General features: G+C 39.4%; 58 protein-coding genes, 1 pseudogene and 1 riboswitch (1 of these 60 cut by a window edge). Of the genes and pseudogenes, 37 read left to right on the top strand and 22 right to left on the bottom strand.

Going from position 1 to position 56,878, the window contains the following annotated elements:
* The 4 genes in view from ribH to ribD are tightly spaced (at most 16 nt apart) and all read right to left on the bottom strand, a layout consistent with a single transcriptional unit that may run on beyond the window.
* Positions 1-418: the 5' portion of a 6,7-dimethyl-8-ribityllumazine synthase gene (ribH, locus tag ACTQ46_RS08095; RefSeq protein ID WP_441748813.1), read on the bottom strand. The gene continues 44 nt to the left of window position 1, outside the view; the window shows 418 of its 462 coding nt (coding positions 1-418); its start codon is at positions 416-418; its stop codon lies beyond the left edge, outside the window.
* 16 nt (positions 419-434) lie between these two features.
* Complete coding sequence (locus ACTQ46_RS08090; protein ID WP_441748811.1) at positions 435-1,640, bottom strand: bifunctional 3,4-dihydroxy-2-butanone-4-phosphate synthase/GTP cyclohydrolase II; 1,206 nt, start codon at positions 1,638-1,640, stop codon at positions 435-437.
* Between the two features lie 9 nt (positions 1,641-1,649).
* A complete protein-coding gene (ribE, locus tag ACTQ46_RS08085) occupies positions 1,650-2,294 on the bottom strand; it encodes a riboflavin synthase (protein WP_441748810.1) in 645 nt (214 codons plus the stop codon).
* Positions 2,276-3,379, bottom strand: coding sequence for a bifunctional diaminohydroxyphosphoribosylaminopyrimidine deaminase/5-amino-6-(5-phosphoribosylamino)uracil reductase RibD (gene ribD / locus ACTQ46_RS08080; protein WP_441748808.1), 1,104 nt, complete (start codon positions 3,377-3,379; stop codon positions 2,276-2,278). Before ribD ends, ribE begins: the two co-directional genes overlap by 19 nt.
* An 81-nt stretch (positions 3,380-3,460) precedes the next feature.
* A riboswitch (FMN riboswitch) is annotated at positions 3,461-3,576 on the bottom strand.
* Positions 3,577-3,835: 259 nt separating this feature from the next.
* On the opposite strand from ribD, the gene ACTQ46_RS08075 reads away from it, so the two are divergent.
* From ACTQ46_RS08075 to sdaAA, 3 genes are read left to right on the top strand one after another with little or no spacing between them, the layout of a single operon-like run.
* Positions 3,836-4,753, top strand: a complete 918-nt coding sequence (locus tag ACTQ46_RS08075) for an AEC family transporter (protein ID WP_441748806.1) — start codon at positions 3,836-3,838, stop codon at positions 4,751-4,753.
* A gap of 11 nt (positions 4,754-4,764) precedes the next feature.
* Positions 4,765-5,463, top strand: a complete 699-nt coding sequence (gene sdaAB, locus ACTQ46_RS08070) for an L-serine ammonia-lyase, iron-sulfur-dependent subunit beta (RefSeq protein WP_441748804.1) — start codon at positions 4,765-4,767, stop codon at positions 5,461-5,463.
* Positions 5,439-6,305, top strand: coding sequence for an L-serine ammonia-lyase, iron-sulfur-dependent, subunit alpha (gene sdaAA, locus ACTQ46_RS08065; protein WP_441748802.1), 867 nt, complete (start codon positions 5,439-5,441; stop codon positions 6,303-6,305). Before sdaAB ends, sdaAA begins: the two co-directional genes overlap by 25 nt.
* 123 nt (positions 6,306-6,428) lie before the next feature.
* On the opposite strand, the gene ACTQ46_RS08060 is transcribed toward sdaAA, so the two are convergent.
* The 3 genes from ACTQ46_RS08060 to thpR all read right to left on the bottom strand — a co-directional run bounded on the left by ACTQ46_RS08060 (position 6,429) and on the right by thpR (position 8,291).
* Complete coding sequence (locus tag ACTQ46_RS08060; protein WP_441748800.1) at positions 6,429-6,560, bottom strand: hypothetical protein; 132 nt, start codon at positions 6,558-6,560, stop codon at positions 6,429-6,431.
* Positions 6,561-6,683: 123 nt separating this feature from the next.
* Entirely contained in the window at positions 6,684-7,661 is a 978-nt protein-coding gene (locus tag ACTQ46_RS08055) for a flavodoxin (RefSeq protein WP_441748799.1), read from the bottom strand.
* 105 nt (positions 7,662-7,766) lie between these two features.
* A complete protein-coding gene (gene thpR / locus ACTQ46_RS08050) occupies positions 7,767-8,291 on the bottom strand; it encodes an RNA 2',3'-cyclic phosphodiesterase (protein WP_441748797.1) in 525 nt (174 codons plus the stop codon).
* A gap of 147 nt (positions 8,292-8,438) precedes the next feature.
* Between thpR and ACTQ46_RS08045 the strand changes: the two genes are divergently transcribed.
* The 8 genes from ACTQ46_RS08045 (at position 8,439) to ACTQ46_RS08010 (ending at position 16,808) form a co-directional block, all read left to right on the top strand.
* Entirely contained in the window at positions 8,439-9,920 is a 1,482-nt protein-coding gene (locus ACTQ46_RS08045) for a DUF1538 domain-containing protein (protein WP_441748795.1), read from the top strand.
* A complete protein-coding gene (locus ACTQ46_RS08040) occupies positions 9,913-10,572 on the top strand; it encodes a P-II family nitrogen regulator (protein ID WP_441748793.1) in 660 nt (219 codons plus the stop codon). The genes ACTQ46_RS08045 and ACTQ46_RS08040 overlap by 8 nt, the downstream gene beginning before the upstream one ends.
* A gap of 16 nt (positions 10,573-10,588) precedes the next feature.
* Entirely contained in the window at positions 10,589-12,235 is a 1,647-nt protein-coding gene (locus ACTQ46_RS08035; RefSeq protein ID WP_441748791.1) for a putative manganese-dependent inorganic diphosphatase, read from the top strand.
* A gap of 227 nt (positions 12,236-12,462) precedes the next feature.
* Positions 12,463-13,062, top strand: a complete 600-nt coding sequence (locus ACTQ46_RS08030) for an FMN-dependent NADH-azoreductase (protein ID WP_441748789.1) — start codon at positions 12,463-12,465, stop codon at positions 13,060-13,062.
* Positions 13,063-13,071: 9 nt separating this feature from the next.
* Positions 13,072-13,632, top strand: coding sequence for a pyridoxamine 5'-phosphate oxidase family protein (locus ACTQ46_RS08025; protein WP_441748787.1), 561 nt, complete (start codon positions 13,072-13,074; stop codon positions 13,630-13,632).
* Positions 13,633-13,742: 110 nt separating this feature from the next.
* A complete protein-coding gene (locus ACTQ46_RS08020; protein WP_441748785.1) occupies positions 13,743-14,792 on the top strand; it encodes a glycosyltransferase family 4 protein in 1,050 nt (349 codons plus the stop codon).
* On the top strand, positions 14,770-15,975 hold the full coding sequence (locus tag ACTQ46_RS08015; RefSeq protein ID WP_441748783.1) for a glycosyltransferase family 4 protein: 1,206 nt from the start codon (positions 14,770-14,772) through the stop codon (positions 15,973-15,975). The genes ACTQ46_RS08020 and ACTQ46_RS08015 overlap by 23 nt, the downstream gene beginning before the upstream one ends.
* Positions 15,976-16,181: 206 nt before the next feature.
* On the top strand, positions 16,182-16,808 hold the full coding sequence (locus ACTQ46_RS08010; RefSeq protein WP_441748782.1) for a YdhK family protein: 627 nt from the start codon (positions 16,182-16,184) through the stop codon (positions 16,806-16,808).
* A gap of 84 nt (positions 16,809-16,892) precedes the next feature.
* On the opposite strand, the gene ACTQ46_RS08005 is transcribed toward ACTQ46_RS08010, so the two are convergent.
* Together ACTQ46_RS08005 and ACTQ46_RS08000 are read right to left on the bottom strand one after the other, a co-directional pair.
* A complete protein-coding gene (locus ACTQ46_RS08005) occupies positions 16,893-17,141 on the bottom strand; it encodes a hypothetical protein (protein WP_441748780.1) in 249 nt (82 codons plus the stop codon).
* Positions 17,142-17,295: 154 nt separating this feature from the next.
* Positions 17,296-17,616 (bottom strand): YkvA family protein, encoded by a 321-nt coding sequence (locus ACTQ46_RS08000; RefSeq protein ID WP_441748778.1) that lies wholly within the window; start codon positions 17,614-17,616, stop codon positions 17,296-17,298.
* A gap of 106 nt (positions 17,617-17,722) precedes the next feature.
* Between ACTQ46_RS08000 and ACTQ46_RS07995 the strand changes: the two genes are divergently transcribed.
* The 7 genes and pseudogenes from ACTQ46_RS07995 (at position 17,723) to ACTQ46_RS07965 (ending at position 25,041) form a co-directional block, all read left to right on the top strand.
* Positions 17,723-18,976 carry a DUF445 family protein gene (locus ACTQ46_RS07995; protein WP_441748776.1) on the top strand — a complete coding sequence of 418 codons (1,254 nt, stop codon included), beginning with the start codon at positions 17,723-17,725 and terminating at the stop codon, positions 18,974-18,976.
* A gap of 9 nt (positions 18,977-18,985) precedes the next feature.
* The gene (locus tag ACTQ46_RS07990) at positions 18,986-20,392 is read left to right on the top strand and encodes a DUF445 family protein (protein ID WP_441748774.1); all 1,407 of its coding nucleotides are present in this window, start codon (positions 18,986-18,988) and stop codon (positions 20,390-20,392) included.
* A gap of 128 nt (positions 20,393-20,520) precedes the next feature.
* Positions 20,521-20,844 (top strand): annotated as a pseudogene (locus tag ACTQ46_RS07985) (peroxiredoxin family protein); the annotation flags it as partial.
* A 108-nt stretch (positions 20,845-20,952) separates the two neighbouring features.
* Positions 20,953-22,704 carry an ABC transporter ATP-binding protein gene (locus ACTQ46_RS07980; RefSeq protein WP_441748772.1) on the top strand — a complete coding sequence of 584 codons (1,752 nt, stop codon included), beginning with the start codon at positions 20,953-20,955 and terminating at the stop codon, positions 22,702-22,704.
* A 1-nt stretch (position 22,705) separates the two neighbouring features.
* On the top strand, positions 22,706-24,631 hold the full coding sequence (locus ACTQ46_RS07975; RefSeq protein WP_441748771.1) for an ABC transporter ATP-binding protein: 1,926 nt from the start codon (positions 22,706-22,708) through the stop codon (positions 24,629-24,631).
* Between the two features lie 228 nt (positions 24,632-24,859).
* On the top strand, positions 24,860-24,943 hold the full coding sequence (locus tag ACTQ46_RS07970; protein WP_441748839.1) for a 4Fe-4S binding protein: 84 nt from the start codon (positions 24,860-24,862) through the stop codon (positions 24,941-24,943).
* A 20-nt stretch (positions 24,944-24,963) separates the two neighbouring features.
* On the top strand, positions 24,964-25,041 hold the full coding sequence (locus tag ACTQ46_RS07965; protein WP_441748837.1) for a 4Fe-4S binding protein: 78 nt from the start codon (positions 24,964-24,966) through the stop codon (positions 25,039-25,041).
* A 74-nt stretch (positions 25,042-25,115) separates the two neighbouring features.
* Here ACTQ46_RS07965 and ACTQ46_RS07960 read toward each other — a convergent pair whose 3' ends face one another.
* A complete protein-coding gene (locus tag ACTQ46_RS07960; protein WP_441748769.1) occupies positions 25,116-26,711 on the bottom strand; it encodes an ABC-F family ATP-binding cassette domain-containing protein in 1,596 nt (531 codons plus the stop codon).
* A 180-nt stretch (positions 26,712-26,891) separates the two neighbouring features.
* On the opposite strand from ACTQ46_RS07960, the gene zupT reads away from it, so the two are divergent.
* From zupT to ACTQ46_RS07940, 4 genes are all read left to right on the top strand, one after another.
* The gene (zupT, locus tag ACTQ46_RS07955; protein ID WP_441748767.1) at positions 26,892-27,707 is read left to right on the top strand and encodes a zinc transporter ZupT; all 816 of its coding nucleotides are present in this window, start codon (positions 26,892-26,894) and stop codon (positions 27,705-27,707) included.
* 48 nt (positions 27,708-27,755) lie between these two features.
* Positions 27,756-28,586, top strand: coding sequence for a deoxyribonuclease IV (locus ACTQ46_RS07950; RefSeq protein WP_441748765.1), 831 nt, complete (start codon positions 27,756-27,758; stop codon positions 28,584-28,586).
* A 166-nt stretch (positions 28,587-28,752) separates the two neighbouring features.
* Positions 28,753-29,172: a DUF1622 domain-containing protein gene (locus ACTQ46_RS07945; RefSeq protein ID WP_441748763.1), complete on the top strand. Its 420-nt coding sequence runs from the start codon at positions 28,753-28,755 to the stop codon at positions 29,170-29,172.
* An 87-nt stretch (positions 29,173-29,259) separates the two neighbouring features.
* Positions 29,260-29,697, top strand: coding sequence for a universal stress protein (locus tag ACTQ46_RS07940; RefSeq protein ID WP_441748761.1), 438 nt, complete (start codon positions 29,260-29,262; stop codon positions 29,695-29,697).
* A 185-nt stretch (positions 29,698-29,882) separates the two neighbouring features.
* On the opposite strand, the gene ACTQ46_RS07935 is transcribed toward ACTQ46_RS07940, so the two are convergent.
* The 4 genes from ACTQ46_RS07935 to ACTQ46_RS07920 form a co-directional block, all read right to left on the bottom strand.
* A complete protein-coding gene (locus tag ACTQ46_RS07935) occupies positions 29,883-33,317 on the bottom strand; it encodes a pyruvate carboxylase (protein ID WP_441748759.1) in 3,435 nt (1,144 codons plus the stop codon).
* A gap of 170 nt (positions 33,318-33,487) precedes the next feature.
* A complete protein-coding gene (ilvB, locus tag ACTQ46_RS07930) occupies positions 33,488-35,173 on the bottom strand; it encodes a biosynthetic-type acetolactate synthase large subunit (protein WP_441748757.1) in 1,686 nt (561 codons plus the stop codon).
* Complete coding sequence (gene ilvN, locus ACTQ46_RS07925; protein ID WP_441748755.1) at positions 35,170-35,661, bottom strand: acetolactate synthase small subunit; 492 nt, start codon at positions 35,659-35,661, stop codon at positions 35,170-35,172. Before ilvN ends, ilvB begins: the two co-directional genes overlap by 4 nt.
* A 101-nt stretch (positions 35,662-35,762) precedes the next feature.
* Positions 35,763-36,197: a deoxycytidylate deaminase gene (locus tag ACTQ46_RS07920; protein ID WP_441748754.1), complete on the bottom strand. Its 435-nt coding sequence runs from the start codon at positions 36,195-36,197 to the stop codon at positions 35,763-35,765.
* Positions 36,198-36,533: 336 nt separating this feature from the next.
* Here ACTQ46_RS07920 and ACTQ46_RS07915 point away from each other — a divergent pair, with 336 nt between their 5' ends.
* From ACTQ46_RS07915 to ACTQ46_RS07895, 5 genes are all read left to right on the top strand, one after another.
* Positions 36,534-37,835, top strand: a complete 1,302-nt coding sequence (locus tag ACTQ46_RS07915) for a DUF2254 domain-containing protein (RefSeq protein WP_441748752.1) — start codon at positions 36,534-36,536, stop codon at positions 37,833-37,835.
* Positions 37,836-37,861: 26 nt separating this feature from the next.
* Positions 37,862-39,085, top strand: a complete 1,224-nt coding sequence (locus tag ACTQ46_RS07910; protein WP_441748750.1) for an MFS transporter — start codon at positions 37,862-37,864, stop codon at positions 39,083-39,085.
* 69 nt (positions 39,086-39,154) lie between these two features.
* Positions 39,155-39,397 (top strand): hypothetical protein, encoded by a 243-nt coding sequence (locus ACTQ46_RS07905; protein ID WP_441748748.1) that lies wholly within the window; start codon positions 39,155-39,157, stop codon positions 39,395-39,397.
* 317 nt (positions 39,398-39,714) lie between these two features.
* The gene (locus ACTQ46_RS07900; RefSeq protein ID WP_441748747.1) at positions 39,715-40,251 is read left to right on the top strand and encodes an FUSC family protein; all 537 of its coding nucleotides are present in this window, start codon (positions 39,715-39,717) and stop codon (positions 40,249-40,251) included.
* A gap of 58 nt (positions 40,252-40,309) precedes the next feature.
* The gene (locus ACTQ46_RS07895) at positions 40,310-41,128 is read left to right on the top strand and encodes a putative ABC transporter permease (protein ID WP_441748745.1); all 819 of its coding nucleotides are present in this window, start codon (positions 40,310-40,312) and stop codon (positions 41,126-41,128) included.
* A 66-nt stretch (positions 41,129-41,194) separates the two neighbouring features.
* Here ACTQ46_RS07895 and ACTQ46_RS07890 read toward each other — a convergent pair whose 3' ends face one another.
* Positions 41,195-41,599 (bottom strand): SoxR reducing system RseC family protein, encoded by a 405-nt coding sequence (locus ACTQ46_RS07890; RefSeq protein ID WP_441748743.1) that lies wholly within the window; start codon positions 41,597-41,599, stop codon positions 41,195-41,197.
* Positions 41,600-41,770: 171 nt separating this feature from the next.
* On the opposite strand from ACTQ46_RS07890, the gene ACTQ46_RS07885 reads away from it, so the two are divergent.
* Entirely contained in the window at positions 41,771-43,123 is a 1,353-nt protein-coding gene (locus ACTQ46_RS07885; protein WP_441748741.1) for an MATE family efflux transporter, read from the top strand.
* A 285-nt stretch (positions 43,124-43,408) separates the two neighbouring features.
* Here ACTQ46_RS07885 and arsA read toward each other — a convergent pair whose 3' ends face one another.
* The 5 genes from arsA to ACTQ46_RS07860 form a co-directional block, all read right to left on the bottom strand.
* Positions 43,409-45,145: an arsenical pump-driving ATPase gene (arsA, locus tag ACTQ46_RS07880; protein ID WP_441748739.1), complete on the bottom strand. Its 1,737-nt coding sequence runs from the start codon at positions 45,143-45,145 to the stop codon at positions 43,409-43,411.
* Positions 45,146-45,153: 8 nt separating this feature from the next.
* Entirely contained in the window at positions 45,154-45,522 is a 369-nt protein-coding gene (gene arsD, locus ACTQ46_RS07875; RefSeq protein ID WP_441748737.1) for an arsenite efflux transporter metallochaperone ArsD, read from the bottom strand.
* Positions 45,523-45,525: 3 nt separating this feature from the next.
* Positions 45,526-45,945, bottom strand: a complete 420-nt coding sequence (locus ACTQ46_RS07870) for an arsenate reductase ArsC (protein WP_441748735.1) — start codon at positions 45,943-45,945, stop codon at positions 45,526-45,528.
* Positions 45,946-47,001, bottom strand: coding sequence for an ACR3 family arsenite efflux transporter (arsB, locus tag ACTQ46_RS07865; RefSeq protein ID WP_441748733.1), 1,056 nt, complete (start codon positions 46,999-47,001; stop codon positions 45,946-45,948).
* Positions 47,002-47,287: 286 nt separating this feature from the next.
* Positions 47,288-47,605, bottom strand: coding sequence for an ArsR/SmtB family transcription factor (locus tag ACTQ46_RS07860; RefSeq protein ID WP_441748731.1), 318 nt, complete (start codon positions 47,603-47,605; stop codon positions 47,288-47,290).
* A 170-nt stretch (positions 47,606-47,775) separates the two neighbouring features.
* Here ACTQ46_RS07860 and ACTQ46_RS07855 point away from each other — a divergent pair, with 170 nt between their 5' ends.
* The 6 genes from ACTQ46_RS07855 (at position 47,776) to ybaK (ending at position 53,771) form a co-directional block, all read left to right on the top strand.
* Positions 47,776-48,051, top strand: coding sequence for a metal-sensing transcriptional repressor (locus ACTQ46_RS07855; RefSeq protein WP_441748729.1), 276 nt, complete (start codon positions 47,776-47,778; stop codon positions 48,049-48,051).
* 13 nt (positions 48,052-48,064) lie between these two features.
* A complete protein-coding gene (locus tag ACTQ46_RS07850; RefSeq protein ID WP_441748727.1) occupies positions 48,065-49,375 on the top strand; it encodes an MATE family efflux transporter in 1,311 nt (436 codons plus the stop codon).
* A 125-nt stretch (positions 49,376-49,500) separates the two neighbouring features.
* Positions 49,501-49,869, top strand: coding sequence for an ArsR/SmtB family transcription factor (locus ACTQ46_RS07845; protein WP_441748725.1), 369 nt, complete (start codon positions 49,501-49,503; stop codon positions 49,867-49,869).
* A gap of 312 nt (positions 49,870-50,181) precedes the next feature.
* Positions 50,182-52,023, top strand: coding sequence for a heavy metal translocating P-type ATPase (locus ACTQ46_RS07840; RefSeq protein WP_441748835.1), 1,842 nt, complete (start codon positions 50,182-50,184; stop codon positions 52,021-52,023).
* A gap of 93 nt (positions 52,024-52,116) precedes the next feature.
* On the top strand, positions 52,117-53,199 hold the full coding sequence (locus ACTQ46_RS07835; RefSeq protein WP_441748723.1) for a serine hydrolase domain-containing protein: 1,083 nt from the start codon (positions 52,117-52,119) through the stop codon (positions 53,197-53,199).
* Between the two features lie 98 nt (positions 53,200-53,297).
* Entirely contained in the window at positions 53,298-53,771 is a 474-nt protein-coding gene (gene ybaK, locus ACTQ46_RS07830; RefSeq protein ID WP_441748721.1) for a Cys-tRNA(Pro) deacylase, read from the top strand.
* A 442-nt stretch (positions 53,772-54,213) separates the two neighbouring features.
* Here ybaK and ACTQ46_RS07825 read toward each other — a convergent pair whose 3' ends face one another.
* Together ACTQ46_RS07825 and ACTQ46_RS07820 are read right to left on the bottom strand one after the other, a co-directional pair.
* The gene (locus ACTQ46_RS07825; protein ID WP_441748719.1) at positions 54,214-55,542 is read right to left on the bottom strand and encodes a DUF2207 family protein; all 1,329 of its coding nucleotides are present in this window, start codon (positions 55,540-55,542) and stop codon (positions 54,214-54,216) included.
* A 27-nt stretch (positions 55,543-55,569) separates the two neighbouring features.
* Positions 55,570-55,932, bottom strand: coding sequence for a hypothetical protein (locus ACTQ46_RS07820; protein WP_441748718.1), 363 nt, complete (start codon positions 55,930-55,932; stop codon positions 55,570-55,572).
* A gap of 211 nt (positions 55,933-56,143) precedes the next feature.
* Between ACTQ46_RS07820 and ACTQ46_RS07815 the strand changes: the two genes are divergently transcribed.
* The 3 genes from ACTQ46_RS07815 to ACTQ46_RS07805 form a co-directional block, all read left to right on the top strand.
* Positions 56,144-56,278: a hypothetical protein gene (locus ACTQ46_RS07815; protein ID WP_441748716.1), complete on the top strand. Its 135-nt coding sequence runs from the start codon at positions 56,144-56,146 to the stop codon at positions 56,276-56,278.
* A gap of 117 nt (positions 56,279-56,395) precedes the next feature.
* Entirely contained in the window at positions 56,396-56,710 is a 315-nt protein-coding gene (locus tag ACTQ46_RS07810) for a hypothetical protein (RefSeq protein ID WP_441748714.1), read from the top strand.
* Between the two features lie 87 nt (positions 56,711-56,797).
* Positions 56,798-56,878: helix-turn-helix domain-containing protein (locus ACTQ46_RS07805; RefSeq protein ID WP_441748834.1), on the top strand; the 81-nt coding region annotated here is incomplete at its 3' end.

The following is a 56,878-nucleotide window of genomic DNA, read 5'->3' as shown; positions in this document are numbered from 1 at the left end:
CGGCTTCGCTTCCTTTGTTGCCGGCTTTTGTTCCGGCTCGTTCGATGGCTTGTTCGATCGTGTCTGTTGTAAGGACGCCGAAGATTACAGGGATTTCTGACTGCAGGGATACTTGGGCGATGCCTTTTGAAACTTCGGCAGCTACGAAATCGAAATGGGCCGTGCTTCCTTTAATCACAGCTCCAAGACAGATAACGGCGCTATGGATTTTCTTGTTTGCGATTTTTTTTGCGATCAAGGGGATTTCGAAAGCTCCCGGTACCCAGTAGATATGGATTTCTTCTTCTTTCACTCCATGGCGAAGAAGAGTATCGATAGCTCCGTCTAAAAGTTTGCTTCCGATAAATTCGTTGAAACGTCCTACGACGATGGCGTATTCTTTGTTTTCTGAGATTAAATTTCCGTTATAATTTTTCATGATTTTTCCTTTCATTTTATCTTGTTAAGTGTAAGATGTGGTTCATCTTTTCTTTTTTTGTTTTTAAGTAATACTCATCTTTTTCTTGAGGTTTGATTTCGATGGGAACTCTTTTTGTAATGGAGAGACCGTATTCTTCCAAGCCCTCTATTTTGTCTGGATTGTTGGTCATAAGCTCTAAGCTTTTAACCCCTAGATCTTTTAGAATCTGTACACCGATACTGTATTCCCTCATCTCCGCAGGAAAACCGAGTTTGAGATTCGCTTCTACCGTATCATAGCCCTGTTCTTGGAGTTCATAAGCACGGAGTTTGTTGATTAAGCCGATGCCTCTTCCTTCTTGACGCATATAAAGGACAATTCCCCGTCCCCTTTCTTCGACAAGAGTCATGGCCTTTGCAAACTGATCTCCGCAGTCGCAGCGAAGAGATCCGAACGTGTCTCCTGTTAAACATTCGCTGTGGACACGGCAGAGCACGTCTTCGCCCTTTCCGATATCTCCCTTTACAAGGGCTACATGATGTTCGCCGTTTATCGTATTTACATATCCGTAAGCAGTAAACTCTCCGTATTTTGTAGGCATAGGTACTGCTGTAACACGTGCTACATGGTTTTCGTTCATCAAGCGGTAATGTTTTAGATCTTCTATGGTGATAAAGGTCATATCCCATTCTTCCGCTTTTTGAAGAAGCTCGGTTTTACTCATCATCGTACCGTCTTCTGCCATGATTTCGCAGCAGAGACCGCATTCTTCAAGCCCTGCAAGGCGCATTAAGTCCACTGTTGCCTCCGTGTGGCCTTCTCGTACCAAGACTCCCTTTTCCTTTGCAATCAAGGGAAACATATGGCCGGGACGTCTAAAATCTTCAGGGCGCGCCCCTTCTTCGATCAGCTTTCTCGCCGTAAAACCACGTTCTTCGGCAGAAATACCTGTGGTCGTATCCACATGGTCGATAGAGACAGTAAAGGCTGTTTCATGATTGTCCGTATTGACGGAAACCATGGGGTCAAGGGCAAGCTTCATGGCCATTTGACTGCTCATAGGCATACAGATCAGACCTTTGCCTTCGCAGGCCATAAAGTTGATATTTTCTGTAGTGGCAAATTCTGCCGCACAGATAAAATCCCCTTCGTTCTCTCTATCCGGGTCATCGGTAACTAGAATAATCTTTCCTGCTCTTAAATCTTCTAACGCTTTTTCGATCGTATCAAATTTTTTCATCTCTTACTCCTATAAAAATCCGTATTTTCCTAAGAACTCTTCTGTGATCCGCTCCTCTTTTGTTTCCTGAAAAGAAAGCAGTTTTTCTACATATTTTCCTAAAATATCGCATTCGATATTGATCCGGTCTCCATTCTTTTTCTTGTAAAGAATGGTATCTTCCAAAGTCTGTGGAATGAGGGAGACGGTAAAGTCGTTTTCAGTAACAGCGACAACAGTAAGGCTCGTTCCGTCTAAAGCAATGGATCCTTTTTCTACGATATATTTTAGAAGGGAAGGTTTTGCGGTGATGGTCATTAAAAGACTGTTGCCTTTTTTTTCGGTAGAAGAAAGGGTTCCTGTCCCGTCGATATGGCCTTGGACCATATGCCCTCCCAGAGGCTTGTTTAAAGTAAGAGCTCTTTCTAAATTCACCTCTGTTCCAGAAGAGAGGTTCTCAAGGGAGGTACGGTAGACTGTTTCCGGCATTACATCTGCTGTAAAACTGTTTTCTCCAAGGGAAGTAACAGTAAGACAAATACCGTTTGTAGCGATACTGTCGCCGATAGCAGTATTCTCTAGAACCTTTTCTCCCTCTATAGTCAGCACCATAGATTCTGATTTTTTTTCGATACCGATAATCCGGCCGATTTCTTCTACGATTCCTGTAAACATAAAGTCTCCTTTCGTCCTCGAAGAAGGAAATCTTCTCCGATTTTTTGAGCAGTCCATTCTTTTAACCGGTAGGAATCTTCCAGACGGGAGATGCCTTTTCCTCCGACAAGAGAAATTCCTTCTTCGCCTCCTATAATAAGGGGAGCGATAAAAATGGCACATTCATCTGCAGCCTTTTCTCTGAAAAAGGAATCAAAGATCCTCGAGCCGCCTTCTACAAAGATAGAAGAAATTCCCTTTTGGCCTAGAACTTTCAGCACTTCTGAAAGATGAAGCTCCTCTTCTTTTAGAGAAACAGCAGCAAGTTCTGTGTTTTCAAAATCCTTTAAGGCTTCAAGCTTTTCTTTTTCTCCATGGTGGTAAAAGATAATATTTTTTCCTTTTTCCGACAAGATCTTCGCATCCAAAGGAATCCGAAGGCTGCTGTCTAGAATAATCCGAATCGGGTTTTCTCCTTTATTTCCTCTTGCTGTAAGCCTCGGATTGTCTTTTAGAATCGTTCCGATTCCAGCAAGAATTCCTTGATATTCTCCCCGCCAGCTGTGGGTGAGTTCTCTCGACTCTTCACAGCTGATCCACTGGGACTCTCCGGTTTTTGTGGCGATTTTTCCATCAAGACTCATAGCACCTTTTAGAAAAACATAGGGAAGGTCTGATTTTATGTAGTGGAGAAAAATTCTGTTGAGATTTTCTGCCTCCCTTTTTCTTATGCCTAGAACCACATCTACACCATGATCTTTTAAATACTGAATGCCCTTTCCAGCTACAAGAGGATTTGGATCTTCCATGGCGATAACAACTTTTGAAATCTCCTTTTCCACAATCTTTTCACAGCATGGAGGAGTCTTTCCGTAATGGGAACAAGGTTCTAGATTCACATAAAGAGTCCCTCCTTGAACATCTTCTTTTGCATTTGCAAAGGCCTTTACTTCTGCATGGGCTTCACCGTAGACTTCATGAAAACCCTTGCCGATAATCCGATTCTCTTTTACAATGACACAACCGACTTTCGGATTGGACCGGATGCGGTTGTCTGCTTGAGAAGCAAGTTTAAGACAAAGGTCCATCCAATATTCATGATCCATCTCTTTACCTCCAATAAAAAAACGCCCTGATAATATCAGGGCGTTGATAGCTAAAAATAATATTATTGTATTCTACAATAATACGCTCTTCTTTCATCCAGACTATACTGTCGGTACCGGAATTACACCGGTTCAGCCTAAAAAGGCGCGCGGACTCTACCGCCGGTCGGGAAATACTCCCTGCCCTGAAGATGATTTAAGTATATCAAAGAAATTTTATTTGTAAAGGGGAATTTATAGTTTGAGGATATTATTTGTGAAAAATTGCCATGATAGGGTGTTCTTAAGAGTGGAAATTATTGAAGAATTAAAAGAAAAGATTCTCTTGTTTTAAAGCTGCAGGGGATGTTACGAAAGATATTTTCTTTTAAGAGTGAAAGATTATTTAAAAATATAATTAAATTTTTCTCAAAATAGTGTATGATAAGGGTGTAATTAACGAGAGGGGATGATAAGATGACTCCTTTAATGGAAACAATGCTTATTTTATTTATAATGATGGTGATCGGTTTTGCTGCAAATAAGGCAAAGTTTATTACGGCGAATACGAACAACGAGATTTCCAATCTTGTTGTAAATATCACCACACCGGCTTTGATTATTGCTTCGGTACTGGGGGAGGAAACGAAAAACATTCAGCTGAATGTATTCTATCTGCTCTTAACGGGTATTATCTTTTATGCCGGCATGATTCTATTCGGCAATCTATTTATTCGGATATTTCCATTTTTTAAAGAAGACGGAACAATTTATAAATTTATGCTGATTTTTGGAAATGTAGGCTATATGGGCTATCCGATATTTCGTTCGCTTTTTGGCGAAAGCGCAGTCTTTATTTCAGTACTGATTAATATGCCTTTCAATATTTTGATGTTTTCCTATGGAGTGTATTCTTTTGCAAAGGCAGGAGGAAAGACCAGCTCTTTTCATTGGAAAAATTTATTATCGCCGGGGCTTGTTTCGGCAGTTATGGCGTTGGTTCTTTATTTTATACCGATGAATGTTCCTGAATTTATACGAAGTCCTTTGGCATCTATTGGAAATGCGACAGTTCCGCTGTCTATGATACTAATCGGATTTTCTCTAGGAGAAATTGAGATGAAGAATGCTCTTAAGGACTATAAGACTGTGATTATTTCTTTAGTAAAACTGATTGCCATTCCGACAGCAGTCTTTTTTATAGCAGGTCTTTTTGTGGAGGATCCAAAGCTTATTGAGCTTCTTACTATAAATGCAGGTCTTCCGGCAGCATCGCTTATTGTGATCTTGGCAACACAATACAAGGTGGATTTGGAAGTGTCGACGATTGGTGTTTTTGTATCAACCATTTTATCTATAGTGACCATTCCTATGTTAGAACAAATATTATTTTAAGAGAGAGGTAAATGATGAAATACGGTATTTTTGATGTAATGGGTCCGATTATGATCGGTCCTTCCAGCTCCCATACAGCAGGAGCGGTAAAAATCGCCAACACAGCCCTCTATATTGCAGGAGAAGGATTTACAAAAGTGGAATTTGTTTTGTACGGATCCTTTGCAAAGACCTATAAAGGCCATGGTACAGACAAGGCCCTTCTTGCAGGAATTATGGGTTTTCTTCCAGACGATGAAAGAATTCGGGATTCTTTTGAGATTGCAGAGAAAAACGGCATTCATTACGAGTTCCGCATAGAAGGGGGTCATACGATCCATGCCAACACTGTAAAAATCATTTTAAGTTATGAAGATGGAAGTGTTTCGGAAATTATCGGGGCTTCTATCGGCGGGGGAAATATAGTTATCACAAATATTAACGGAATCGAGATCGAGTTTAACAGCAAATATCCTACCATTCTCTTAAAATACAAAGAGCAGCTTGGAATTATTGCGAAAATCAGTTCTTATTTAAGCGAACACAATTATAGTATCGCAGGAATTGAAACGACAAAGGAAGAAGACTCTGTTACGATGGTTATCGATTTATACGATGAATTATCCGAGGAAGCGGAAAGAGAAATAGAGAATATGGAAGGCTTTATCTATGCTAAATATGTTCAAGGATACAGGAGGGGAATCAAATGTATTTCAAGGCCCAAGAAATAATAGATTATTGCGAAAAAGAAAGTAAATCGATCGGCCAATTGGTTATCGAAGATGCAGCAAAAGACGAAGAAGAGCAAAAAGAGATATTAAATGAATTAAAAGAGATGCTCAAAGTTATGGAAGGTTCTGCAACGGAGACTTTAGAGAAGCCGGTTCTTTCAAAAACAGGGATGATCGACGGTTTTGCTAAGAAAATGCAGGACTATAAGAAAAGCGGCGATACGCTGGCAGGAGATTTTTTAATCGATGCGATGAGTATGGCATTTTCTACATTGGAAACCAGTGCAAATATGGGTAAAATTGTAGCTTCTCCAACTGCGGGATCTTCAGGAATTTTGCCAGCGGCTTTTATTTCTATTAAAAGAAAATATAATCTTTCTATGGATGAGCTTTTGATGGGGATGGCTACGTCTATAGGAATCGGTCAGATTATAGGCTACTATGCAAACTTTGCTGGTGCAGAAGGAGGATGCCAAGCAGAGACAGGTTCTGCATCTGCTATGGCGGCAGCAGGAATCGTTCAGATGATGGGCGGAACACCGGAGCAGAGTTTTCATGCAGCAAGTATCTGCCTTGTAAATATATTGGGTCTTGTATGCGATCCGATTGCAGGACTTGTAGAATATCCTTGTACCTTCCGAAATGCAAATGGAGTGGTGAATGCGATGATCAGCTCGGATATGGCTTTAGCCGGAGTGAAATCCGTCGTGCCTTTCGAAGAAGTCTGTGTAGCTCTTCAGGAAGTAGGGGAAAGAATGCCGCCGTCTTTAAGAGAAACGGGAGTAGGCGGACTTGCAGGAACACCTACAGGTCAGAGGATTAAAAAGGAAGTATTTGGTTAAGAAAAAGGCGGGATCGTTGAGGCGGCCCAGGCAGGATGCCTTCGGCACCTAGGCTCTAGGGGGCACGCCTGCGGCGGCCAGGAAAGCTTTCAAAGCAGAGAGTGAGAGAGGGGACGATCATTTCTAGCCAAGGACGATCTGCTGACCTGCAATCAAATCAAAATACCTGATTTGAGCTAGGGCTTCAGAGAATGGAAGAAAGGCGGGGCTTGTTTCTTCTGCCATTTCTCTTTTCTCATTATTAAAACAGTCCACGGTTTCTCCTAGTAGTCGATATACAAAAGGATTCACAGGTTCTAAGAGAATTATGAAAACAAAAAATAGAGTGATAAGGTCTTTTTCCCGAAACGATCTTTCACTCTATTTTTATGTGGTTTTTTATGAATTCGCTAGGGCTTTTCCGAGTTCTCGGCATTTTTCAAGGGCTTCTTCCTCTGGGGCGTCATAGGCTGGAAGTTTTTCATAGACGAGGACTGCTCCTGCTTCTTTGCAGCGGTCTTCCCAGTCTTCGATCCATTGTCCGTCGTTCCATTCGTAAGAACCGAAGATGGCGATTTTTCTTCCTGAAAGTTTTCCTTCGCATTCTTCAAACATCGGTTCGAAACTGATTTCCTCTAAAACTTCATCTCCCATGGCAGGACATCCGAATCCTACTGCATCATAATCATCTAGTTTAGAAGCGCTGAAATCATCGGAGAAGATTAAATCCGTTTCAGCTCCTGCCTCCTTTGCTCCTTCCACGACAGCTTTCGCCATAGCTTCTGTGTTTCCTGTTCCGGAATAATATACAACAGCTACTTTACTCATATAATAAAACATCCTTTCTTCTGTATTCAGGCCTAAATTATACAGATATGTAAACTGTTTTCTGCAGTTTTTAAAACAATGGAACAATCTTTGGGCATTGCGGGGGTTGTGATAAACTTTCCAGCAGCCTGTGCATATATAATTTTTGCCTCGATTTTCAATAAATCCAATCACATCCTCTAGGGGATAGCCTAGAAAAACACCGATCTCATGGGGGAAATCTTTAGACATCAAAAGTCTTTTTCTAAGATGATCCAGTACAGAGTCCAAACTGAATAAAGGATAATCCTGTTTTTCAAGAAAACTTTGTATCTCTTCCTTTTCTAGAAGATTCAGCAATTCTTTTTTTCTATATATATAAATTAGTGTGCAGCTATCTTTATTTTTTAAAGAGGTGAGATAGATGCCTCTAGTGTTTAATTTTTCGTTCCATATAGCAAGCAGAGAAACGATATTTTCACCAGAGGGATGGTGATAGGAAAAAAGATTTCCCGTTTTTATTCCTGCTAAGGTAGGGGCGCAATGGCTGATTAATAGTTTTTCAAACATGATTATCCTTTCTGAAATGTATTGGTTAGTATCGGCTAACCAAATTCAGTATACTCCCCATTTGGATTCTTGTCAATAATGATTATCAATTAGAAACGGAAACTTTTATCGAAGATAGAATCGGAAAATTTCTTTGTATTGGATGCCGGATTTTGTAAAGAGGCTTTCATAGAGAACAAAAGAAGAAACAGGTTCTGAAATAGTTTCGATCTCCTTTTTTATTTTCTCTTTCCAGATAATTTTTCGTGCCAAAGTAATATGGGCTTTATACTCTCGCTGTTCTTTTTTAAAGGACAGCTCAGACAAAGACTGCTCAATACCGGATACAAGTTTTACAAGAGCAGGGTTTTTCTCCACTCCAGCCCAGAGGATTTTCCATTTTCGATTGGAAAAAGTTCCGATCTTCACGATATCCATAGTAAAAGGTCTTGCAAAAGTTTGAACGGAAAGGGTTTCGATAATTTTGTTTTTTTCTTCTTTCGTACAATCTCCTAAGAATTTTAAAGTCAGATGAAGGTTGTTTTTTGGAATAAAATTATCGGAATTTATATAGCCTTTAAGGTTTTTCTGAAGGCGGTGGAGTTTGTTTTTTGTATCTTGGGATAATTCAACAGCAATAAATAATCTCATAATCTCTCCTATAGATAAATATAGAGTTTGTTTCAGCACCGATTTTTTCGGAAAGCTCTAAAATCGTGCTTTTAAGAGGGGTATAAAAACAATTTCCTTTGAAAATATGTTATCATAAAAGAGAGTATCGATAGAGAGGGTGAAGAAATGAATATTTTATTAGACAAGTTTAAAGAAGTATCTTTATCGGTACTGCCGATTACCTTAATTGTAATGATTTTGAATTTTACCATTGCTCCAGTTCCAGGGGATTTATTCTGGAGATTTTTAATTGGAGTGGTTCTTATTATTACAGGGTTGGGAATCTTCTTTTGGGGGGTTGATCTGGGGATTAATGAAATTGGCGCGCAGATGGGGAAATTTGTTGCAAAATCCAGTAATCAAGCCGTTGTATTTCTTTTAGGTTTATTTTTAGGATTTATTATATCCGTTGCAGAACCGGATCTTTTGATTTTGGCAAGACAAGTTTCCGACGCCATGGGAAATCTTTTATCTCCTTTTTTTATAGTAGCAGTAGTATCTTTAGGAGTAGGAACGATGATCGGGTTTGGGTTTTTGCGGATTTTAAAGGATAGACCCTTAAACAGATTTTTTATGCTGGTGTATGCAATTATTTTTATTATGATGATTTTTGTATCGCAAGAGTTTCATGCTGTTGCCTTTGATTCTTCTGGAGCGACTACAGGAGCGATGACTACTCCCTTTATTTTAGTAATGGGTCTTGGAGTTTCTATGATGAAAGGCTCTACAGACGGAGAAAAGGACAGCTTTGGACTCGTAGGAGTTGCCTCCACGGGACCGATTCTAGCGGTGATGGTTATGAGTTTAGTTTTAGGTCTCGATACGATTCAGGGAACACCGGAAATTTTTGTTCCAGTAGAAGGGGTGGCAGGTCCTTTTCTAGGGGCGATTGGACATACGGCTTTTGAATCTTTGATGGCGATTACGCCGATTGTCATTACGTTTTTAATCTTTAACAAAATCTTTTTCAAGATCGATAAAAAAATATTCCGCAAAACAATGGTAGGGGTTCTTTATACCTTTCTAGGTCTTGTATTGTTTTTAATCGGAGTGAATACCGGTTTTATGGATCTTGCAAGAATTATGGGGCAGACCATTGCTTCTATGGATGCGGCAGCTGTTATTTTACCGATACTGGGTTTAATACTCGGTATGGTTGTTGTATTGGCAGAACCTGCAGTCTATGTACTATCCAACCAAGTAGAAGAAGTAACGACAGGTTCTATTTCGAGAAAAATGATTCTTATTACATTATCCATTGGTGTGGCGATTGCAGTATCTTTATCTATGGTGCGTATTTTAGTTCCTTGGCTTAGACTGTGGATGTTTATTGTACCGGGATTTTTGCTGGCTTTGGCAATGAGTTTCAAAGTACCGGAGATTTTCGTAGGAATTGCATTTGACTCGGGAGGAGTAGCCTCCGGCCCCATGACGGCAACCTTTATATTAGCTTTATCCCAAGGAGTAGCCGAGTCGGTTCCGACAGCAAATGTCCTTGTGGACGGTTTTGGAATTATTGCCATGGTTGCTATGACTCCAGTTGTCGCTATTATGGTATTAGGTAGAATATATGATCGAAAGAGAAGGAAGGGTTTAGAGAATGCTTAATTGTAACTGCTCAATATTTACTGTCATTGTTGATCATGGCAAAGCAAGCAAAGTTTTAAAAGAAGCCAAGAATCTTGGTGTCCGAGGCGGCACAATCCTTTACGGTATTGGAACAAATCCGAGTCCGCTGCTTCATCTATTAGAACTGTATGAAATGAAAAAAGAAATCCTTTTAATGATCGTAGATTCTTCAATGGAAGACAGGCTTCATCAAGAGCTGGCTCGGATCTTTCATTTTGATAAAAGAAATCGAGGCGTTTGTTTCTCAAGCCCTCTTTCAGCGATAAAAGGAACCCATATGAAGACGAAAGTATGCGAAGTGGAGGAAAACACAGATTCTATGAATTCAAATTATGAAGCGATGTTTGTCATTGTGGAAAGAGGTTATGGGGAAGAGATTGTAGAGTTCGCTTCCGGTGCAGGAGCAAAAGGTGCTACCATAATACCAGCCAGAGGTTCAGGAGTTCATGAAAACGAAACATTATTTCATCTAACGATAGAACCGGAAAAGGAAATTGTAATGATGCTTGTAAAAAAAGAAGAATCAGAAGCCATTACGAAAAAAATAGATGAAGAAATTAATTTAGATGCACCGGGAGCAGGAATTCTTTTTGTCATTCCAGTAAATCAAGCATCTGGATTAGTAAAATAGCATTAGGAGGAAAACTATGAAAGAGACCGTCTATATTTCGGGACATCAAAATCCGGATACGGATTCAATCTGTGCAGCCATCGGCTATGCTGAGTTTAAAAGAAAAAGAAATGAGTATAATGCCGTTCCCATCCGTTTAGGGGAATTAAGCCAAGAGACAAAATATGTATTAGATTATTTTAATGTACCTGCACCTCTTTTCAAAGATACCATGCAGCCTCAAGTAAAAGACTTGAAAATGGATAATGCATATTGTATCACACCGGAAATTTCCATTATGAAAGCTTTAGAATTAATCAACGAACACAAAATCGACAGTCTTCCCATTATCGACTACGATGAAAATCTTGTAGGGGTCGCAACACTTTCCAATCTTACCGGAAGCTATATCGATGTGTGGGATGATAATATTTTGGGCCGTTCGGGAACGATGGTTGAAAATATCATGGACGTATTGACAGCAGATTTTATTATAAAGCCTCAAAATCCACGTCCTATGAACGGGAAAATGGTGGTTCATGCGATGAAACCGGAAAGTACAGACGGTTTTATTATGGAAAATGATATTGTCATTACAGGAGACCGCAAAGAAGCACAAGAAGATGCCATCAACAAAAAAGTATCGCTTTTGATTATTACAGGGGGCCTTGATCTGGAAAAGGATCTTTATGACAAAGCCTTGAAAAATAATGTATCCGTCATTCATACGGACTATACTTCTTTTATCGCAGCGAGAATCCTTCCTCAAGCTGTACCTGTTTCCCATGTAATGACAAAAGACGAGCTGGTCTACTTTCATCAAGAAGATTATTTAGACGATGTGCAGCATGTGATGAGCAACACAAGGTTTAGAGCTTATCCCGTTCTTGATCATCAAAACAAAGTTATAGGCTCTATTTCAAGATACCACCTTCTTTCAAATAAGAAAAAGAAACTGATCTTAGTCGATCACAACGAAAAAACTCAGTCTATTGGCGATATCGAAGATGCGGAAATCATCGAGATCGTAGATCATCACAGAGTGGCAAATGTGTCTACATTCGGACCGATATTCTTTAGAAATGAGCCGGTAGGATCTACCAGCACTATCGTTTCAAAGATGTTTTTTGAACATGGCATCCGTCCAAGCCGAGAAACGGCAGGAATTCTTTGTGCGGCGATTATATCCGACACTTTATTATTCCGTTCCCCGACTTCAACCCAAGTAGATGCATGGGTATTAGAACGAATGGCAAAAATTGCGGGAATCGACGTAGAAGCATTTGCTTTGGATATGTTCAAAGCTGGAACGTCTATCGAGGGAAAAACACCTCAAGAACTTTTAGAGCAGGATGTAAAAGCTTTCTCTATCGAAGGCGAAACCATCCGAGTAGCTCAAGTCTTTACTATGGATATGGAATATCTAGAGTCGGTGAAAAAAGAACTGATCACTGCTATGAATAAAGTCATTAAGGAAAATGGAGAAAATACCTTTGTCTTAATGCTTACAGATATCTTCAACGAAACATCAATAGTCCTTGCAGCAGGAGACTTTACAGAAGAAATAGCCGCTGCCTTCGACAAGCCGTTAGTCGACAACAGCTTTGAAGAGCCGGGTCTGTTAAGCCGTAAAAAACAAATGATACCAAAATTAAACTTTGCGATCAGCAATGCAAAAGCATAGATTTTTAGAAGAGCACCTTAAAGGGTGTTCTTTTTTATTATAACGAGCCTTGTCCCGTTCCTGCTCTTCCTATGATAAAATAAGTGTAATACCGTAAGATGGTTTTGAAATGCTACAAAATATCAAAGAAAGCTAATCTTTATTAAAACTATCTTTTTTATAATGAAATATTGATTTATATAAGATATTATAATAACAGATGGCGGATTATTTGCGAGGAGAATAAGATGAGCACTTTATTGTATATTAAAGCGAATGCCAAAGAAGACAAAGACTCCATGTCGATCAAGATTTCTGATTATTTTATAAAAGAATACAAGAACAGAAATCCGAAGGATAAAATTATAACCTTAGACTTAAAAAAAGAGCCGATCGAATTTTTAACAAAAGAGGATTTAAAAATAATCTTTGGAAAAGATAAAACACTCGATCATCCGATCTTAAATTATGCCAGACAATTTGCGAAAGCAGATAAATATGTAATCTCAGAACCGATGTGGAATTTATCGGTACCTGCTGTTTTAAAAGCTTATATCGATTATATCTGCGTTCCAGGGATTACTTTTGAATACGACGAAGAGGGAACAAAGGGGCTGTTATCCGATAGAAAGGCGATCAATATTTCTTCCAGAGGAGGTCTTTACCCAAGAGAAATGGGGCCTCGTGTGGAGATGGGAGATTCCTATATTCGAAAAGTCTTTGCACTTTTCGGTGTTGTAAAGTATCAGACCCTTTATCTAGAAGGAGCAGACAATAAAAAATACGATACTGAAATTCTCTTGCAGCAGGCTTTAGAAGATGCGGGGAGAAGAGCCCTAACATTCTAAGGAGATGCCATGAGAAGGAAAGACAGAGAAATGGGAAAAGAATTCGGCCTTCAGATTATCGACAAAGCCCGATTCGGTGTATTATCAGCAGCTGTGGAAAAAGAAAGCTATAGTATTCCTTTATCCATCGCAAGATCTGGAGAAACACTCTATTTCCATTCAGCAATGGAAGGAACGAAGGTTGAAGTATTTCGAAATGCTCCTATAGCAACGGTGGTTTTTGTGGGAGATGTAAAGGTTCCTGAGAATTTCTCCGAAGAAGAGTTAAGAGAAATGGCTTCTGACGAAAAAAAGGCTGTGGAGCTGATACGAAAAGTATTTACCACAGAATACGAATCCTGCATTATAAAAGGAACTGTCCGTTTGGTAAAAGAAAAGGGCGAGGAAGAAGAGGGGCATAGAGCGATCTGCGAAAAATTTACACCTTCGAAAATGGACTATTTTGACATAGCTCTCAAAGCCGGACTTCATCGAACAAATATCTATGCTATTGATATCGAAGAGATCACAGCGAAAAGAAAAAAGTATGATGCTTCTGGGGAAGAGATGAAATTTCAAAGAATGTTATAAAATGTCAACGATTGCAAAACTAGTGTATTACTATAGCATTACACTAGACAGATCCTTTTAATTTCGATATAATGAATTCAATAAATAAAGAATATGGAATGGAGCTTGATATGAAAATCTATTTGTACCAAGGTTCCTATGATAAAGTGAAAGAAAGCGGAGTAGGAAAAGCAATCGATCATCAAAAAAAAGCTTTAGAATTAAACAATATTCCCTTCACTTTAGAAGACGACGGAAGCTGGGATATAATACAACTCAATACAGTTTTTCCAGATTCATTGAGAGCTGCCCGTAGAGCAAGAAGAGAAGGCAAAAAGATCATCTACTATGGTCATTCTACCATGGAAGATTTCAAGAATTCCTTTAAGGGTTCAAATACCATCGCTCCTCTTTTTAAAAAATGGATCTGCCGCTGTTATAATCAGGGAGATTTGATTTTAACACCAACGCCTTATTCTAAAGAAATATTAGAAACCTATCCTTTAACAAAACCTATCCTTCCGATATCCAACGGAATCGACTTGGATTTTTTCGATCGGAATAAAGGGGACAGGGAAAGTTTTCGAAAGAAATATAATTTAAAAAAGGAAGATAAAGTAGTGGTCTCTGTAGGGCTGTATATTGATCGGAAGGGATTTCGTGAGTTTTTAGAACTTGCACAAAGTCTTCCCCAGTATCAATTTATATGGTTCGGCTACACAGCACCGGCACTGCTTCCTGAAAATATAAAAGAAGCGATTAAGAACAAGCCTGATAATGTTCAGCTTCCAGGGTATATCTCTTCCTTGGAGCTTAGAGACGCTTTAACAGGCTCGGATCTGTTTTTGTTTTTATCCCATGAAGAAACAGAAGGGATCGCCTTGCTAGAAGCTTTGGCTATGAAAATTCCCGCAATCGTTCGGGATATAGAAATTTACAAAGACCGCTTTAAAACAGGTGAAGCTGTTTATAAAGGGAATAAAACGATTGATTTTCGAAAAGAGATTCAGCTTCTATTAGAAGGTGAAAAAGAAGATCTCACAGAAAATGCCTATGCTGTCGTAGAAAAAGTCGGACTAAAAAATGTAGGCAGAAGACTTGAGGAGATCTATATAGATTTACTAAATCTTTCTCCAGGCGGGGAAGTGGGAGGTTATAATGAAAGTATTGATAACAACTGATTGGTACAAACCTACAATTAACGGGGTTGTAACCTCTGTTTCCATGTTGAAAGAAGAATTGGAAAAAAGGGGACATGAAGTGAGAATCCTTACTTTAGAGCAGAAAGAGCCTACTCCTCCGGAAAGAAATGTCTATATACTAGATTCTATCAGTGCCGGAAAAATATATCCGGAAGCAAGGGTAAATCTTCATGCAACACGCTGGATTATCAACGATATTCTACGATGGAAACCGGATATTATCCATTCACAATGCGAGTTTAGCACCTTTATTACAGCGAGAAAGATCGCCCGTTATCGAGATATTCCTATCGTCCACACGTACCATACGGTTTATGAGGACTATACACATTACTTCTCACCAAGCCAAGCCTTTGGGCAAAAAGCCGTTCGAACCTTCACCCGCTTTATCTTAGACAAAGTCGATGCAGTGATCGTTCCTACAGAAAAAGTAAAGAAAATGCTTTTAAGCTATGAAGTAGAAACGCCGATATCAACCATTCCGACGGGAATAGATATTACAAATTTCAAGAAGCCTATTCCAGAAGAAAAACTTTCTGAGATCAAGGCGCGCTATGGAATACAAGAAGATGATTTTCTATTATTATCTTTAGGAAGACTGGCTAAAGAGAAAAATATTACAGAGTTTTTCGATTTTCTAGCTCATAAAAGAGATCCTCATTTAAAACTAATGATCGTTGGAGACGGGCCTTACGCCGAAGAGCTGAAAGAACAGGCGAAAGAAAAGAATCTTCTTGAGAATGTGATTTTCACAGGTCCGGTTGAACCCCAGGAAACAAGCACCTATTATCATTTAGGCGATCTATTCGTAAGTGCATCGACCAGCGAAACCCAGGGTCTTACCTATATCGAAGCACTAGCCAGCGGAACACCGGCTCTTTGCAGAAAAGACCCTTGTTTAGAAGAGGTCATCCAAAATCACCACAACGGCTATCAGTACGAAGGGGAAGAAGATTTCGATTACTTCCTTGAAAAAGTACGAAAGAATCCGAGCTACAAACCTTATTTAAAGAAAAATGCAGAAGAATCCGTAGAAAAAGTTTCGAAAGAACATTTTGCGGATAAAGTGTTGAAGGTCTATGAAGATACTATTCAAAAAAATGGACCAAGAAAGAATCGAATTATCGAAAAAATCAAATCTTTTGCAATCACATACAAATAGTCCACCCCAACCCCTGTGAAAGCTTCGCGGCTTTCATGGGGGATTTTTTATGTTTGAATATAAAATTAAACAAAAAGCAGAATTGATTTTTAAAATAGAGAAGAAGAGGGTATATAAGATTAATGACTATTTTAATAGGTTTAGATTGAAATAGCCGTTAATAGCAGATAGAAACAGCCAAATTACATAATATGGGGGGAGAAAAAATGAAAAAAATAGTACAAAAAGCAGTACTAGGTCTTGGAATAGTTGTCTTTTTAGGAGGATGTACAGACACTAACGGCGAACCTATAGAAACACCGCCTACAGAATCTTCAGAGGATCCAGACAATCCTATAAACCCTCAAAATACCGAGGTAGAAGAAAAAGCGGAAGAGCTTACAAATGATGATACTATGGAAGGCATGCATCACGGGGGAGAGATTCCTGCAGAGATGAAAGAAGCGGCAGATCCTCAGTATCCTGTAGGATCTACGGTAGTTTTAACTACAGATCATATGGAAGGAATGAACGGAGCAGAGGCTGTCGTATCCGGAGCTTATGACACTGTAATTTACGAAGTAACCTATCAGCCCGTTGGAGGAGGAGAAGTTGTTCCAAACCATAAATGGGTTGTACAAGAAGAACTGAGAGATCAAGAAACAGAAGCAAAACCGGGAGACAAAGTCGTCTTAGAAGCGGAGCATATGGAAGGAATGAAAGGCGCAGAAGCTACTGTAGACAATGTTGTAAAAGGAACGGTTTATGCTGTAGACTATACTCCAACCACTGGAGGAGAAAGAATAGAAGACCATATGTGGGTTACTGGAGATGAAATGAGAGCAAAAGAATAGAAAATTATGCAGCAGGGATGAAATTCCAGCTCTTTTGAAAAGTTTTAAAAAAGCATAAAAAGATAGAGGGGATCATGATCCCCTCTATCTTTTTTTATGCAGGATAAGTCTTGCTATTTTTCTTTGAAACCGCAGCTCTAGGAAAGAAAACAATAGAATAAGGAAAGCGGCTGTTAGTATCCAGGCTCCGATTATATTCAGGCTGCCCCTTTGAAAAAGAGAAGAAAAAAAGTTCTCTTCTGATAATGCAGACCGGCGGTATACGCCGAAAAGCTCGCCTAAGCAAAGAATGGACAGGATAATAAGGATTGATTTTACAGCTTTTTTTCTCATAAAAATACCTCCATATAGACAGATAATAAATCTATTTGATAATTATTATCATATAAAAACTTCTAAAAAAGTTAACCAAGGGAAAATTTTATAGGGAAGGAGACGGAACGGTTTTATTGCAATAAAAAAAGACAAGGAATTTTCCTTGCCTTTTCTATCGCTCTCCTCGAATTCCTTTTCTCCAGAAGTCATATTGTTCCAAAACGGAGTCGATTTTTTTAAGTATAAAGCCAGCGATCATAAAATCATCGATAAACCCAAACCCTAATATAAACTCTGGGATGATATCGATCGGGGAAATAATATAGACAAGCCCTCCGATAATGAGAGCTAGTTTCCCTTTAGAGATCTGAGTATAATCTCCCTTAAAATAGTCTTTCAGCATATCAAAGAGAAGCCCGATCTTCATAAAAATGGATTTGTCTGAAAAATCAATAACACTTCTTTTATCTTTATTTCTATTAGAAATTCCCATGAATTTCCCTCCCTATAAGATTCAAAATTTTATTATGTTACAATAGTTAGAACAGTATATTAATACCCCAAGAGTACTGTGCTAAACATAATACCGGAGGAAAATTATGAATCGTAAAAAAATTGCAGACCAATTAATTATATATTGTTTCTGGGCGTTGATTATAACGACGGGATTGCTTCTCCTTCTGCCGGAGAATGTACTTCTTCTTTTTCTTCAGCTTGCCTTTGCCTCCGCATGTATCGGAGGGATCGCAGACTGGTACGGTGTTACCAGTATCTACGCAAGACCTTTTAATATCCGCTATAAAACAGAAGTCATTATCAAGGACCGCCCGAAACTCGTTCGGGAGATCCGGGAATTTTTAACCGCCGATGTTCTTTCTCCAGAAAATATAAAGGAGAAAATAGCAGAGTTTCATTTTACACAGCGTTTCTTTGACTTTTTAATGAAAAAAGAAGAAGGGATAAGACCTATAGAAGAAATTCTAGAGACGGCATCTCTCATTCTCTATAAAACCATAACAGGTCTTGATCTCGAAGCGATTACAAAAGAAATGGTTGAAAAGATAAGAGAATTTGCAGGAGACGAAGAATTAAAGAGGGACGGGATCGGGATTTTAAAGAAGGAGATTACCTTAGAGCGAACCGGTTTTCTTGTAGAAAGCGCAAGCGGACAGCTCCTTTATCTTCGGGAAGTAGAAGAGCTTCGAGAGTATCTCTATGGAAAGCTGGAAGAGTTTCTAACAAACTACAGCGGCGACCATACCTCTAGAAAGATTCTGACACTAGTCTTCCACGGCACTATTTATGAAAAATTTACAGAGGCTATCGACCGAGAGCTGTTTAAACTGGCAAAAGATCCGGATCATCCTTTAAAGAAAAAATGGAGCAGCGAACTTTATAAAGCCGCTCAAGAAAAGCTTGAAAGCGAATCCTTTAAGGAATGGGCTGAAGAAAAAATAGAAGAAAAGCTTCAAGACGAGACCCTTCGAAAAGAAATAGAAGAAAAATTAAGGAAAGCATTGGAAAAAGAATTTCCTTCGCCAGAGGCGGTCCAAAAGAGAATGACTCCTCTCATTGCAAAAGAACTTTTAAAGATCCAAGAAGACCCCGAAAAGATAAAGTCTATCGAGGAAAGAACTCTAGCCTTTTTATCCCAGACTATCGATGAGAATCACGAAAGAATCGGGGATCTATTAGAAGAAAACATCGGCAAAATGAGCGATGGAGAGCTTGTGTCTTTTATCAAAGACAATACAGAAGGAGATCTTCAAATGATCCGTTTAAACGGTATGGCTTTCGGTGTTCTGGTGAGTATAGTTGTCTTTATCTTTAAGGCAGTGCTTGGAGTATTATAGGAGGAAAATATGGAATCAAAAGAAAAAAGCTATGTAAAAAACAGAAAAATAGCCAACGGTATACTCATCCTTTCTGCCCTTTTAACTCTTCTTACCCTCCTCTTAGAGCGATTCTACGGAAGAAGCCTTCCCTTATCCTTTTTCCAGTTTCTGGCAGAAGCGGTTTTAATTGCTTCAGTGGCGGACGGCATCGCTATCTATGCCTTAACCCATAAGATCCCGATTCCTTTTTTAGAAAAGTATACAGGTCTTGTTCAGAATAAAAGAAAGGAACTTTTGCAGGGAGTCCTAAGAGCATCCGAAGAACAGTTTTTTACAAAAGAAAGTATATTAGAAAAGATGGAGAACATCGACAGCGGAAAGCTTGTGGATTTAGGGAAGAATCAGTTTAAAGAAAAAGTTCTCGAAGAGAAAACAGAACGGATCATAGGGGAGTTTATTTCCCGCCATAAAGAGGAATGGAGCAGACTGTTAGAAAAACAAATTGCCGCGAAAGCAGAGGAAATCTCTGTAGAAAAACAGTTGTCATTTTTAGAAAACAGAAACTTTAAAGAACAGCAGGTTTTATGGATCCACAGCGGAATCGAATTTGCCAAGGAAAAAATAGGTACAGAACACAGCTATAAATGGATACGGGATGAACTTCGAAAGATGGTGCTGGAACGAAAAAAAGAAGGGAATCTTGTAAAGCGCATGATGAAAAAAGCCACCTTCTCCGCTATGGAAAAGACAAAAACCATCGAATATTCGGAACTGGCAAGGGACATTCAAAGAACCTTTCTAGAAAGTCTTACAGAACTTCAGCTGGAATTAAAAACAGGAGAAGGAAGACATGGAGAGCTTCTTCAAAGAGAAGTTCAGCAGATCATCGAGGACGTCCGGAATAATCCGAAGATTCTAGAAGAGATGGAGCATTGGAAAAATCAGATGATTCAGAATCTCCCTTTAAGAGAATATATAGACCAAGGTTTCGAATTTCTTTCCGGTTGGATTATGGAAGAGAAAAAAGAAATTCTTGGAAATGAAAACTTCTCCTTTGGAAAGATCCTAGGAGACTCCTTTGAAAGAGTCATGGATGAAATGGAAGAAAAGGGAGAACTTTCAAAGGAAGTAAAACGAGTATCGGCAAAGCTTTTTGAGAGCCAGTACGAGTCCATTCTTTTAGTAATGGAGGAACTATTATCGAAACTTACCAACGAGCAGATTATCAAAAAGATAAATGATATCGCCGGCGGAAATCTCCAGTGGCTGCGGATTTCAGGAGCTTATGTAGGTGCAGCTGCAGGAGTGCTGCTCTTTTTAATCATTGCTTTTCCGACAGTTTTTATTCCTGTTTCCATTATTGTGTTTTTTGTGTTAAGATTTTCCCCAAGACTTCGGGAAAAATTAGTCTATTATAATAAAGAGGAGAGATAACCATGAAAGAAAAGCTGAAAGATTTTCAGGCAGAAGATCTATACGGCAAGAAAAGATCTCTAAAGGATTTTCAGGGAGAAAATCTCTATCTTGTTTTTAACAGAGGTTTTATTTGACCCTTTTGCCGCAGGCATATGGATCAGTTAAGAGACCATAAAGAAGAATTTGAAAAGAAAAATATCCGAATCCTTGTGTTCGGTCCGGAAAACAATGAAGATTTCCGGAAATATTGGAAAGAAAATAAAATGCCCTTTATAGGATTCCCCGATGCGAAAAAAATTATGAAAGAATACGGGCAAGAGAGCAAATGGTATAAACTAGGCCGGATGCCTTTCCAGATCGCAGCGGACTCGGAAGGAAATGTTATTGAAAAACACTGGGGACAAAGCATGAAGGATATTCCGGATATAGAAGATGTTTTATCTTTATATAGTGATAAAGGAAAGAGTTAATAAATTACAATATTACAATAAGGACATCCTTGGGTATAAATATACAGGATGTCTTCTTAATGAAACAGATAGGGGGAAGAATGAAAAAAACAATAAGGAGGGAACAGTATGATTAAAGCATTTCGTATGATGGCGCCCTTCATAAAAAAATACAGATGGAAATATATTATCGGGGCATTGTTTTTAATTATTGTAGACGGATTGAGTCTTCTAGTGCCTCAGGTAATACGGCAGTTTACGGACTGGGTTCAGTTTTCCCAGCTTTCACAAGAAAGAATTCTTCAGTCTGCGGGCTGGATGATCCTTTTAGGGGTACTCATCTCCGGCGGACGTTTCTTATGGAGAATGCTTCTATATGGAACAAGCCGAGACTTGGAATATGATCTTAGGGATCATCTTTTTAAGCATTTCTTAACATTGGATGCGGATTTTTATAATAAAAGCAAGGTCGGAGACCTTATGGCTCATGCGACAAACGACATCAGTACGGTGCGTATGGCTATGGGGCCGGGGATTATGCTTATTGTAGATTCTCTTTTTATGACTATACTGACCGTTTTTATGATGGTGTATACAGTAGGACTAAAAACGGCGGCGGTAGGTCTTCTTGCTCTGCCTGTTATTTCTATTGTGGTTCGTCTTTTCAGCACGAAAATGCATGCTAGAAGTTTAGCGGTGCAGAACTCTTTTTCTGCGATGACGGATATTGTTCAGGAAAATTTATCCGGTGTGCGGGTTATCAAGACCTACGGCATCGAGAAAGAACGAGAAAAAGAATTTGAAAAAAACAATAAAGACTATATGGAGAAGAATCTCAAGCAGATCAAAATCTCAGGGCTTTTCGATCCTTTAATTACAGGAATTTCCGGAATTAGTTTTGTAATCTTTATGGTCTACGGAACTCAGCAGATCTTTGTCGGGGCGCTGACTTTGGGGGATTTTCTTGCAGTAGTCAACTATCTTTTTATGATCGTATGGCCGCTGGTAGCTCTCGGCATGGTTTTCAGCATGTTTCAAAGAGGGGTGGCCTCTATGGAAAGACTTCAGGCTATTCACAAAGAACAAAGCAGTCTTGTAGAAAAGGAAAATCCAGTTGTTTTAAAAAATCCTTCAGGAAAGATCTCCTTTGAGAATGTGTCCTTTCATTATCCGAATGGACCGGAGATTCTAAAGGATATCAACTTAGAGATCCCCGCAGGACAGTCGTTGGCTATTTTGGGAAAAACCGGCAGCGGAAAAACAACATTAGTCAGTCTTATTCTTCGGGTATATGATGCGACGAAGGGAAGGGTTGCTTTAGAAAATGTGGATATCCGTGATCTTTCCCTGGCAAACCTAAGGGAGAATATCGCCTATGCTCCTCAAGATAATTTCCTCTTCTCAAAGAGTATTGAAGACAATATCGCTTTTTCTTCTCAAGAAAAAGTTTCAAAAGAACGAGTCGTAGAAGCAGCGAAATTTGCAGATATTCATGAGGATATTATGAAGTTTCCAGACAAGTATGAAACGATGGTTGGAGAACGGGGAGTAACTCTTTCCGGAGGACAGAAGCAGAGAATTTCTATTGCCAGAGCCTATCTGAAAGATGCTCCTGTAATCATTCTCGACGACAGTTTATCCGCAGTGGACACAGAAACAGAAGAAAACATCCTTGAAGGATTAGAAAAAATAAAAGAACAGACCTTGATTCTCATCAGCCAGAGAATCTCAACAGTAAAAGAAGCAGATCATATTATAGTTCTTGATGAAGGAAGGATCGTACAACGAGGAAAACATGAAGAGCTTCTGAAAGAAGAAGGTTTGTATAAACGAATTTACGAGAAGCAGCTGTTAGAAGACCGATTAAAGGAGGAGGGATAATATGGATCAAGACTTCAATGATTATCATCTAAAAGATTATTTAAAACCCCATTGGAAGCAGTTTCTAGTGGTTATCCTCCTTATCCTTGTAGTAACGGGATTCAACCTGCTTCGCCCGAAAATCCTGCAGGTAGCTATCGATGATCATATCGACGTATTGGACCAGTCTTATAGAGAAAGTGCCGACGGCGAGATCGAGCTCAACGGCAGCCGGTTTACAAGAATGGAAGAAGGAGAAAAGGGCGAGTACTATCTTGTTCAGACAGAAAAAGGATTTTACTGGACAACAGATCAGAATAATCCGGAATCCGGTGTTCTTCTAAACGAAGACCAGGTGATGAATCTAAGGCAGGGAGATTTTAGAGGCGTTATCACTCTTGCTCTCATTTATCTTCTTACGGTGGTTTCAGGATTTGCCCTAAGCTATGGGCAGGTTTATCTTTTAAACCGTACAGGGCAGTCCATCATTTATAAGCTGAGAAAAGATCTATACGCTAGGCTTTTAAACCAGTCTATGAAATTTTTCGATACAAGGCCCTTAGGAAATCTTGTCACAAGAGTGACCAACGATACAGAGAATCTTAACGAACTCTTTGTCTCTGTGTTAAGCGGACTGATTCGAAATCTTATTATGGTTGCAGGAATCCTTGTGATTATGTTTTCTATGGATATGCGATTGGCCTTTTTTGTTTTGTTGATCACACCTGTTATTGTGCTGATCTCCGTGCTTTTCCGAAAACAGGTTCGAAAAGTCTATCAATGGGAAAGAAGTGTCTTGTCAAAAATAAACAACCACCTTTCCGAAGACCTTTCCGGAATGCGGATGATTCAGATTTTGAATCGGGAAAAAGGAATCTATAAAGAATTCGATATTGAAAACAGAGATTATCGGAATGCAACGAGAAGAGAAGTACTTTTATTCTCCATGTTTCGTCCGGGAATCGAGCTTATAAGAGCTCTTGCTATCAGTCTTCTGATCTACTTTGGAGGAAGAGGTTATCTGGCACAGACCATAAGCTTTGGGGTGTTGTATGCCTTTGTCGACTATATACAGCAGTTTTTTATGCCGATTCTAAACTTGGCAGAAACCTATAATGTCTATCAGTCTGCGAGTACTTCTTCAGATCGAATCTTCAGTCTTTTAAATGAAGACAACGAAATGGCAGGACTTTTTGGAAAAAGAAAAATTGAAAACTTCCGAGGAAAAATCGAATTTAAAAATGTATGGTTTGCCTATGTAAAAGAAGAATGGGTATTGAAAGACGTATCCTTTGTAATAGAACCCTGCGAACTGGTAGCCTTCGTCGGCGCCACAGGAGCTGGGAAATCTTCCATCATAAACCTTATCGGAAGATATTACGAAATCCAGAAAGGACAGATTCTTTTCGACGATGTCGATATTATGGAATACGATCCGGAAGAGATCCGAAAGTTCATCGGATTTGTACAGCAGGATGTGTTCCTTTTCACAGGAACCATTTACGATAATATCACCTTGGGAAATCCTGAGATCTCGAGAGAAACGGTAGAACAAGCTATAAAAGACGTAAACCTTACAGGATTTATCGAAAGACTTCCAGAAGGACTGGAAACCCCTGTGATGGAACGGGGAGCCACATTCTCTGCAGGAGAACGACAGCTGCTGTCCTTCGCTAGAACCCTGGTTCGAGATCCTGGAATCCTGATCCTCGATGAAGCCACAGCGAATATCGACACAGAAACAGAGCTTATGATCCAAGAAGCCCTAAACAAAATGAGCAAAAGCCGTACCACCATTGCCATTGCCCACCGAATCTCCACCATAGCCGACGCAGATAATATCATCGTCCTAAGCCATGGTGAAATCGCCGAAGAAGGCAATCGGGAAGAGCTGATCGAAAAGGATGGTATCTTTAAAGTGCTTTATGAACTGCAGTATGAACAATAAACCCGGAGTACCCGGGTTTTTTGCTGCAGATAATTACATGAAAAGGTGCAAAGAACCCTTAAGAGAATTGTAAAACCATTGGTAAAAGATTGCTATAACAATGCTGTCCTGGGTTTTCATAATTATATAATGGTTTAAATAAATAAACGGGTAATCCGATTTTAACAGAGGGTCTTTTAAAAGAAAGCATATGGGAAGCTGCGAATACTTTATTGAAAGGAAAAAAGAATGGAGCATATAATATCTATAGATAGAGAGAAATGTACAGGGTGCCGAATGTGTATTGAGGATTGTCCCCGGAATAATTTATAATTAATAGAAAAAAGGCGGAAGTGAAGAACCAAGACTGTATGAAATGCGGCCGCTGCAGTACAATCTGTCCGAAAGACGCTGTGGAGATTAGCGGCTAGGAGGAGAATCCCCTAAAGGATTAATGAAGAATAAGAAAAAGCTGTTAGAACCTGTAGATTCTAACAGCTTTTTGTTACTCTTTATTCTCAATGAACTTCTCTATATACTCATGATAGCTCATAAGATGGTTTTCGAAGGTGTCGTCTTCGATATGGATAATGCGGTTTGCAATAGTATCCATAAATTCTGTATCGTGGCTGGAGAAAAAGATATTTCCTTTGAAAGAAATAAGGCCGTTGTTTACAGCGACGATGGACTCTAGATCCAAGTGGCTTGTAGGCTGATCCAGGATGATGGTGTTGGCATCGTTAAGCATCATTCTTGAAAGCATCATACGGACTTTTTCTCCTCCGGAAAGGACATTTGTCGGTTTATAGACATCGTCTCCAGAGAACAGCATTTTACCTAGGAATCCTCTTAAGTAGCTTTCCATAGGGTCTTTCGAATATTGTCTAAGCCATTCTACAAGGTTAAGCTTAGAGGATTCAAAATACTTTGCATTGTCCTTCGGGAAATAGGATAGAGTTACTGTTTTACCCCATTTAACCGTACCGCTGTCCGGTTCCATTTCTCCGGAAAGGATTTGGAAAAGCGTAGTAATGGACAGTTCGTTTCCGATAAAGCCTACTTTTTCATAAGGGTTGATTCTAAAAGTAATATCCTTAAGAAGCTCTACTCCGTCGATAGTCTTGCTTAGATTTTCAACGAGAAGCACTTCTTTTCCAAGTTCTCTTCCGATTTCAAATCCTACAAAAGGATAGCGTCTTGAAGAAGGTTGTATATCGTCCAGTTCTATTTTTTCTAATAGCTTCTTACGGCTTGTAGCTTGTTTTGATTTTGATTTGTTGGCGGAGAAACGCTGAATAAAGCTCTGAAGTTCTTTGATCTTATCTTCCTTCTTCTTGTTGGCATCTTTAATCATTTTAGCTGCCAGCTGGCTGGATTCGTACCAGAAGTCGTAGTTTCCTACAAAGATTCGGATTTTTTTATAGTCGATATCTACCATATGGGTACAGATATCATTTAGGAAATAACGGTCGTGGGATACGACAATTACAGTTCCTTCGTAGTCTTTTAAAAACTCTTGAAGCCATAAGATAGTCTTGATATCCAAGTCGTTGGTAGGCTCGTCTAGAAGGAGAATCTCAGGTTTTCCAAAAAGTGTTTTTGCAAGAAGAACCTTTACTTTGTCTTTACCGGAAAGCTCGCTCATTTTTTGAGTATGGAAAGACGTATCGATTCCGATTCCTTGTAGAAGGGAAGCGGCTTCTGCTTCTGCCGACCATCCGTCCATTTGGGCAAATTCTTCTTCCAACTGTCCTGCAAGGATTCCGTCTTCCTCAGTGAAATCCGGTTTTGCATACAGGGCATCCTTTTGTCTTTGAATCTCTACAAGTCTCGGGTTTCCCATTAAGACAGTGTCGATTACATTTTCTTCATCATATTTAAAGTGGTCCTGCTCTAAAACGCTCATGCGGTGGTTCGGGGCAATGGACACATGGCCTGTATCCGGCTCTATTTTTCCTTCTAAAACTCTTAAAAATGTTGATTTTCCGGCACCATTAGCACCGATAACGCCATAGCAGTTTCCCGGTGAAAAGACAAGATTTACATCGTCAAATAATTTCTCTCCTTGAAAACTAAGGCTTAATTCGCTTACTGTTATCATATTTCCTCGCTTATATATAGATTGTTGTTTGTAAAAAATTGTTAAAACCTCATCTAGTATATCGGAAGAAAGGCTGTAAATCAAGGAAAAGTAGAAATAGAGAGAGAAGAGCTTTTACAATCATTATAAATGGGGTATAGTATATAAAGTATTGATTTTGTAAAGAAAGCAGGTGTTGACTTGGATTCGAATGTTTTAATGGCATTTGCATTAACGCTATTTGCAGGGATTTCTACCGGAATTGGCGGAATTATCGCATTTCGCGGCGGAAATAATGATAAATTTCTCTCGGGTTCCTTGGGATTTTCGGCAGGGGTTATGATATATGTTTCTTTTATGGAGATTATGCCGAAAGCTATAGAATCTTTAACTAATGGACGAGGAGATCAGGGGGCGGATATTATTGCAACCTTAGCCTTTTTTGGAGGGATTGCTTTGATAGCGGTGATGGACTTTGTTATTCCAGAAGAGACAAATCCCCACGAGTATAGAGATGAAGACGAACTGGAAGCGGATGCGGAAGAAGCGAAGGAAAATCAGAAAAAAGGCGAACTTCTTAAGATGGGGAAACTTTCAGCGACGGCTATCGCCATCCACAACTTCCCAGAGGGGTTGGCTACCTTTATGGCGGCAATCGTGGATCCTGCCTTGGGATTTAGTATAGCTGTAGCGATTGCGATTCATAATATTCCGGAAGGAATCGTTGTAAGCGCACCGATCTATTATGCCACTGGAGACAAGAAAAAGGCGATTCTTTGGTCCTTTGCTTCTGGTTTGGCAGAGCCCATCGGAGCACTGGTAGGATTTTTGATTTTAAGACCCTTCTTGAATGATACAATCTTTGGAATTGTCTTTGCCCTTGTAGCAGGGATTATGGTTTATATTTCTATCGATGAATTATTGCCGACAGCAGAAAAATATGCAGAGCATCATATTGCCATCGGAGGCCTTATCGCAGGAATGATCGTGATGGCTATTAGTTTGATTATTTTATAAGCTGCTTGAGAAATCAGGCAGTTTTTTCATAGGAAGAAAGGAAAATTTATGTTATATATAGGTTCACATTTATCGATCAGCAAAGGCTATGAAGCCATTGCAAAGCAGGCTCATTCTATTGGGGCAAACACCTTTGCCTACTTCACAAGAAATCCGAGGGGCGGAAAAGCAAGAAAGCTTGATATAGAGGATATGGAGCGGATGAACACCTTTTTAAAGGAACACCATTTCGGTCCTTTAGTAGCTCATGCTCCTTATACTCTCAACGGCGCAAGCAATACGGAGAAGACAAAGGAATTTGCAAAGCTTGCCATGAAAGAAGATCTAGAGAGAATGGAATATACTCCGGGTCATTACTATAATTTTCATCCGGGAAGTCATGTAAAGCAGGGGGCAGAAAAAGGAATCGATGAGATTGTAAATATGCTCAATACTGTTTTATGGGAAGAGCAGAAAACGATGGTGCTTTTAGAGTCTATGGCGGGAAAAGGCACAGAAGTAGGACGGAATTTTGAGGAACTTCAGGAAATTATCTCCAGAGTAAACTACCCTCATCTTGTGGGAGTCTGTTTGGATACCTGCCATGTGAATGACGGAGGATACGATATTGTAAACGATCTTGACGGAGTGTTAAAGGAGTTTGACGAGATTATCGGACTCGATAAACTAATGGCCCTTCATCTAAACGACAGCAAAAACGAACGAGGTGCTGCGAAAGACCGTCATGAAAAAATCGGAGAAGGAACGCTTGGGTTGTCTACCTTTGAAAATATAGTGAACCATCCTGTTCTTGAGAAGCTCCCCATGATACTTGAAACACCGAATGAAATCGAAGGCTATGAAAAAGAGATTGCTTTGTTGAGGGGATTGAAGAAATAGGCGGGATTGCTGCGCAACCTAGGCTCTAGGCGGGATGCCTTTGGCACCCAGGCATTAGGAAAAGAGCGGAAAGATTGAAAAAGTATTTTACAAATCGAGAGCTGTAAAGGGACATTGTTTGTTATACATTAGAAGGATAGTAAGGTGAAATTTTTAGGAGGATGGGATGCACGATTTTATGACGGGGTTTATCCCGATAGTGGCAGCGGGGATCGAGTTTTGCGGAATTATGGTAATTGTTGTTACTGTTTTAAAAGAAATGTATAATATTATAGTAAAATACAAATTTGATTTTGCTCATACGGAAAGAGATGCCACCATGAACTTGGGATTGGCAAATGCTTTGGAAATTCTTTTAGGGGCTGAAATTCTCAAGACGATTGCTTATCGGGATATCCGACAGCTGGTGGAAGTAGCTGCATTAATATTGATCCGGGTATTTATGACAGTCTTAATCCACTGGGAGATGAATCATAAATTAAAGCAGAAAGAAGAAACGTTGATGGATCATAAAATTGATACTGAAAGACAGCGAAAGGCTTCTTATTCAGCAAAGCAAGAAGAAGATACAGAAAAAAACATATAAAACATGAGTAAGAATCGTTTGAGTATTAGGGATAGGGGGTATCCCTATTAGTAATAGAAACGATTCTTTTTATTTGAGGAGGTTATTATGAAAAAGTTATTGGTAGCGACGGACGGTTCAAAGATAGCCGGAAAAGCTGTAGAACAAGCGAAAGAACTTCAACGGTGTTTTAAAAGCAATGTCCTGTTGTATACGAACTTGGAAGACGGCGGGAACTATATGCCCGACGATGTACGTATAAAGAGAGAGGAAGAGCCGGAGAAAGAGGAGTCTGAAGTGTTATTAGAAGACAACCGCCATTGGCTTAAAAAGCTGGCAGATTCTTTTCCTTATCCTGAAAAAGTAACGACTGTGGTAGATGTGGGAGATGTAAGTGCAAGAATTGTAGAACAGGCCCTGCGCGAAGAGGCGGACTGTATAATTATGGGAAGCCGAGGCTACGGCAGCGTGAAAAGCGTTTTCTTGGGTTCTTCTTCCAAATATGTTTCTCAGCATGCACGCTGCAGCGTATTTATTGTGAAATAGAGGTAAAGAAAAGTGAAAGAGTGATAGAGTAGAGTTGCAGAGGAAAAATGAGAGATACGTTCATTTTTCTGCTTAAGCATAAGAACAGATTATCATTCCGGTGCCTGATATACTACATCTTTATAATAAATTCTATTAAAAAACAAAAAAAGGCAATTCAGCAATTTGCTGAATAGCCTTTTTTATTAGTCTTCTTTTAATTTTATTAAAAGCTGTCCGCTTTCTACCATATCGCCTTCTTTTACAACGATCGTTTCGATAACGCCGGAAACTTTGGATACGAGATTTGTTTCCATTTTCATCGCTTCTACAATCATTAGAGGCTGGTTTTCTTCTACTTTGTCCCCTTCAGCGACAAGAAGCTTCACTACAGCTCCTGGAATGCTGGCGCCGATTTCCAATTTGTTGGACGGGTCGGCTATTTGAACAAAGTCGTCTTTTGCGACAACTGTACTTGTTTCGTCGAATACTTTTATTTCCCGGCGGCTGCCGTTTACTTCGAATGTAAGGCTTCTGTTGCCTGTTTCATCGATTTTTCCGATTTCTACAAGTTTGATAATCAGGATTTTACCTTCTTCCAGCTGAACTTCTCTTGTATCTCCTTCGTTTAAACCATGGAAGAAGATGGCAGAGTCCATATGGCTGAAGTCGCCTTTTTCTTTTTTATACTGAATATATTCTTCAAATACTTTAGGATAAAGAGCATAAGCGATTAAGTCTTGCTGAGTCGGTTCAAAATCGTATGTTTCTTTCAGATAAGCCCGGTCTGCTGCGAAATCTTGAGGTTCTAACAATTCACCTGCACGCACTGTAATCGGCTCTTCTCCTTTTAGTACAATTTTCTGAAGATCTTCCGGGAATCCGCCTTCCGGCTGTCCCATCATTCCTTTGAAATAGGATACAACAGAATCCGGATAAGTTAAATCATGTCCTTTTTCTACAATATCTTCAGGAGTAAGTTCGTTTTGTACCATAAAGATGGCCATATCTCCTACCATTTTAGAAGATGGTGTTACTTTTACAATATCTCCCAGCATGTCGTTTACGCCTTTGTACATTTCTTTTACTTCTTTGAAATGAGAACCCAGACCGAAACTTTCTACTTGCGGCTTAAGGTTTGAATATTGGCCGCCAGGGATTTCGTATTTATAAATTTCTGTCGTTCCAGATTTTAAATCGGACTCGAAATTTTGATAGATCGGACGAACATCTGCCCAATATTTTGAAATATCTTCTGCTTTGTCTACGTTGATGCTTGTAGCTCTCTCTGTTCCTTCCAAAGCGGCGATGACAGAGTTTAATGCAGGCTGGCTTGTCAATCCGCTCATAGAGTTGATTGCAGTATCTGCTATATCTACACCGGCTTCTGCAGCTTGAAGAACCGTTGCGACTCCGTTTCCAGTCGTATCATGTGTATGAAGCTGGATAGGGATAGAGATTTCGTTTTTAAGAGCATTCACAAGTTTCTTTGCAGCATAAGGTTTCAATAAAGCGGACATATCTTTGATTCCAAGGATATGGGCTCCTGCTTTTTCGATTTCTTTCGCCATTTTAACATAATATTCCAAAGAATATTTGTCTCTTTTTTCGTCTAGAATGTCTCCTGTATAGCAGATCGTTCCTTCCAATACTTTTCCAGATTCAAGGACTTGGTCCATTGCATAGCGCATTCCTTCGATCCAGTTTAAGGAGTCGAAGACACGGAATACGTCGATTCCAGATTCAGCCGCTCCTTTAACGAAGGCTCGTACCACATTGTCGGGATAGTTTTTGTATCCTACAGTGTTGTTTCCTCGTAGAAGCATTTGGAATAAGATGTTTGGAATTCGTTTACGAAGTTCAATCAGTCTTTCCCATGGATCTTCTTTTAAGAAACGGTAAGCTACGTCAAAGGTTGCGCCGCCCCACATTTCAAGGGAGAACAGTTTGTTCATATTCTGGCTGATAGCAGGTGCGATTTTCAGCATATCGGAAGTTCTCATACGAGTTGCCATTAAAGACTGATGAGCATCACGCATAGTAGTATCTGTTAATAAAAGCTGTTTTTGCTCATGAACCCAGTCTGTTAATCCTTCCGGGCCTCTTGTGTCTAAGATCTGCTTTGTACCTGCGTATTTTACATTGGACTGGATATCCGGAACGGTAGGCGGATTGAAGTCTCTTGCAATTCTTGTATTGTCGTTTACGACAATATTTCCTATATAGTTTAAGACTTTAAGCTCACGGTCGTTTCGCGGTTTTACTTGGAACAGGGAAGGATTGTTGGAAATAAATCCTGTATCGCATTGTCCTTTTCTAAATTCTTCTGTGTTCAATACATTCAGCAAGAAGCCAATATTTGTTTTAACACCGCTGATTTTAGATTCTCTTAAAGAGCGGGCAGCTTTGTTGATGGTATCTTCGAATGTACGGGAGAAAGAAATGATCTTTACAAGAAGACTGTCGTAGAACGGAGTGATCACAGAACCTACATAACCGTTTCCTCCGTCTAATCGAATTCCAAATCCGGATCCTGAACGATAGACATCGATTCTTCCGTTGTCCGGAGCAAAGTCGTTTACAGGATCTTCTGTTGTAACACGGCACTGGATAGCGTAGCCGCGGGGCTGGATATCTTCTTGTCCATGAATTCCGATCTCATCGCTTGCAAGAGGAAGTCCGTCTGCTACAAGGATTTGAGACTGAACAAGGTCGATACCTGTTACCATCTCTGTTATAGTATGTTCTACCTGAATACGAGGGTTTACTTCGATGAAATAGTGGTTATCATCTGCATCGACCAAGAACTCTACTGTTCCTGCACAGGAATAGTTTACTTTCTTGGCGATTTTAATTGCATCGTTGCAGATTTTTTCTCGAAGCTCTTCGCTGATATAGAAAGCTGGAGTATACTCGATCACTTTCTGATGGCGTCTTTGAATCGAACAGTCTCTTTCATGAAGATGAACGACATTTCCATACTCGTCTCCAAGAATCTGAACTTCGATATGCTTTGGATGCTTTAAGTACTTTTCAATAAACATAGAGTCGTTGCCGAATGCTTTTCTGGCTTCAGACTGAGCGTTGATAAATTCGCTAAGAAGATTTTCTTCTTTGTGAACAATTCTCATACCGCGTCCGCCGCCGCCGGCAGCTGCTTTGATCATGACAGGATAGCCGCATTCTCTTGCAAACTCGTAGGCTTCTTTTTCTGTTTTGATTGGTTTTTCAATTCCAGGGATCGTTGGCACATCGGCGCTTTTTGCAACGATCTTGGATTTGATTTTGTCCCCCAAGCTGTCCATAACTTCTGGGTTCGGTCCGATAAAGATAATGCCGTTCTTTTTACAAAGACGTGCGAACTCTGAGTTTTCTGAAAGGAAGCCGTATCCTGGATGGATGGCATCTACATTTTTATTTTTAGCAAGCTGGATAATTTCTTCCATATTCAAATAAGCGGCTAATGGAGATAATCCTTTTCCAATTTGATAAGACTCGTCGGCTTTTGTTCTAAAAAGCGCAGTCTTATCCTCTTCTGAATAGATTGCAACGCATTGAATTCCCAGCTCTTGGCAGGCTCGGAATATTCGAATGGCAATCTCGCCTCGGTTGGCTACGAGGATCTTTTTAATTTTATTCATAAAAAAACACCCTTCTATTTATTTTAATTTATAGGAATCCATAATAATACACTTTAGTATATCATAAACATCAAAATTTTTATATAGGAAAACGTTGATATATGGAACTTTGTCATTTAAAAACATGGAGCGAAAGTGGTTCGCCCCATGCCTTAATATATAAAAGAATTTTAGTAGCGGATCGTCTCGTTAAGATAGCTTAAAGAACGGATTCCTTCTACTGGCGATGCAACCGGGTAAACAATGTCGTCCGGATCGGCATCGACTTCGATTAAGGTGAACTTGCCGTTGTTTAAGGCACGGTCTAGTACAGAATCGATCTGGCTGTCGTTGTGGATACGGAAAGTTTCCGTATCTTCATAAGCTTCTACGATTTTGCAGAAATCAGGATTTTTCGTAAAGTCGATACCGGAGTATCTCTTCTCAGAGGAGAAATACTGCAGCTGTCTTACAAGGTTTAGAGAGCTGTTGTTGAATAATAATAGTTTGATCGGAAGATCGTGTTCAACAGCTGTGGCGATTTCTGCGAAGTTCATCTGAAGAGATCCATCTCCGCAGACATTGATAACCGTATGATCTCTGTTTTCGATCGCAATCCCGATCGCTGCCGGAAGACCATATCCCATCGTTCCTAATCCGCCAGAAGTTACAAAGGTTCCCGCCTTTTTGAAGCGGAAGTACTGTGCTGCAAACATCTGATGCTGGCCGACTTCTGTAGTAACGTAAGTATTCGGCCCTGTTTTTTCAGCTAGTTTTTCCAACACCTTTTTAGGGCTTACTGTGCTGCTTCCTTTATTTAGAGTCGGATATTTATCCACCATAGTTCGGACTTCCGCCATCCAGCAGCTCCAGTCTTGGGGTTCAAGTTTCGGAATGAACTCATCAAGGAAGGCGTTGATATCCGCAACGATGGGGATTCTCGTGTCGATATTTTTCCCGATTTCCGCAGGGTCGATATCCACATGGGCGATCACCGCATTCGTTGCAAAAGTTCCGGATACAATAGTCGTACGATCGTCGAATCTTGCCCCTAAATTCAACAGGAAGTCGCAGTTGCTGGTAGCGTAGTTTGCCGCTACAGATCCATGAAGACCGATCATGCCGCAGTAGTAAGGACATTCTCTGCTGATCCCGCTGATGCCCATAAGGGTTGTGATCACTGGGATTTTTAAGGTTTCAGCTATTTGTGCGATTTTCTCATAGGCTCTGGCGTGGTTTACACCGCCGCCTAAAAGGATCATAGGTTTTTTTGCTTCTTTTAATTTTTTAAGTACACGTGTGACTTGTTTTTTATTTGGTTTGTAGTTTGGACGATAGCCTGGTAATTTCGTTGGTTCCGGTTCTTTATATTCGAAGGTCTGCATTTGGATATCTTTCGGGATATCGATAAGTACAGGACCTTTTCTTCCGGTGTTTGCGATATGGAAAGCATCCTTCACGATTTGAGGAATGTCTTCTACATTCTTTACCAAGTAGCTGTGCTTTACAATAGGAAGAGTAATTCCTGTAATATCCACTTCTTGGAAAGCGTCCGTCCCCACCATGGAAGAGGCTACCTGGCCGGTGATGGCGATCATCGGAACAGAGTCCATAAAGGCGGTGGCGATTCCTGTTACAAGATTTGTCGCACCTGGTCCGGAGGTAGAAAGGCATACGCCCACTTTATCCGTACTTCTGGACACTCCGCTTGCCGCATGGGCGCAGGATTGTTCGTCTCTCATTAATATATGTTCGATATCCGTTTTTAAAAGTTCGTCATATAAAGGAAGAACAGCACCTCCCGGATAACCGAAGATTCTTTCAACCCCCTCGTCTTGGAGGATTTTCATGACTGCTTGAGCACCATTTACGATCATAATAAATAACCTCCTTTTCCGCGTCCTAGGGCGATACGGCCTGTCCTTACAATCTCTGTAATGCGATAAGGGACAAGAGCCTGTTCCAAGGCCTTGATTTTGCTGCTGGAGCCTGTAGATTCTATAATAAAACTGTCAGGAGCCATATCAACAATGCGTGCTCTGAAAATATTAGCAATTTGAATAATTTCCGTGCGGGTAGTTTTATCGACACGGACCTTAATCAAAATAAGCTCTCTCTCTACATATTCCTCTTCCGTTAAGTCGAGAACTTTAATGACGTCGATTAATTTGTATAATTGTTTGCCTACTTGTTCGATGACTCTTTCGTCACCGTTAACCACAAGTGTGATACGAGAAATTCCCGGTAAATCCGTTTCTCCTACAGCCAGTGATTCGATATTATAACCACGGCGGGAGAATAAACCGGAAACTCTGGTTAAAACACCGGCACGGTCTGCTACGATAACAGATATTGTATGCTGCATAATAGTCTCCTTCTAATTTCTTTGCTTCGCTATAGTAAAAAAGCGTGTGACTTCCTAAAATAGTATAATAATATTTTCTATATGTCAACAAAAGCCTGTATTTAATCCATTTCAGGCGGGATTTCGATAAAGTCGATGCCGTTTCGATTTAATAGTTCCACAGCATAATCATCGATCCGATAAGCAGAACCATAATAGATTCTAGAGATGCCTGCTTGGATTAAAGCCTTTGTGCAGTTTAAACAGGGAAAATGGGTCACATAACAATGGCAGTCTTTCACAGGTATCCCTTCCTTTGCACAATAAAGGAGAGCATTCATCTCTGCATGAATCGTGGCGATACAATGACCGTCTCTCATATGATGTCCTACATCATCACAGTGGGGGTTTCCCGCAACGGACCCGTTATATCCCGTTGACACAATTCGATTATCTTTATTTACAATGACACAGCCTACATAGGCTCGATCGCAGGTTCCTCTTGTGGCGACCGTTTTTGCCAATTCCATAAAATACTGATCCCAAGATTTTCTCATAAGACCTCCTTATATTGTTGTTTTCGTTAATTGTAATTATATCGAAAGCCGAGGTGAAATGGAAAGGTGTTTTATATGAAATACAGGTTAAAAATAGGTATAGGTGAGATTATTTCATAATAATTACATAATTAGTATATATACTCAAGAAGTACAGAGATGAATCTATACCCTTGTTTTTTATCAGTTTCTCCTCCCAATTATGTTTTAGAATAATATTTTTTTCATGAACTGATAAGAAACAGAAAATCTGCCTGAGAATTCAGGCAGATTTTTTGGTGAGAAAAAACCTTTCTTCCCAGATATGATAAAATAAAAAATATAAGGAGGGATGATATGGGAAAAATTCGTCTTTTTATGGACAGCCATAAAAGTGCTATTTATCTTCTAAGGTATATCGCAGTCGCATTGCTTTTGACCATTATAGTTATAGGGGTGGACTATTTCGGGATTGGGAAAGGTTTCATTCCAGAACTGCTGCTGACAAAAATTGATGTAGCCAGATCAATATTAACGGCCCTCAGTGGTTCCTTTCTAACGATTACAACTTTTACTTTTTCTACGATACTTTCCGTACTGTCGACCTATTCTTCTAATTATTCTCCAAGAGTCGTGGAAAATTTCTTAGCTAAAAAGATCACGATGAAAGTATTGGGGTTATTTGTCGGCGGATTTATTTATTCTATTATGACTCTATTTTTCATGAAAACTTCAGATTTGGATGTTATGGTATTATCTGCTACTGTAGCTATAATTTACACAATATACAGTGTAATAAATTTTGTTATTTTCATCTTTTCTGTTTCTTCGCTGATACAGTCTGGAAATTTAATTGTGAATACATTTCGAGAAAGTGCGGAAGTGATCGACCGTTCCATTGAGGAAATCAGCGATATGGAAAGGATATCCGATTACAGCTTGGAAAGTTATCATTACAAGGAGGATTTTTATATAGACTGCGATGGTTTCTTAGAACTGATCGAACTAGAGGAACTGCTTGAAAAGCATAAGGATCAGGAAGGGATGCTGGTTATCCATCCGTCTATAGGAGATTTTGTATCGAGAAATCAAAAAGTTGCCTCTCTTTATTACAATGACTGGAGCCATTTGGCAGAGGATAATCTTCTGGGTTTAAAGGAAGAACTCCTTAAAAGTTTTACTGTAAAAGAAAAAAGAATTACAACAAAAGATTATAAATATTCGATACAAAAAATTATCGACATCGCACTTCGAGCGATATCGCCAGGAATTAACGATCCGAATACTGCTATGAAGTGTCTGGATTTTGCAGGAGTACTTCTTGGAAAAATCAGTACAGTAGAAGGATGCTACAATTGTTCTAAGACTGAAGATTCAAGGCTTGCGGTAATCTATGAAAGCTTTAATCTAAAGAAAGACTTGGAGGATTCCCTAAATCAGATCGTATTTTATGGAAAAGAAGATCTATTTGTCGTATCGGCGGTGATGGATGCACTGCTGTCCTCTTATCATCAAGCAACAAAAGAAAACAAGGAGATTATTCGAGACTATTCTAATTATGTTTATGATAGAACGATTGACAACTTTCAGCATGAAAGAGAAAGAAAAATAATCGACAGCCGTTACGAACTGCTGAACTTTAAGGAAAACCAAGTATAGCTTAGAAAGAATGGAGAGGTAATATTATGAAAAATTCTTTGAACAAAAAAGAATGGTCCTGGATTCTTTACGACTGCGGGAATTCAGCCTATTCTATGGCGATTACCACGGCTTTTCTTCCCTTGTATTTCACTATGTTTCGAGCCGGAGAAGGGATGGATTTAGGTTATTTTAATTCCTTAGCATCGGTTATAATCGCTATAATCAGTCCGATTTTAGGAACCTATGCGGATTATAAAGGCAAGAAGAAAAAGATGTTTGCTTTGTTTGCTCTCGGGGGAATTTTTTCCACCCTGGCTTTGGCCTTTGTTCCATATGGAAACTGGCAGCTTCTGATCTTTTTCTTTGTACTTTCTGCGATCGGTTTCGCAGGGGCAAATGTATTTTACGATTCCTTTTTAGTGGATATCGCATCCGATGAAAGGATGGATAAAGTTTCTTCCTTCGGGTTTGCATTCGGTTATATTGCAAGTATTATTCCCTTTGGTATTTCCCTGGCTGTGATTTATCTTGCGGGAATGGAAGAGTTTCTGGGTTTTCAGATCGCCTTCGGTATTACAGCCCTCTGGTGGCTGATTCTGACTCTTCCTCTTCTTAAGAATGTAAAGCAGATTTACGGAGTAAATCCGGAGAAACATACAGTTGTGAACAGTTTTAAACGATTAGGATCGACGCTTTCTAGAATCCGAAGCCATAAGCAGATATTTGTCTTCCTTTTGGCCTATTTTCTCTATATCGATGGAGTGGATACGATTATAAAAATGGTAGTTCCCTATACAGAGCAGATTCTAGGCGGCGGGCTGAATATGTTTATGCTCTTAGGAATTCTTCTAGTCATACAGATTATCGCCTTTCCCTGCGCCATAGCCTATGGGCTTCTGGCGAAAAAATTCGGTACGAAAAGAATGATTCAAGTTGGAATTATTACGTATATTATTGCCGTCTTTTTCGCTTCTCAAATCAACTCCGTGGAGCAGATTTTTATACTAGGAGCCTTAGTCGGTTCTGCCCAAGGCGGAATTCAGGCGCTTTCCAGATCCTATTATGCAAAAATTATACCGAAAGAAAACAGCAACGAGTTTTTCGGCTTTTACAATGTGTTTGGAAAGTTTGCGGCGATTATCGGACCTCTTGTCATGAGTCTCGTTACAGATATTACAGGCAATGCAAGACTATCGATCTTCGGGATTCTACCGCTGTTTATAATCGGTTTTATTATTACAATATTTCTAAAAGAAGAAAAAGTTTAATTTACCCCTGTACATTTCCATTTTATTTTTATATAATAACTCGCAATGACAACTTAGCGAGGTGAAATTGTGAATAAAATATATTCAGTCAAAGTATTATTAGAACATTTAATCGAAAGACCTGTTTTTGAAGAAGTTGTTTTGGAAATCGAAGGTTCTTATGAAGATATTGATAAGAAAGTAATGGAATATGTACAGCTTTTAAACAAAAATGGCGAAGTAGTACGATTAAGAGAAATCGAAAACTACAGCGAGCCGATACCGGCATTAGATTGTATCGGAGTAAAAGAAGTATACAGCGAATATTTATAGAGTTAAAAAAAAGACATCCAAGGGGTGTCTTTTTTGTTTGGGCAAAAGCTTCAAAAGAAAGAGTGAGAGAGTGGAGTGGTGGAGGATAAATGAGAGGGGCGTTCATTTTTCTGCATAGTAAAAAAGATGGGATGATTTTATTATGTAGGCAGTTAGAGAAGCGGGTGTTGTTAAAAGGATAAAGGGGATCCTTAAAATTGATAGTCTGTCTGCAGCTTGCGAATTTTCTAGAAAGCTTTTTTGATATCTTTATGGAGAAGGAGTAGAATAACCATGAATCTTATTGTAATAGAACTATAAGGAGAGAAGGTTATACAATGAAATTTAGTTTCATGAAAGATGTGGAGAGTATCCCCTTTAAGATTGGTTTGCGAACAACAAAAACTGTGATCGCAGTTTTTCTTTGTTTTGCCATCGATGCCTTTAGAACCGGCGGTGTGCCTTTTTATGCGGCTATCGCTGCAGTTCTTTGTATTCAGAAGGATATGGAAAACAGCTGGAAGTTTGCAAAAAACAGAGAGATCGCTACGATTATCGGCGGGCTGTGGGGGATGTTTTATCTTTTTATTGAGAACACATTTTTGTCTATAGATCCTGAAATAATCCGGGAGCTGATTATTTCCCTAATGCTCATTCCTATCATTCATTTTTCAGTGTGGATCAAACAGAAAAATGCGACTTATTTAATGTGTGTCGTATTTTTATCTGTCACTATAACCCATGGAGACGATGTAAGCCCCTTTTGGTTTGCGGGAAACCGTATCTTAGATACTTCCATTGGAATCGGAGTGGCATTGATTGTAAACTATATTCCTTTTGAAAAATTGAGAAAGCTGCGAGACTCTCATAAGTAAAAAACGATGTTTTGTATTTTTCATAGATGGTATACAATAATATTTCAGGAGGACATTTATGGAATATATTGCTTATTTTTATATTTACGCCTTTTTGGGGTGGTGCCTGGAAATAGTTTATCAGGGATTTAAAAAAGGACGTTTTATCAATAGAGGATTTCTTTTAGGGCCGTGGTGTCCTATTTATGGAATAACAGCTCTTCTTATTATAGAAGGAAGCCGCTTTTTCTCCAGCGCCTTAGCAGTCTTTGTTATGACTTTGATAGTAGGAAGTTTGTTAGAACTTATTGTTGGAGTACTTTTGAATTTTTTCTTTCACCAGCGATGGTGGGATTATTCCGAATATCCCTTAAATTTAAAGGGATATATCTGCCCCTTGTTCAGCTTCGGATGGGGGATTTGCGGAGTCTTTCTGATTAAGATTCTTCATCCGCCGATTCATTTTTTCTATGAGTCTCTTTCAAATACTGCAGTTTCTGCCGTTCTAGGTGTTTTAGCTGTCTTCTTTGCAACAGACATTGTACTTACGATATTGAGTCTTCTTAAGATCAACCGCCGAGTAAAAGAAATCGACGAGCTGAGGGGAATTATGAAAAAGATCAGCGATCAGCTGGGCGAGCAGGTTTATGAACGCAGTACGGAGGCCTTGGATTCCAGACTGGGTAAGCAGATCCAGCTGGATTTTAAAGAAGTAAAAACCCTTAAAGAATTAGGGTTTACAAAAGAAGGGTATGAGAAGGTAAAAGAAATACGGGCGAGAAAAGCATCTTTCCTTGAGAAGCGTTTGATCTCCCAGTTTGAGAAAGCGAGATCCACAAAATACAAAGAAGCCTTTGAAGATTTAAAGAAAAATATCAGAAAAAGAATAGAAGAATAAAAACGGATAGGTATCAGCCAACTGTTGTCTTGATACCTATCCGTTTTTTTAAAAGAAATGCTGGATCTATAAAACTTTTGTTATTTGGATTCTTGCTGGTTTCGGTTTTTTCTTTTGAAAAGCTCTTAGAAGGAAAAATGTAGCAAAGGCAAATAAAATTCCAATGGCGAAGGATCCGATATCTTTATATTCCGGCAAGAGTAAAAAACCGACAAAGATTCCGATTAGAAAGGATAAAAACGGCGTGCCGTAAACAAGGAATGCATCCCTTGCCATCTGTCCTTCCTGAAGATCTATTTCAACAGTGTCTCCTATTTCGACGGCAGGATAGTCGAAAACTTCATATTCTTTATTTTCTCCATGGAGACTGCAGTGGGGACAGCCTTCCCCTTTAGCGGTTTGGTTTTCTTCCGGAACGGATACAATAACGGAGGCTGTTCTTTTTTCGATAACTCGGCCTATTTTTAGCATAGTATACTCCTTTCTATTCATAGTGATCATATAGGACTTATATGCAATAGTATAGTTTTTATAGACTTTCTTGTCAATGACCAGGCTTTGAAAAAGTTGACAGCAGTACAAAGTTTTATTAGTATAAATGGACATCTTTAGAGAAGAAAAAGAGAGGAGGTTCTAGAAAGGATGGATTCAAATCAATTATTTGAGCAGACAAAGCCAATAAAATTATTTTTTATGGCGGCGGTTCCTGGCACTCTTGGTATGCTGGCAGGGTCTTTATATGGTCTTTTGGAAGGGATTTTTGTGGGACAGATCCTAGGGGAAACAGCATTTGCAGCCCTTAATCTCGCCTTTCCTTTTGTGTTTATCAATTTTTCTTTAGCGGATCTCATCGGAGTAGGATCCTCAGTCCCCATATCCATCAGCTTAGGGCAGAAGAAGAGTAAAGAAGCGGATAATTTCTTCACCTGTGCTTGTATTATGATTATTGCTGCCGGAGTTATGATGGGGACTCTTCTTTATCTAGGAGCTCCTGTTTTCATCGGAATGCTAGGAGCAGAGGGAGAGCTTAAAGACTTGGCAGTAAGCTACATGCGTGTCTATGCACTTTTTTCTCCTGTTACGACTTTGATCTTCGCCATGGATAACTATTGGAAAATATGCGGCAGAATTCGGGGAAGTATGTATCTTAATATATTTATGTCTATTCTTTCCGCCCTTTTTATTTTCTTAGGATTAGTCGTTTTTCGATTGGGCCTTGTGGGGTCTGCATTGGGAAACTGCCTCAGCCTTTCTATTTGCGTTGTACTAGCAGCAGCACCCTTTCTGCGGGGAAAAGAAACACTTCGTTTCCGTAGACCGGCTTTTAGTATTTCCCTGATCCGAAGAGTTATAACTACAGGCATGCCTACTTTCTTAAACAATGTTGCAGGAAGGCTTACATCGATTATTATGAACCGTGTACTGATTCTTTTAGGAGGAGCGGGAGCTGTAGCGGTTTACGGAGTGTTGATGTATGTAGGAGATTTTATTCAGATGATTTTGTACGGCGTCTGCGATTCTTTACAGCCGGCGATCGGATACAATTGGGGAGCGGGAAATTTAAAGCGGGTAAAAGAGATTGGGAAGTATTGTTTTATAGGAAGCGGTGTGGTGTCCCTGTTCTCTTTTTTAGCCTCCTTTTTCTTTCCAGAGACCATCACAGGACTCTTTATTCATTCCGAGGGTACTGCAGCAACAGCGGCTTCTGCAGCTGCACTGGTGATTTTTAGTTTCACCTTTATCACAAGATGGTTCGGGTTTTCAGCTCAAAGTTTTCTAATAGCCATTAACAAATCTTTCCCCGCAACGATTCTTTCCCTATCGAATGCCTTAATTGTACCTGTAGCTTTAATTCTCCTGTTCTGGCCCTTAGGACTAACAGGACTGTGGCTGAATTTTCCGGTAACCTCATTAATAATCGCTTTGCTGGCATTGTTTTTATTAAAAAAAGGGTTAGGTGAAAGAAAGTATAGAGAGCTTAAAAGAAGAGTGTGAGAGTGGAGATGTGGAGAAGAAATGAAAGGAACGTTCATTTTTCTACATAGTAAAAGTCGGGCGGGTTTCTTTAGAGTAAAAAAGTATCGGCTTTACCTTGCACAGGAAAGCCGATACACAAAATTATTCACACACCTATTATTTCCACAGTGAAATTAGGATATTTGTAAAAAATATTCGAGAACTTTTTGTTTCTAATAAGCAGTAAAAAAGTGTTCCTATTATTTTCATTAACAACTCCCTCTAGCACACTTCACACTGCTTCTAGGTTCTTCATACTTTCTTTTAGAGTCTTCTAAGTGCTTCTCCTTTAATCTCTTCTTGATGCCAAGGGATCAGGGCGAAATGATGGTTCGTGTCTTTATCTACACGGTTGATCCATTCTATTTCATGATTTGCTTTAGCTTTTAGAAGTTCGTTTTTCGTATCTGTTAAATAAAGAGAAGAGTTGATAATCCACCATCTGCTGGAGATTCCTGCCCTTTTCAGATCTTCTTCTAAGCGGGTCGCCTCATAAACTGGAGTTGCCTCTGCCAAAGTTACGATAATCACTTCTGTTTCTTTCTCATTTCGAAGAGTAGGAAGAAGTCTTTTTACACTTTCCGGAATATTGCCATGGGAGCGTTCGATTTCTTTGTGATAGCTTTGAGTCGCATCTAATAATAAAAGGGTGTGTCCTGTAGGTGCTGTATCGATCACAACGATTTTATCTCGAGACTGGTCTACTACTTCGGAAAAGGCTCTAAAAACGGCGATTTCCTGGGTGCATGGAGAAGCAAGATCTTCTTTAATATAGTCTAAATCTTCTTCAGATAGGTTTTCTCTCGCTTTTGATAGAACTTCTTCTTTGTATTTTTCTAATTCTTTTTCTTCATCAATAAAGCTTGTTGTAAGATTTTCGCTGTCCTGGATAACGTACTGCAAATGGGCTGCAGGATCGGTAGTAGCAAGATGAACCTGTTTTCCTCTGTCGGCTAAGCCTAAAGCGATAGCTGCAGCGATAGTTGTTTTGCCAACCCCGCCTTTTCCCATAGTGAAGATTACTTTCTTATTTTCTTTATCCAAACGATCGATAATATCCTGGAGTTTTTTTGGGTTTTCTGTTAAAAGGCTTTCTTCTTGGGTCTGATAATGATCCTCTTTCAACAAGGATCTTACGTTTTCGATTCCGGTAATATTATAGGCCCGAAGAGGGATATAGTATGTTTTTAATGAGGATAAAGAAGCTGGTTTCTTTTCTAACTCCTTCTGCTGCTTTTGATAGAAGCTTTCGGACACAGGGTCGTTATGTTCTGTAATCAGTCCGTTTATGATAAGAAGCTGATTTTTCACACCGATTTCTGAAAGTTCAGCGGAGGCCCTAGAAGCTTCTTTAAGCGGAGATTCTTCGGCTCTCGTCACTAAGATCAATGTGGTGCGTTTTCCATCCGACAGAGTTTCTACAGCCAAGCGGTACATGTCTTTTTGATCTTCCAGCCCTGCTAATTGTCCAAGGCAGGAAGCGCCGTGAGTGCTTTCATCGATAAAGCTGCTCCATGCAGAAGGAAGCTGCAGCATTCGCAAGGTATGGCCTGTAGGTGCAGTATCAAAAATAATATGATCGTATTCTCTCTTTACATCTTTATTTGTGATAAAGTTCGAAAATTCGTTAAATGCAGCGATTTCAACAGTACAGGATCCAGAAAGCTGCTCTTCCATAGAAGAAAGGACAGAGTCCGGAAGTTTTCCCCGGTAAGGGGCAAGTACAGAATCCCGATACTCTTCGGCCGCTTTTATAGGATTGAGATTCGCTACAGTAAGACCCGGTACTTCTTCGATGGGAGTTCCTTTGCTGTCTAATTTTTTCGAGAACACGTCTTGGAGATTTGATGCAGGATCAGTACTGATTAAAAGTACCTTTTTTCCTTTATCGGCAAGCTCTACAGCAGCTGCACAAGCTGTAGATGTTTTTCCGACGCCTCCTTTTCCAGTAAAGAAAAGGTATTTTGTCAATTTTAAATTATTTAGACTAAATAATATCATGATTAACCTCAGCAGTTTGTTCGGGGGTTTTCTATAACTTCTTCTTTTTCTTTAGAAGCTTTAGAAAGACCTCTGGGAAGGGATAAAAGATCTTCGAATTCTTCATCAGATGGATATTTTTGCTCAAGAACAATTTCTCCATCGACTAAGACGATAGGAAGACCCTCTGCTCCTTTTGTTTGTATATATTCGTTGACCTTTTTATTATCTATAAATTTCATCGGTGCGCTGTTTAGATTATAACGTTTGATTTTTGCTCCGGCTTTTCTTAAGTTGTCGATGACCGCTGCTACTCGAAGGAGTTCAGGATCTACCGAGACTCCGCAGATTCCTGTTGTGCAGCACATAGCTGGTTCGTATATTTCCATTTTTTTCATATTCTAAGACTCCTTTTCCAATGGAATTGTTCCATTATCAATTCTCTTTTTCAGATCTGCTATTTTTTCTTCAATTAATCTCGCTGTTTTTTCGAATTCCTCATGGCTTTTGCCGGTAGGGTCGTCGAGACCCCAGTCTTCCCGATAACTGCAGGGAAGGAAAGGACAGTTTACATTGCAGCCCATTGTAATCACAATATCTAGAGGGGGAAGTTCGGTTAATAGTTTGGACTTCTGTTCCGACATATCGTAATTGTAGAGCTCTTTTATAATAGACACTGCATCTTGATTGATTTCAGGGACAGTTTCTGTACCGGCAGAATAGCTGTCGAAGGTATCCGATGCTTTGAGTTTTCCAAGGGCTTCCGCCATTTGGCTTCTGCAGGAATTGTGTACACATATAAACCCGACTTTTGCTTTCATTTAAACCCTCCTAAACCAGTGTGTTGTAGAGTTTGCGATCTTCACCAAGGTAAGCATTACAGGGACCTCCACCAGAACCCCTACAGTTGTAGCCAGTGCCGCAGGAGATGCTGCACCGAAAAGGGCGATGGCAACGGCTACAGCCAGTTCAAAGAAATTCGATGCTCCGATCATCCCCGCAGGGGCTGCGATTGCGAAAGGCAGTTTTACGGCTCTCGCAGTAAGATAAGCGATAAAGAAGATCAGAAAGGTTTGTATCGTTAAAGGAATAGCGATTAGAAGAATGTGAAGAGGATGTTCTATAATCGTTCTTCCTTGGAAAGAGAAAATAATAACCAGTGTCAAAAGCAGTCCTATGGTTGTAGTATTGCTGAATTTTTTCACAAAGTGATTATTAAAATAATCCTCTCCTTTTCTATGAATCATATAAATTCTGGTAATTACCCCAGCGATAAGGGGGATTACTACAAAAAGTACTACAGACAAAATCAATGTATCCCAAGGAACAACTACTTCGCTGACTCCTAGAAGAAGCTTTACGATAGGGATAAAAAGAAAAATCAAGATAAGATTATTTGTCGCTACCTGCACAACGGTGTAAGCAGGGTTTCCCTTTGTTAAATAACTCCAGACAAAGACCATCGCCGTACAAGGGGCAGCACCCAAGAGAACTGCTCCTGCAAGATAATCTCTTGCTAATTCTTCCGGGATAAAACTTTTAAAGACCAGGAAGAAAAAGAAAGATGCTATTGCATACATTGTGAAAGGCTTGATCAGCCAGTTTGTGATCCATGTTATAAATAAACCTTTAGGATTTTTGCCGACGCCGGTAATGCTTTTAAAATCCACCTTCATCATCATCGGATAGATCATAACCCAGATCAAAATAGCGATAGGAATGGAGATCTCCGCATAAGTAAATTGATTTAAAAAGTCCGGTATTACAGGGAGATAGACACTGATTAAAATACCGGCAGCCATGCAAAGAGCCACCCATAAAGTAAGGTATTTTTCAAAAAAGCTGATACCTCCAGTTTGCAATTTTTTAGAACCCATAATCATTCCTCCTAGTTATTATATAGATACTTATCTATATGAAAATCAAAAAATATATTCTCCTTTCGAAGAATTAGTATTAATAACAAAATATTTTTATTAAGATTATTTTATAAAACAAGAATACCCTAAAGCAAGGGATACTCTATACATTAAAATCAAGTTTCGTTCTAGAAAAAACCATCCTATTTTTTACGATGTAGAAAAATGAACGCTCCTCTCATTTTTCCTCCACAACTCCCCTCTCCCCTCTATCACACTCCACACTTTCTTTTAGTCTTTTTTTTCACCCTCTGCAGATACAGTTTTCCGTATCTTTAAAAATAGTCTGAAGAAAGCCGTTTAAAGATTCGATTTCTTCTTGATTTAATTGATAATAAGTGTTTTTTCCTTCTTTTCGGCTTTTTACAATATTCGATTCCGAAAGACTTTTCATATGATGGGATAATGTGGGCTGGGTGATATGAAGTTTTTCTAAAATTTCGCAGGCGCATAATTCTCCGCAAGAAAGCATTTCTATAATCATAAGACGGTTCGGATCCGTCAGAACCTTTAATTGTTCAGAAATTTCTTTATAGTCTAAGGCCGTTTCTTTCAATTCCATGTCTTCACCTCTTTCATTGATGAGTATCTATCTGTAGTATAAAACTCTCATAGATGGTTGTCAATACGTTTTTAGTAAAATCTGTGTAAAAGAAAGAGAATATTTGCGAGTATTCTTAAAATGATGTATCCTAATAAAAATAACCCCCCTAGGGGGATAAGGAGGAAATTATGGAAAAAAATCATACACATCAGGATACAAAGAAAGTCATCAACAGGATGTCGAGGGCGATCGGCCATTTAGAATCTATAAAGAGAATGATCGAAGAAGGAGAAGACTGCAGCAAGATCTTAATTCAGCTTTCCGCAGTACGCTCTGCCATTAACAACGTAGGAAAGATTATTCTTTTAGACCATATGAATCACTGTGTTGTGGATGCAGTAAAGGAAGATGACGAAGAGGTGCTGAAAGAATTTAACGAGGCCTTAAATCAGTTTTTAAAATAGAAAGAGGCAGACTATGAAAGGAAAAAAAGAAGAGATCTTTCAGCTGGCGCTCCCTGCTGCGGTGGAGAATATACTTCACGCTCTGGTAGGGTTTGTAGACACTTGGATGATCTCAAAAATAGGTCTTATTGCCGTCACAGCTGTGGGTATGGCGAACAATCTTATGATGGTATATCTGGCAGTGTTTACTGCTTTAGGAACCGGGACTTCCTCTTTGATTGCAAGAAGCATCGGGGCGGGTAAAAAAGAAAAAACAAAGGAATTCTTTATACAGTCTACAGTGCTGGCGATCCTGTCTGGAGCCGTTTTTGGAATAGCATCCCTTCTTTTAGGAGGAAAGGTCCTTGAGATCATGGGCGCAGAAGGAGAAGTCCTTCGGGAAGGAAAGCTTTTTTTATATGTAGTGGGAAGCGCTTCTGTTTTTATTTCCCTTTTAACCTCTCTCGCCGCAGTGATTAGAGCTTCTAGAGATACAAAGACTCCTATGATTGTCAATACATTAGTCAATATTTTTAATGTAGGAATCGACTATATACTGATCTTCGGCTGGGGGATTATTCCGCCTTTAGGAGTATTGGGTACGGCTATCGGGACAGTAATTTCCAGGGCGCTGGGTTGTTTTTTTATGTTTCAAGTGCTGAAAAAGAAAGGTCTTTCTCTATCCCTAAGAGAAATTTATACAAACACAAATTATAAAGAACTGATTTTTTTGTCTATTCCAGCAGCCTTGGAGCGGCTTGTTATGCGGTTGGGTCAGGTCCTTTACTATAGTCTGATCGCCATGATCGGGATAAAGACATATGCCGCCCATGTAATAGCAGGAAATATTGAAAGCTTCTTCTATATGCCCGCTTATGGCTTATCAACGGCAGCGGCGATTCTCATGGGAAACTGTTTTGGAAGAAAAGATAAAGAAGAAGGATTGGAATATCTGAAGAGTATTACCGGGATTTCGATTATAATCGCTGTAATAAGCGGAATGATATTATATCTATTTGGAACAAAAGCGGCCTTTGTTTTTACAGAAGATCTGGAAGCGGTGGCAAAAATAACAACGGCTTTGCGGGTAGATGCCTTTGCCCAGATTCCTTTGGCGCTTGGGATTGTCTTTACAGGAGCTCTGCAGGGAATCGGCGATACGAAAACACCTTTATATAGTACGATTATCGGAGTCTGGGGACTTCGAGTAGTTGGAATCTATGTAATGGGGATGGTGCTTGGAATGGATATTTTAGGAGTATGGCTTGCTATAGCCTTTGATCTGACTATAAGAGCTGCTATTCTTTTTATAAGGCTTAGAAAAGAATTTCGAGGAATTTTATAAAAAACCGTCTCTTACAAGGCGGTTTTTTTGTGAAAAAAGATTGACAGAAGGAAGGAAAAGTTTTATCCTATACATATGAATAACTGTTCAATCGTTCAATCATTCAAATGAAAGAGGGGCTTAAAATGAAACAAGAAAAAGAGATAGATCGCTGCGACTGCGATGTCATCCATGAAGATGTTGTAAATAAAGTTCAAAACTCCATGGCTGAGGAAGATCATTTATATGATCTGGCAGAAGTCTTTAAAGTCTTTGGCGATTCTACGAGAATACGTATCTTAGAGGCTTTATCCAAATCAGAAATGTGTGTCTGCGATATCGCTTTTCTATTAAATATGACGCAGTCGGCGATTTCCCATCAGCTGAGAGTCTTAAAACAAGCCCGCCTTGTTAAGAATAGAAGAGATGGAAAAATCGTCTATTATTCCTTAGACGACGATCATATCGAGAGAATATTGAACATGGGTCTTGAACATATTCGGGAGAAGGAGTAGGAAATGGAAAAAGAACTTTTTAAAAATACAAATTTGGAATCCGCAGATAAGAAGGATTCCTCTAAAAATATCTATACTTATCGTTTAAAAGAGCTTGGCTGAGCGAACTGCGCCAGCAAGATGGAAGTTTCCATCGGGAAAATGGAGGGAGTAGCCAGTGCTTCTGTTGATTTTATGAGCCAGAAGCTGAAAATCGAAACAGAAAGAAGCGGCAGTATAAAGAAACTCTATCCGAGGATAGAACAAATTGTAAAAGAAATCGAACCCCAGGTAGAGATCGAAGCTTGGGAAAAAGAAACGGAAGAAGAAGGGCTGGATAAAAAAGAATATATTCCATTAATAGCAGGAGCGGTTCTTTATTTCTTCGGTCTGTTGTATCCTTCGGAAGGAACCGTTCGTTTAGGAATCTTTCTAGCAGCTTATGCCTTAGTAGGAGGCGAAGTACTGTGGAGAGCAGTGCAGAATATCCGCAGAGGACAAGTATTCGATGAGAACTTTTTAATGGCGGTGGCAACCATAGGGGCATTCGCCGTAGGAGAGTATCCGGAAGGAGTTGCAGTTATGCTCTTCTATCAAGTCGGAGAATTGTTCCAAGATGTGGCTGTTCATCGTTCCAGAAAATCCATCTCTTCTTTAATGGAAATCCGTCCAGAGTATGCAAATCTCGTACAGGGAGAAGAGATTCTCCAAACAGCGCCGGAAGAAATAAAAGTTGGAGATATTATACTGATAAAACCGGGAGAACGAGTTCCACTTGACGGCGAAGTCATCGAGGGAGTTTCTTCCTTGGATACCTCGGCGATCACTGGAGAGTCTCTGCCCCGTGATGTAGAATCCGGCTCTAAAATTCTTTCAGGCATGATCAACAAAAACGGACTTTTAAAGGTAAAGGTAGAAAAAATATATGCAGATTCCACTATTGCAAAAATACTGGACTTGGTGGAAAATGCAGGAAGCAAAAAAGCGCCTACAGAAAAGTTTATTACAAAGTTTGCTGCTGTGTATACGCCGGCTGTGGTGTTCATCGCATTAGCACTGGCAATATTACCGCCGATTATTCTAGGAGAAAGCTTCTCTACTTGGGTCTATAGAGCGCTGATCTTCCTTGTTGTATCTTGTCCATGTGCTCTTGTTATTTCTATTCCTTTAGGATTTTTCGGAGGAATTGGGGGAGCGTCGAAAAATGGAATCTTGATTAAAGGGGGAAACTATCTAGAAGCCCTAAATCAAGTCACTACTATTGTTTTTGACAAAACAGGAACGCTTACAAAAGGAAATTTCAAAGTTACTAAAATAGAAACAGAAGGAAAGTACAGTGAAAAAGAGCTGTTGGAATTTGCAGCATTAGGAGAAAGCTATTCTACCCATCCTATTGCGCTTTCTATACTAGAAGCGAACGGACCGGTAGAAAAAGGAAAGATCGAAAACTACGAAGAAATACCAGGTCACGGGATCCAGTTTCGCGTAAAAGGAAAGAAAATCGCTGTAGGAAATGAAAAGATTTTAAGAAGAAATGGCATTTCTTTTGAGAAACCGGAAGGAATTGGAACGGTTCTGTATATTTCTGTGGATCAGAAATTTGAAGGCCATATTCTCATTTCCGATGAAATGAAAGAAGACTCTGCCGAGGCTATTCGAGATTTAAGAAAAGAAGGGATCAAGAACCTTGTGATGCTTACAGGAGACAGCAGGCTTGTAGGGGAAAAGATAGGCGAAGAGCTGGGACTGGACACAGTATATTCCGAACTTCTGCCGGACCAGAAGGTAGAAAAACTCGAAGAAGTCTTTAAGGGACTCGGTACAAAAGAGAAACTCGCTTTCGTAGGAGACGGGGTTAACGATGCTCCGGTTATTGCTAGAGCAGATATCGGAATCGCCATGGGTGCTATGGGTTCTGATGCAGCTATCGAAGCTTCCGATATTGTTATTATGACAGACGAACCTTCGAAAATTGTATCTGCTCTAAAAATTGCAAAGAAAACGAAAAAAATTGTTATGCAGAATATCTTCCTCGCTATGATTATAAAAGTTGTCGTATTAATACTGGGCGCAGGAGGAATGGCTACGATGTGGGAAGCCGTATTCGCCGATGTAGGAGTGGCAGTTCTTGCAATACTAAATGCCATGAGAGTATTAAATACAAAAGATATCTAAAAGAAGTCTCGAAAGAGGCTTCTTTTTTATGGAGTTTTAGGAAATAGAAAGAGATGGGTATCAGTAAGAAAAAGAAAAGAGGTGAAGGATGCAGTGAAGAAAAAGAAAATGTTTATGCGGACTGCAGTATTTTTTCTGGGAATATTCTTTCTCGTTTCCTGCAAAGGGAAAAAGGAAACGGCGGACAACACTACTGTAGAAGAAAAAATAGCAGAAATTACAACAGATAATCCGGAGGCCAGAGTTGCAGTGAGTATTATGGATAGACAAGAACAGAATATTACAACCTATGGAGAAGGAGGAAAGATTCTTTCTGGAGACGAGACGGTCTATGAGATAGGGGATCTTACAAAACTTTTTACAGCTTCTCTTTTAGCGAAGGAAGAGTATAAAGGACGCTTAGACAGAAATCAGCCCATCAGCCGGTATATCAAAACTATAGAGGGAGAAGATGCTCCGACTATAAAAGAAACGGCTGTTCATATTGCGGGGTTTAAAGATACCTATGGGAGTCTTAAGCGGTCGGTTAATTCTCTTTTTAAAGATGAGATCTATTTAAATATCACACGAGATGAAATTTTGGAAGAACTGAAAGAGAATATGCCGGAAAAGGGAAACCATCCTTTCAGTTATTCAAACTTCGGTTATGCCCTATTAGGAGAGGTCATTGTCGGAAGTCGGAATTCTGAGGAAGATTTCATTCTTCCCATTCTGAACGACTATGTCCAAAATTATCTCATTCTTAAAGATACAGAGATTTTCGTTCATCAGACGGAACTGGGATATTCGACAAAATGGGCTTATTACGACGGGTACCTGTCTGCATTAGGTTTAACCTCTACCATAGAAGATATGTCGAAATTTATATGGGGGCAGCTGAGAGGCAATCCCTATTATGATTACAAAAACAAAGAAGAAATTGTTTCTATAGAGAACCAAGGAAATATTCAAGCCATGGGAATCGGCTGGATGATAAACAAAGATGGAAACTATATCTTTCACAATACTCCTTCTGCCCAGTATAATTCCTATGTTGAGCTTAACACCGAAGAAAATACAGCGGTGGTAGTGCTAACAAATATTCCTTCCCAAAAGGGCGATTCTGCAGAGGAGATCGGGCGAAAGCTCATGGAAAGGGAAATAGAGAAAAAAACTTTAGAAAAGGGTGTATTGTAAAAGAATGATATACTATTTGGATAAAGAAAAGAATCTTAGAAGAAATTATCGGCACAAGGAAAATTGTTCTTAAAGTTCTAAGGAGAAAGGAAGTTTATATGGAAGAAAAAACAAATGTAATGAGAATGCTGGATCAGAAGAAAATTCCTTACACAGCCCATAATTATACGGACACAGGGGCTGTCAGCGGGGAAGAAGTAGCGAATGCACTCCATCAAGATCCTGCCTCCGTTTTTAAAACATTGGTTACTGTAGGAAAGACGGGAACATATTATGTTTTTCTCGTACCGGTTCTGGGAGAACTGGATTTGAAAAAAGGAGCCAAAGCTTGTGGAGAAAAGAAAATCGAGATGATCAAAGCAAAAGAGCTTCTTCCTTTAACAGGCTATATCCACGGAGGCTGTTCGCCTATCGGCATGAAAAAAAGCTTCAAAACTTTCCTGGATAACAGCGCAGAAGATCAAGAACATATCTTTTTCAGCGCAGGAAGAATCGGCGACCAGATCGAAATGAACCCTAAAGATTTGAAAAAAATCGTGAACTACCGCTTCGCAGATATTGCGGAGCGGTGAAAAGAATTAAAAAAAGTGTGGAGGAAAAATGAGAGGGGCGTTCATTTTTCTACGTGATAAAAGGACGGGATGATTTTATTATGAAGGTTGATAAAGAAGCGATAGTTGATAAGGTAGACTGTTAAAAAGAAGATAAAAGTTGCACAGAGTAGAGAATGGAGTTATAGAGAAGCAAGGGGCGTAATTCTTTTAAATAAAAAAGTATCGAACTTACCTGAAGCAGGAAAGCCGATACTCTAGTTTATTTAGTCATTCAAAGATTGCTATATATTATTTTGTTTGTAAAAAACAGTGGAGAACTTTTGGGTTTGAATAAAGAGTTGGAAAGCTAATCTGCATATAGAAAAAGGGAATCTGGTTTTTATCCAATGCAGAAAATAAATGTTCCTATTATTTTCAATGAAAACTTCCCTCTTCCACACTCCACACTTTTCTTAAAATCCTATCTCGAACCGCCGCCGGAGCCGCCTCCTGAGGAGCCTCCACCGCCGCCAGAGCTTGAGGAACCTCCTCCTCCGGAACTTCTGGATGAGCTGGAATAAGAGGAAGAAGGTTTTGCATAGGTCGACATATGGGAAGAATAATTTGAAGCCCGGCCTACAAGAGAAGGCGTAAACATAGACTCTTCATGGAATCGTGGTTCGATCATCTCAAACTGTTCGTACACTTCTTCTGTAATGCCGTACAGTGCAGCATAGAGCATAAAATCTTCCCATAAATGCACATCATAGCCTTCCCGTTCATTTAAAAGGGAATAGTCTTTCAGGTAATTTCTAAACTGAATATTTTTATCAAAAACCTGAAAACCGCTTTCCGTGAGGTTTTTGACTTTGTATTTACGAAACAGACCTTTTTCCGTTTCTATAAGCAGACCCTTTTGGACTGCTTTTTTTGTGGAAGATTTTCGAAGACTCTTTAGAATGTTGTAATACTGTCTATTATTATTTTTTAGATATTTTTCAAGAACATGCTGTTCTAATAAGTCCGTACCTTTGCCGGCTTTTTTCAAAAGTTCATAAAAGGATCTTTCTCCATGAGTCAGAAGATCCGGTTGTCCCATAAATCTTAATCCTGTTGCTTCTCTTTTAAAAAGCAATCCTCGTTCATAGGGAACAAGCTCTATGGCCTCTTCTTTTATCCACTTAAGAAGATAGACGGTGAAAATATTCTCGGCCTGGATAGTTTCAGAAAAGTCCATTATAGAAAGCAGTTCTTCCAGATTTCCTTCATAAGGAATGTTTCTATAATATTGTCCTTTAAGCTCTCGTTCTCTTCGTTCATATTCTCTACGGTTTATTTTTGAATCAAGAGACTCTCTTACCCCGAGTATTCCAGAGAAGATCCTGCGGACAACTGTCACAAAGATAAAGATAAAGGCAGCTGTTATAAGACCGGTGATCAGATAGAGAATATAGTCGGAGGCTGTTTCCTCTTTTTCTGTCCCATAATCGCTGCCTTTAAAAGCTTCTTCTCTTTGTTCTTCTTGAGTACGGGAGACTGTAGAGCTTGTATTAAAATACCCTTCGGGAAACTGGAGTAGAATCGTGCCGTAGCTGTTTTTTGTTAAAGCTTGACTGCTGTTAGCAGCCACAGTTCCATCCGGTTCCAGCTGAATATCTCCAGTGTAGCCGAAGCTCCACATCTTCACAGTATCAGAGGTAAAAGGTGTATAGCCTTTGATACGGATTTCCATTTTTTCAGGGGGATTGTCTAAGCCGCTGTTGACAAACTGCCAGTATAAAGACTGGCCGTCTTCCAAAGCCTTTACCATATCCGTAACCCTGTACTGGAATTCGTATCAATGAGGACCGTATTCTCCGATACCAAAGACAAGTTCCACTCCATCGCCTTTTTGAATCATTCCGTATCGTCCGGTTTTCTCTTCTCGGCTGTCATCGCTGTCCCAGTCTGACTTGTAGATAAAAGGCTTTCCATTTTCCCGAACTCTGTAATCTAAAATTTCGCTGTCGCCTAAGCTTCCGATAGGAAGGTATTTTTCCGTACCTTTGTCTTCCTCGGTGACCCATGTGTTTTTAACCACACCGTCGCCGTTTCTAAAAAGCTCTACTTCTACATTCCATTCATAGAATGTTTCAGCATAAGAAGAGGAGCACATAAAAATAGAAAACAAAAGGACAAAGAGCATTATCGTTTTTTTCATAATTCACCGCCTAATATATAGAATAAGGAGTATTCTCGAACATATTCTAAAAGTATATTCTGATTATTCAAGTATATTACAAATAATACCCAATAATAATTCAAATGCTCGATAGATCCTGTTTGTTTTTACAGGAAGGATAAATGTACATAGGAAATTAAAATATTTTACAAAGGTTTTACTTGGCTATAATACTATAGAGGCAAACCTTATGACGAAAATATTTTTTGCAGGAGGAGCTTTAGCCGTTGCAGGGGCTTCTATTCTATTGATTGAATTTCTTAGATTTATTGTTGTAGCAATCGGCAGAGAAGTTTCTATGCGTATGGAAAGGAGAACACAATGAATAAAAGGGTGAAGATAGGGGGAGTGCTGCTCCTTATAGGCTTAATCATAGGAGCTGCAGCTTTTTTGTCAGGGAAAGTCTCCCGGTTTTCTATAGGAGACAGCATAAGCGATCAAATTGAGGGCAATTATTCAGCTTATTCAAGCCCTCAGGAGGCGGAAGAAGCTTTTTAAAAACAGCGGCGAAAAGGATTTTGTTATAGAAAGGCAGGAAGCGGCGTTCGACAATATTACAGAAGTGATCGGGAAATTTAAGTTTTATAATGTAAATATTTTACCTTCAGCAGACAGCGTCTTTCATATAGACTACACCTATCCGGTCTTGAAAAATGAAGAAGATTATAATCTTGACATTAAAGAAGAACAGGAAAAGCTGATGATTGAGCATATAAAATTCAAGGATCGTTTCTTTACAGATGAATTATCATACTAAGTGCAACACTGAAAATAAAAACTCATAGAAAATACTCTATGATAAAATGTGAGTGACCAAACAAACATTTTAAAGGAGTAAAATACTATGAGTTATTCACATCTTACCATAGAAGAAAGATCTTGTATCTATCAATTTAAAAACTTAGGGATGAGTATAAGAAAAATT

The sequence above is a fragment of the Gallicola sp. Sow4_E12 genome, assembly GCF_052116305.1.
GTDB lineage: Bacteria > Bacillota > Clostridia > Tissierellales > Peptoniphilaceae > JBQKLI01.
Note: the sequence above shows the minus strand (reverse complement) of the source record. Positions and strands in the feature narration are given on the sequence as shown.

What these genes read in the sequence shown, in the direction of transcription:
- ACTQ46_RS08090 (WP_441748811.1), bottom strand. Translation starts at nt 1,640, where the DNA reads ATGAAAAAATTTGATACGATCGAAAAAGCGTTAGAAGATTTAAGAGCA.
- ribE (WP_441748810.1), bottom strand. Translation starts at nt 2,294, where the DNA reads ATGTTTACAGGAATCGTAGAAGAAATCGGCCGGATTATCGGTATCGAA.
- ribD (WP_441748808.1), bottom strand. Translation starts at nt 3,379, where the DNA reads ATGGATCATGAATATTGGATGGACCTTTGTCTTAAACTTGCTTCTCAA.
- ACTQ46_RS08075 (WP_441748806.1), top strand. Translation starts at nt 3,836, where the DNA reads ATGACTCCTTTAATGGAAACAATGCTTATTTTATTTATAATGATGGTG.
- sdaAB (WP_441748804.1), top strand. Translation starts at nt 4,765, where the DNA reads ATGATGAAATACGGTATTTTTGATGTAATGGGTCCGATTATGATCGGT.
- sdaAA (WP_441748802.1), top strand. Translation starts at nt 5,439, where the DNA reads ATGTATTTCAAGGCCCAAGAAATAATAGATTATTGCGAAAAAGAAAGT.
- ACTQ46_RS08055 (WP_441748799.1), bottom strand. Translation starts at nt 7,661, where the DNA reads ATGTTTGAAAAACTATTAATCAGCCATTGCGCCCCTACCTTAGCAGGA.
- thpR (WP_441748797.1), bottom strand. Translation starts at nt 8,291, where the DNA reads ATGAGATTATTTATTGCTGTTGAATTATCCCAAGATACAAAAAACAAA.
- ACTQ46_RS08045 (WP_441748795.1), top strand. Translation starts at nt 8,439, where the DNA reads ATGAATATTTTATTAGACAAGTTTAAAGAAGTATCTTTATCGGTACTG.
- ACTQ46_RS08040 (WP_441748793.1), top strand. Translation starts at nt 9,913, where the DNA reads ATGCTTAATTGTAACTGCTCAATATTTACTGTCATTGTTGATCATGGC.
- ACTQ46_RS08035 (WP_441748791.1), top strand. Translation starts at nt 10,589, where the DNA reads ATGAAAGAGACCGTCTATATTTCGGGACATCAAAATCCGGATACGGAT.
- ACTQ46_RS08030 (WP_441748789.1), top strand. Translation starts at nt 12,463, where the DNA reads ATGAGCACTTTATTGTATATTAAAGCGAATGCCAAAGAAGACAAAGAC.
- ACTQ46_RS08025 (WP_441748787.1), top strand. Translation starts at nt 13,072, where the DNA reads ATGAGAAGGAAAGACAGAGAAATGGGAAAAGAATTCGGCCTTCAGATT.
- ACTQ46_RS08020 (WP_441748785.1), top strand. Translation starts at nt 13,743, where the DNA reads ATGAAAATCTATTTGTACCAAGGTTCCTATGATAAAGTGAAAGAAAGC.
- ACTQ46_RS08015 (WP_441748783.1), top strand. Translation starts at nt 14,770, where the DNA reads ATGAAAGTATTGATAACAACTGATTGGTACAAACCTACAATTAACGGG.
- ACTQ46_RS08010 (WP_441748782.1), top strand. Translation starts at nt 16,182, where the DNA reads ATGAAAAAAATAGTACAAAAAGCAGTACTAGGTCTTGGAATAGTTGTC.
- ACTQ46_RS08005 (WP_441748780.1), bottom strand. Translation starts at nt 17,141, where the DNA reads ATGAGAAAAAAAGCTGTAAAATCAATCCTTATTATCCTGTCCATTCTT.
- ACTQ46_RS08000 (WP_441748778.1), bottom strand. Translation starts at nt 17,616, where the DNA reads ATGGGAATTTCTAATAGAAATAAAGATAAAAGAAGTGTTATTGATTTT.
- ACTQ46_RS07995 (WP_441748776.1), top strand. Translation starts at nt 17,723, where the DNA reads ATGAATCGTAAAAAAATTGCAGACCAATTAATTATATATTGTTTCTGG.
- ACTQ46_RS07990 (WP_441748774.1), top strand. Translation starts at nt 18,986, where the DNA reads ATGGAATCAAAAGAAAAAAGCTATGTAAAAAACAGAAAAATAGCCAAC.
- ACTQ46_RS07980 (WP_441748772.1), top strand. Translation starts at nt 20,953, where the DNA reads ATGATTAAAGCATTTCGTATGATGGCGCCCTTCATAAAAAAATACAGA.
- ACTQ46_RS07975 (WP_441748771.1), top strand. Translation starts at nt 22,706, where the DNA reads ATGGATCAAGACTTCAATGATTATCATCTAAAAGATTATTTAAAACCC.
- ACTQ46_RS07970 (WP_441748839.1), top strand. Translation starts at nt 24,860, where the DNA reads ATGGAGCATATAATATCTATAGATAGAGAGAAATGTACAGGGTGCCGA.
- ACTQ46_RS07960 (WP_441748769.1), bottom strand. Translation starts at nt 26,711, where the DNA reads ATGATAACAGTAAGCGAATTAAGCCTTAGTTTTCAAGGAGAGAAATTA.
- ACTQ46_RS07950 (WP_441748765.1), top strand. Translation starts at nt 27,756, where the DNA reads ATGTTATATATAGGTTCACATTTATCGATCAGCAAAGGCTATGAAGCC.
- ACTQ46_RS07945 (WP_441748763.1), top strand. Translation starts at nt 28,753, where the DNA reads ATGCACGATTTTATGACGGGGTTTATCCCGATAGTGGCAGCGGGGATC.
- ACTQ46_RS07940 (WP_441748761.1), top strand. Translation starts at nt 29,260, where the DNA reads ATGAAAAAGTTATTGGTAGCGACGGACGGTTCAAAGATAGCCGGAAAA.
- ACTQ46_RS07935 (WP_441748759.1), bottom strand. Translation starts at nt 33,317, where the DNA reads ATGAATAAAATTAAAAAGATCCTCGTAGCCAACCGAGGCGAGATTGCC.
- ilvB (WP_441748757.1), bottom strand. Translation starts at nt 35,173, where the DNA reads ATGATCGTAAATGGTGCTCAAGCAGTCATGAAAATCCTCCAAGACGAG.
- ilvN (WP_441748755.1), bottom strand. Translation starts at nt 35,661, where the DNA reads ATGCAGCATACAATATCTGTTATCGTAGCAGACCGTGCCGGTGTTTTA.
- ACTQ46_RS07920 (WP_441748754.1), bottom strand. Translation starts at nt 36,197, where the DNA reads ATGAGAAAATCTTGGGATCAGTATTTTATGGAATTGGCAAAAACGGTC.
- ACTQ46_RS07915 (WP_441748752.1), top strand. Translation starts at nt 36,534, where the DNA reads ATGGGAAAAATTCGTCTTTTTATGGACAGCCATAAAAGTGCTATTTAT.
- ACTQ46_RS07910 (WP_441748750.1), top strand. Translation starts at nt 37,862, where the DNA reads ATGAAAAATTCTTTGAACAAAAAAGAATGGTCCTGGATTCTTTACGAC.
- ACTQ46_RS07900 (WP_441748747.1), top strand. Translation starts at nt 39,715, where the DNA reads ATGAAATTTAGTTTCATGAAAGATGTGGAGAGTATCCCCTTTAAGATT.
- ACTQ46_RS07895 (WP_441748745.1), top strand. Translation starts at nt 40,310, where the DNA reads ATGGAATATATTGCTTATTTTTATATTTACGCCTTTTTGGGGTGGTGC.
- ACTQ46_RS07890 (WP_441748743.1), bottom strand. Translation starts at nt 41,599, where the DNA reads ATGCTAAAAATAGGCCGAGTTATCGAAAAAAGAACAGCCTCCGTTATT.
- ACTQ46_RS07885 (WP_441748741.1), top strand. Translation starts at nt 41,771, where the DNA reads ATGGATTCAAATCAATTATTTGAGCAGACAAAGCCAATAAAATTATTT.
- arsA (WP_441748739.1), bottom strand. Translation starts at nt 45,145, where the DNA reads ATGATATTATTTAGTCTAAATAATTTAAAATTGACAAAATACCTTTTC.
- arsD (WP_441748737.1), bottom strand. Translation starts at nt 45,522, where the DNA reads ATGAAAAAAATGGAAATATACGAACCAGCTATGTGCTGCACAACAGGA.
- ACTQ46_RS07870 (WP_441748735.1), bottom strand. Translation starts at nt 45,945, where the DNA reads ATGAAAGCAAAAGTCGGGTTTATATGTGTACACAATTCCTGCAGAAGC.
- arsB (WP_441748733.1), bottom strand. Translation starts at nt 47,001, where the DNA reads ATGGGTTCTAAAAAATTGCAAACTGGAGGTATCAGCTTTTTTGAAAAA.
- ACTQ46_RS07860 (WP_441748731.1), bottom strand. Translation starts at nt 47,605, where the DNA reads ATGGAATTGAAAGAAACGGCCTTAGACTATAAAGAAATTTCTGAACAA.
- ACTQ46_RS07855 (WP_441748729.1), top strand. Translation starts at nt 47,776, where the DNA reads ATGGAAAAAAATCATACACATCAGGATACAAAGAAAGTCATCAACAGG.
- ACTQ46_RS07850 (WP_441748727.1), top strand. Translation starts at nt 48,065, where the DNA reads ATGAAAGGAAAAAAAGAAGAGATCTTTCAGCTGGCGCTCCCTGCTGCG.
- ACTQ46_RS07845 (WP_441748725.1), top strand. Translation starts at nt 49,501, where the DNA reads ATGAAACAAGAAAAAGAGATAGATCGCTGCGACTGCGATGTCATCCAT.
- ybaK (WP_441748721.1), top strand. Translation starts at nt 53,298, where the DNA reads ATGGAAGAAAAAACAAATGTAATGAGAATGCTGGATCAGAAGAAAATT.
- ACTQ46_RS07825 (WP_441748719.1), bottom strand. Translation starts at nt 55,542, where the DNA reads ATGGTAAAGGCTTTGGAAGACGGCCAGTCTTTATACTGGCAGTTTGTC.
- ACTQ46_RS07820 (WP_441748718.1), bottom strand. Translation starts at nt 55,932, where the DNA reads ATGAAAAAAACGATAATGCTCTTTGTCCTTTTGTTTTCTATTTTTATG.
- ACTQ46_RS07815 (WP_441748716.1), top strand. Translation starts at nt 56,144, where the DNA reads ATGACGAAAATATTTTTTGCAGGAGGAGCTTTAGCCGTTGCAGGGGCT.